Genomic DNA, 57,671 nt, shown 5'->3' on the forward strand with positions numbered 1-57,671 from the left:
ATTTATGTAGCTGACAGTTTCTAAACTGTCAGATGATTTAAGTAAAAACCACCATTGAAAACTATTTTTTTGTTTTTAGAGGTGGTTTTTTACTAAAAATGAAATTTTAGCAGTAAATTGATGTTTTCTAAAACTCCAAAACAGACTATGAAAAGAATTATTCAATTACTTGTTCGCTTTATTTTTTATAGAACTTATCGTAATATTGAAAAGACAATTACTTCAATGATTGATAATTCAGAAGGAATACTAGAAGATATTAAAGTAGATGAAACAGTAAAGTTTAAGAGAAAATGGGAATCACACCTTTTTAATATTTATGATAATCCACAAAAATGTCCTGTTTCTATAAAAGAAAAATTAGATAAATATACCTCTGGTCAGAATTGGGAATATGCTTGGGTAAAAGCTACCTTTGAACTGATTGGAGTGTCTCAAATAGAAAATCATGTTGATAAACTTAAAAGTATAATTGAGGAGTGTCATATCTGGTATTCTATAGAAGCAATGAAAGTATTAGTAAAGTATCCAGATTTTTTTGACGAGGTAGAGAATATTGAATTTATTGAAAAGGCTTTTGAAAAGAAAGGTAAGTTTGGTTCGTATGGACACATTTACATGAAATATCTTTCAGCTCTAAGAGATAAACCTCTAGTCATCTCATTACTTTCTAGATTAATTACTCGCAGTATAGTGAAAGATAATAACTGGGCTTATTTACGTAGTTTTTATCTTATCAAAGATTTGTATGAACAAAATAATCCATTAGTAAATAATTACTGTTATTATTTCCTTGATGTTGTTATTTCAGAAAAGCGAGTTAAGGAAGGGAAGTACTCTAAAAAGTTTGAATTTACAAAACCATTGAAAGCTCATTCTCTCAAAATGTATTTAGAAATAAAACCAAATGATGTTCTTGCTCTTGATATTTTAGAAAAATGGAAAGCAAGAGAAACAGATGAGAAAATTCTAGAAATTTTGAATTGATTTTTATTTGAACCTTTCCCACCAAAAAAACAGTTTCCTAACTACAATCATTTTCTATCAAAAAAAAATAAACTATCAATGAGTTGGAAAATTGTAGAACAAAAAATTGGAAAAGCAGGAAATCTCAAACAAAGACAAAAAAGACAGAGAGAATGGGATAAAAAATATGGTGATAATTGGCTGATAGGTTATGTAATTGATGGCGAGTTTGTTTCACAAGAAGATGCGCTAGAAAGTATTTATTATAAAAGCTACGAACAGCATTTTGAAAACAATCCTAATGATTTGGAGGAATTGATACAAACTGCCAAACTTTTAGAAAATCCACATGCAAAAGCTACTGGAGGAGTAGATTTACAAGTTCCTGCTATTATGAGTTATTTGAATAGAAATAATTTGGAGTTAAAAGGAAATGAAGTGGTAGATATTGGAACATTTGGAGAATCTTCTCACAAAATAAGTGTTCGTTTGAGTCCATTGACCATAAAAGTAGTTTTGAATCCTAAAATGACTTTAGAGAAATTTTGGCAAGACAAAAAATGCCTTGCCGTTTGGGAAGATGAAGAATAAGTATATTGGCTTTTCTAAATCATAAGACTTAAACGACAAATGATTTGCACAAGAAAAGCTCAAAGTTAATTTTTAAATTCTATTGAAATAAATACAAATTTATTCGAATCATTGTGTAAGGAAGTATTGTATTAAGTTTTGAAAAACTAAATATGCAGCTAAACTTTGCTAAGCAAAAAACAAATAACTAAGCAGAATAGCAGCAATTATTCCCACCCCATCGGCAATCAGACCACAACTAACAGCATATCTTGTATTTTTGATATTGACAGCACCAAAATAAACTGCCAAAACATAAAATGTAGTATCCGTTGAGCCTTGAAGTGTTGCAGCTACTTTTCCAACAAAAGAATCTACTCCGTAAGTAGTAAAAGCATCAATCATAAGTCCTCTTGCACCACTTCCACTAAGAGGCTTCATAATAGCAACAGGAAGAGCTTTTACAAATTGTGTATCAAAACCAAAAAGAGAAATAAACCAACTTACAGCAGAAATTAGCATGTCCATTGCACCCGAAGCACGAAAAACGCCAATAGCCACAAGCATAGCAACCAAATAAGGAATTACTTTTATGGCAATCGAAAAACCTTCTTTTGCGCCTTCAATAAAGGTTTCATAGACGTTTACTTTCTTAAAAGCAGCCCAAGCAATAAAACTGACCATTACACCAAATAAAATAAAATTACTTGCAACAGAAGAATACAGACTAATTTTTTCTTGTGGCAATGTGCTAAAAAACCAAGTGATGATTGAAATGAAAGCAGTAAGTCCTCCCAAATAAGCAATAACGACAGGGTGTAAGAGATTGAGTTTCTGTTTAATTCCGACAGCCAAAATACCAGCTAATGTAGCAAAAAAAGTGGCTATCAATATAGGAACAAATATTTCAGCAGGATTAACTGCACCTGCCTGCGCTCTATATACCATAACAGAAACAGGAATAATAGTCAGTCCAGAAGTATTCAACACCAAAAACATAATTTGTGCATTACTAGCTGTTTCAGGTTTTGGATTAAGGGATTGTAGTTCTTCCATTGCTTTTAATCCTAGAGGTGTAGCTGCATTATCCAAACCTAACATATTAGCTGAAAAATTCATTAACATTGCCCCCACAGCACCATGATTTTTGGGAACTTCTGGAAAAAGATGTCTAAAAAGTGGACTAACCAATTTTGCCAATACTTCAATTGCTCCAGCTTGCTCACCTATTTTCATAATTCCTAACCACAGAGCCATTGCCCCTGTCAGATAAAGAGAAATTTCAAAACCAGTTTTTGCACTTTCAAACGTGCTATTGGTAATCTTAGAGAAAACTTCTATATCTCCATTAAAAAGCTGAAAGATTGCAAAGATAAAAGCAATGAGAAAAAAACCTATCCAAATTCGATTAAGAGCCATCTGTGTTTTTTATGAGTTTTAAGAAAATAAAAAGTATAATGTAATAACTGAGTGATTTTTAATCGCCATACAACAAAAAAACAACGGTTTAAAGACGATAAATATAAAAATAAATTACAAATGTGTGTTTTATTGGTTAATCAGTATACTAAATTAATTTTTTTGGCGTACTTTTACTAGACAATTCATTTAAGTAGTGTTTTTAAATAAAAAGAAAGAATAAATGAGTTATGAGTTTAAAATATGAATAATTGTATATTAACGTTCAAAGATTTAACCCAAAAAACACACTATCTACAAGCAAAATCATTGAAAAATGGTTTTTAATATAGGATTTTTTAAATTAAAAATTAACTGTAAAATTAATTAAAAACATACTTACTTATAAAAATGTTAAATAGTGGCACAAAATTATTTAATCAGTTTACTAAACACTGCTACATAATTTGAAAATATTATTAAAACAAACTATTTCAATTACAACAATCTTCTATGGAGTCTTATTTTGAGTTTTTTTATTCTTCCCCCAATTTTGAAGAAATTGATGCCAAAAGCATTCGATATATTACTGACAAAATCATTCGCAAATCTGATGCTACCTTAGCTGTTATTTTGGGAGGCGATACTCAGACTTTCGAAATGAAAATGGAAAAATGGGATGAACTAACCCACAAATTAAGCAGTATTTCAGGAATTATTTTTCTTTTAGCACATACTTCTTCTGATGAAAAGGTATATAAACAAGCCAATCAGAGCGTACAAGTATTGCAAAGATACGGAAACAGTCTTTCCCTTAATGAAGAATTATATAAAGCTATCAAAAAATATAGTCAATCTGATGATGCTCGTTGGCTAAAAGGATATAAAAAGAAGTTTATAAAAGAAACCGTTGGAGAATTCGAACGCAATGGTTTTGCGCTTGTCCAACAAGATAGAGATATATTACGAACCATGAAAGACCAGTTATCTGACCTTTCTAATGAGTTTTCAAGAAATATTGCAGAGCATCAAGATCAGATTATTATTTCAGAAGATGATATAGAAGGACTTCCAGAAGACTACAAAAATCGTCATAGAATGGAAAATGGAATGTATAAAATTACATTAGATTCTCCTTCTTATCGTCCATTTATGCGCTATGCAAAAAATGAAAAATATCGTAAAGAACTATATATAAAATATCTGAATAGAGGAAATCCAAAAAATACAGGAGTTCTTATCAAAACAATAGCTCTACGCAAGCAAATGGCAAACCTATTGGGCTACAAAACCTATGCTCAATATGTCATTGAAGAAAGAATGGCAAAAACGCCTGATACTGTTTGGAGTTTTGAAGAAGAACTAACAAAAAAAGTAAAACCTAAAGCAGAAAAAGACTACAAGGAACTTCTAAGTATAGCAGAAGGAAAAGAAGAGTTACAAGGCTGGGAAACAGGTTATTATAACAATATTCTTTTGGAGAAAAACTACAATCTCAATTCAGAAGAAGTCAAACAATATTTTGAGTTAAACAATGTTTTTAAAGGAATTTTTAATATTTGTAAAAATCTTTTCGGAATTGATTTTATCAAAATGTATCATCATTCTGTTTGGCATGAGGATGTAATTGTATATGAAGTGCGAAAAAAGAATAAAGTTGTTGGAAAAATGTATTTGGATTTGTATCCAAGACCTAATAAATACAGTCATGCAGCTTGTTTTGGTTTGGTTTCAGGTAGAGAGACTGAGAGAGGATACCAAACTCCTCATACAGCATTAGTTTGTAATTTTCCTCCTTCTACGTCTGATTCTCCTTCGCTTCTTTCACACGACCAAGTAACAACTGTTTTTCATGAGTTTGGTCATGGTTTGCATCAGCTTCTTACACAATCTCCTTTAGCAGCATTTGCAGGAACAAATGTAGCGAGAGATTTTGTAGAAGTTCCTTCACAACTTTTCGAAAACTGGGCGTGGGATTATGACATTTTGAAAGAATTTGCACTTCATCACAAAACAGGAGAAGTGTTGCCAAAAGAACTCTTCGATAAGATGGTGGCTGCAAAAAATGTAGGTTCGGGTTTGTTTACTCTTCAACAAATTTTATATGGAACATTTGATCTTACTTTACACGATACGTATGATCCCCTTGTAGATGCATCTCCAAACGAATTATTCAATACACTTCAACGACAAATTACACTTACTCCACCAGTAGAAGAAACTGATTTTCCTTCAGGCTTTGGTCATTTAATGGGCTATGCAGCAGGATATTATGGCTATCTATGGGCAAAAGTATATGCTGAAGACATGTTTTCTGTATTTGAAAAGGCAGGATTATTAAATCCAAAAGTAGGTAAAATGTATGTAGATAAAGTCCTTTCTAAAGGTGGAAGTGAAGATGAAATGAGCCAAATTAAGAGTTTTCTAAAAAGAGAGCCAAAACAAGAAGCCTTTCTAAAATCACTCGGTTTATAGACAAATTAAAGGTTTCAAAACACTTATTTTGATTTTTTCAGGAAAAAACATAGCTTTGTGCAACCCTTTTATGATTCGTTGGGTCTTAATAGTGTAAGGCAAACTTGCCATTTCGTCGGAAATGTGAATGTAATTGTAGTTTTATCTTTTCAGTTTGTAATTTTTAATTATCTATTGACTTATCAATTTTTTGCGCCAACTACAGTTTTGTTTCATTTTCGCTTATCATAAATTAAAATACCATTTCTTGTTTGTATAAGAAATGGTTTTTTTATGGGCTTATCTTAACTGGCTCAAATACCAATAATTTAAACATAAAAAAACTACTTCAAAAATTGTAAAAATCTAAGAAGTAGTTAGTTATTTGATTCAATATGTAGAGGCAATACGCATAAAATTTGTTTCATAAATTGTATGGTAGTTTAGAAGGTTTAGAATCTATAAGGCTTTTTGTATTTTTATAAAAAAACCAAATGATTCGCTAAGTAATTATGGCTTTACCCAAGTTAAGATTGTGGTTGTCATGATAAGTAGAATTTAATAGTTGTATTTTTTAAGAATAAGTAAGTGAACTGTGTTATAGTCCTTATAATTAGAAGACTCAAAAAGTTATGTTTTGGTTGCATTTAGCATTTCCTTTATTTTTTTTGTCATCTATATATAAGACGCTAAAAACTCAAAAAATGCACATGAAAAACTCAAAATTTAACATTTTTTTTGATATTTTTCTTCATTTACTTTCAAGTGTTCTATAATTACACCAAAAACGGCTTTTTATTAGACTAAAAATTAAAAGTTTATTGTAATTTTTTAATACTAGAATTAATCTATTTTTAAAATTTCTGCTGTAATTATGCAATCTCAACCCTTTTAGCCTCTCTTAAAGTTCCCTTTTTGATTATAAATCATTGATTATTTATGACAAAAATGTAAGCATCTGACTTTTAAGAAGTTATTTATTTGTAATTGTGCCTATTCTCAATAATATTGGAAATTTCACTGTTCTGACTTCTTTACCTTTCCATGCATTTTCTAAATCTTGATAAATTATTTCTATGGCATCATTTTTTAAATTACTTGAATTTTGATTGTTATAATGTTTTACAGCCGACCATGTATTCAGATATCCTATCAAGTTTTCTAATGTCCATTCTAGCTCATTAAATAATTTCTTATTTTTTTTCTGCTCTACTTCTTTAAAAGGAAAAGGAATTGTTTGATAACTTTCATCAATGTATTTTCTTTCTTTATCCCAGTATTTACCCAAAATATCATAATACAATTTGTTAATGATGGCATCAATTTTTTCATTAACTTCTAACTTGCCATATCCTAAAACTACAAAAACTCCTTCTTTTTTGAGTGTTCTGCTTACTTCTTGATAAAATTTATTAAAATCAAACCAATGAATAGCCTGTGCTACAATAATTAAATCAAAAAAATCAGATTTAAAAGAAGAGTTTTCTGCCTGTTCGATGGAATAAACTATGTTTTCTTTTTGAACAGCATTTTTGATTTGATTCTGACTTATATCTGTAGCAAACACCTTTTCAAAATCTTGTGCCAACTTATCAGCTACCTGTCCATTTCCAGTCCCACAATCCCAAGCATTTTGTTTTTTATCCAAATAAGAATAGATAATTTCAAAAACTTCTTTTGGATAAGAAGGACGATAAATAGAGTAACTTTTAGAGTGCTGAGAAAAGTTATCTTTCATAGAATTATGATTTGATATAAAATTATAAATAACTCAAATTATGTACAAGAGAATTGCTCGTATTTAGAAAAGAGTTTTTTTACTTCCTAATTTTTCATTGCATCATAAATCACTTGTTGTATTCTCGTTCTAGTATTAAGGTTCATGAGCATTTTGCTTTCTCTTGTGGGATAAACTCTATTAGACAGAAAAACAAAAATCATTTCAGTTGCAGGATCAACCCACACCATTGTTCCTGTAAAACCAAAATGCCCATAACTCAGCGCAGAGGCATCTTTTGCTGTATTTCCATTCGGACTCCATTCTAAAAGTGGTTTATCAAAACCTAATCCTCTTCGGTTTCCATCCTCACAAAACTGACAACGTGTAAACTCTGCAATTGTAGTTGGCTTGAAAAAAGTAGTTTCTCCGTAACTTCCTCCATTCAAAAATAGCTGTAAAATTTTAGCTACATCATTGGCATTTCCAAAAAGTCCTGCATGACCTGAAACACCTCCACGCATAGCAGCAGCTTCGTCATGAACATTTCCCCAAACCAATGTATTTCTAAAAAGAGAATCTCTTTCTGTCGGAACAATTCGGCTTCTTGAGAATTTTTCTAGTGGATTGAAAGTAAGTGTAGGAGCAGATAAAGGTTTATAGAAATGTGTTTGAAGGAAATTACTAAACTCTTGTTGTACAAGTCTTTCTATAATTTCAGGAGCTAAAACAAAACCCAAATCGCTGTATTTATACTCTTTTGTAGGCAACAGCTTCGAATCTCCAATAATTTTGAGCATATTCTCTTTGTAATAATCTGTCTTTATAAAAAGATTATCTGATAATTGCGTTTCAAATCCTTTTTCTTTTTGAGTTCTAAAAATTTCTCTTGGATAAACTTTATGATTTCGTGTTTCTTTGTGTCCAAAATCAATGAAAGGTGTGAGTTGCGCTTGGTGTGTCAGAATATCTTTCAAAACTAGCGTATCTTTATTTGTTCCTTCAAAAAACGGCAAAAAATACGATAAAGTAGAATCTAAAGGCAAACGATTTTGATCATAAATAGCCATATAAGCAGCCGTTGAAGCCAAAATTTTGGTAACAGAAGCCAAATCATAAATATCACTTTTTTCGGCTTTTGTAACAGAATCGTAGGTATGAAAACCATAAGCTTTTTGATAAATAACATTTCCTTTTACAGCTACCAAAACTTGTGCGCTTGGCATTGCTTTAGCGTTCATTGCCTCCAAAACTAGCGTATCTATAAGCTGCAAATCCTGCGATTTTATTCCTACTTCTTCTGGAATTGTATATTTTAGTCTATTTTTTTTTGTGAATATTCCTGTTTCTTGTCTGAAACTAGGTAGAATTTCATTTTCCAAAATTCCGTGTGCAGCTACTCCACCACAAATAAGCTGAGCGGATAATTCTTCCGAAATTGAATTATAAACAGGGCAAAAAAGAAGTGCATTTGTAATTAAGAGTTCATTTTGATTTCTTTCTATAAAATTTCTATTCTCAAAAACAACCACAGAAACAGGTTTTGCAGAAGCTAAAACAGCAATTTGACGAGCTATAAAACTAGAGATAGAATCTTGTTTTTCATTTTTTCCTATCAAAAAAACAATTTCATTAAAATTATCCAAACTCTGAAAATCGGCAGCCAATTTTAAAGAATCCTCAGAAGGAGCAATATGAACAGTCGTAAAATCTGCATACAAATTTATGGTTGATTCAAAAACAGAAAATGATTTTTTTGCAATGCTTACAACTGCTTTTCTATCTTTAGAAAGATTTTGCAGAGGAATGTAATTATTTTTATTATGAAGCAAAACCAAACTAGATTCTATCAATTTTCGTTTTTGAAGCATTGTTTTGGGAGCATTCCAGTCTTGCCACCAGCTTACACAACCTGTAGTAAAAAAAGTAATAGACAGAATGACAATAATTGAAAAAGAGAATAGAAACGTTTTTTTTGTAGATTTTTTCATAAACAGTTTTATACAACCATCAACAAGGTTAAGACTGTTGTTGAGGATTTATTTTTATAATAAAGAGTAATTTAGTCAGAAAAAGCCATTTTGACAAAAGCAATCATCTATCTAAACCTTTTATTTTCTTCTTTTTCTATAAAAAAAATAGGTAATACAAAAAACACACAGAAGAGGGAGAAAATAAGTCCTCCAGTTGTTCCTGCTGCAAGAGAAAACCAAAATATTTCACTTTGTCCTTCCCATAAAAAAGGAGTTAGACCCAAAAAAGTAGAAATCACAGTCAATAAAATAGGAACTACTTTTTTGAAAGTCGCTTTATAAAATGCGTTTCGATTATTTTTCTGTTTTTTAAGGAAATTATAATCATTGATAATAAAAATAGACGCATTTACACAAAGCCCACCCACCAACACAAAAGAAGCATAACCACCTTGGTCAAAATAAATTTGAAACTCTCCGAAAGTGATGAATATTCCAATAAAAGAAAGAGGTACAACACATAAAATCAAAAATGCTTGACGAAGACTTTCAAATAAAATGCTACAAATGAAGAAAATCAAAAGCATCAAAATGCCTAAAAGTCCATACTGTTTTTGTGCTTTTTCAGAAGAATAAAAATTATTCTCAAGCTGTTTGAAACTGTAACCTAAGGGCAAAGTGGGTTTAAATTCTTCTAAGGTTTTTTCTAAATGAGTTTGTCCAAAATGCTCACTTCCAAAATAATCATAACCCACAATTCGTAAATACTGCCTGTTTTTTTTATAAATGGAATTAGCCGAAACTTGCGTTTTGAGAGTAGAAAAGGTAGAAAAAGGAATCTGTGTATTTTTTGAATCACTATTATTTTCTAAATTTCCATTTTTTAAGTCATACAATGAAAAATCATTTGCTTTATCATCTTCAATTTTGGTAGGAATCAGTCCATTTTGATAAAGCAAATACATTTCTGAATACGCAGAAGGAGTTTTTTGTTCTAAAAAACTAATCAGAGTAGAAATACTTTGATTTTGATAAGCTAGTTGATTGAGGCTAGGATTTAAGAAAATTACTTTATCTGTTTTTTCAAAGTAAGAGTGTCTCTCATTAATATTTACTTCTTGAATGCGTTTGTGAGTAAGTAATTTTTGCGCTAATTTGTCAGCTTCTTGTTCTAATTGCAGATAATTATAGCCTTTTAATTGTACTCTAAAAGAAGTCAGTTTTGTTTGGTCAGGAGTTGAAAAACCTTGATGTCCTACTCCATAAATATTCCATTTTACACCGTCCAAATCAATCGAACGAGCAATAAGTTTGTTTTTTAATTGAATGGGATAATTACTCTTTTCCTGTTTTTTAGAAAAAGAAATAATGAGTCGCCCCTGCCTTGTATAAACCTGCGTTACAAATTTTTCTACATTTTTATTTGCATTCTTTTCATATTTTAAAAAATCTTCTATTGTCTTTAATGCTTCATTCATTTGTAAAATAGTAGTTCCTTCTGGCATTTTGGCTTCGACATAAAGCTGGACTTGTTCGGCTTCTCTATATGAAAATTTCTCATACGCATAACGCACAAAAAGTCGTAACATTCCACCCAAATAAGCATCAGAATGAGGTCTAATTTCTTCTTGATAGAGTTTTGAACCAATGGTTTGGTTATACAAATTACCATAAAAAGTAATCTCATCTTGTTTCTCATCAATTTTTGGAGGAAGAAGAAAAATAGGAGTTCCAAAAAGAAGAATTAGAGCAAAAATAACGGTTTTTTTGAATCGTTGTAAAAATTCAATACTAAAAATGTAACCTTTAAAAAAGTAAAATGTAATTCGCTTTTTTGTGAAATTTCTTTTATTTTTATTAAAAGAAACAAGAGGAAAAGAATTTGATTTAAACAAAAGTAAATACAAAGAAGGCGTAAACCAAAGGGCAATAGGCAGAGAAACAAAAATCGTTAGAGCAACAATAGAAGCAAAATCTAACAGATTTTTTTGGTCTTCTTTGGGTAAGAAAAAAACAAGTAAAAGAGCTGAAATAGTAGTCAGAGAAGCTGCAAAGAGAGCTAAAAACAAATTATTTGTTTTAGAATTGGTTTGATTTTTAGAAGTATGATGCAATTCATTGAGCATCACAATAGCATTGTCCAAAATAAGTCCGAAAGAAATAGCAATTCCAGCCAGAGAATACAAATGAATATTTATCTTCAAAAAATAAGCAAATAAAGCAGTAATCAAAACATTGACAACCAAACTAGAAAGCAAAACAAACAAATACTTTATATTTCGCTCCAATAAAAGCACAAAAAAACAGAGTATTAAAACAGACAAAAAAGCTCGTTTGTAGGTCTTATCCAATTCTTTTTCTAAATATTCCGTTTCGTCATATTCTTTAAAAATTTGATATTCTTTTGGCAAATTTAGACTTTCTAATTTTGATTTTATTTCATTGACTACCTTTATTTTATTCGATTCCGAACGCACAAAAAACGAAAGTGTAATTGCATCTTGTCCATTAATTCTATAAAAAGAAGTTGGAATATCTTCTACAAAATCAAAAGTCGCAACATCAGCAAAACGAATAAGAGGTTTTTGAGATAAAATAAGATTATTTAAATAAGAAACAGAAAAAGAAGGTGGAACTTGTACCCAAAAATTAGTGAAATTGTTTGTAGAAGAATAAAAACCTAAATAACTAGTTTCTATAAGCGTTTGTAATTTTTGTTTTAATCTTTGTTCATTAAGATTATAGGTATTTAGTTTGTCTTGATTATATTTTATTTTCAAGATTTGATTGGAAGGTGTTTTTATTTCTACTTCTTCAATTTCTGAAATAGACGAAAAATAAGGCTTTATTGTGCTTTCCAGCTTGCTTTTGATTTCGAAAGCTGAAAAAGGAGCATTGATAGAATAAGTGAGAGAAGGGATTTTTTCTTGTTTGTTTTGTCCGTCCGAAACCTCAACTAAAGGATAAGAAAGCGAAGAAATAAGAGTTGGATAAACCTGCCGAATGAGCATCGAAACCTCAAATTTTTTGAGTTGTAAATCAGTTTCTTTATCAAATTTGAGCGTAATTTGTCCTTGATTGTAATTTGAAACTGAATTAATTTCTTTGAGATGGGTAATACTAGAAAGTGCATTTTCAAGCGGTGCAGTCGCTTGATTCTCAAGTATTTCTGGAGAAGCATTAGACAAAGAAAAACGAACTGTCAATGAATGGAGTTTGGGAGAAGGATTTAATTCTACTTTCAAAAAAGGAATAACAAAAATGCCTAAAAGTGCGAACACTAAAAAGCAAAGTACAATCCGAAATGGAGATAAAAAATTATTCATTTTTCATTTTAAACCTATAAGGTTTCGATTTAGTTTCGATACTTAGCAATTTCAAAATACGCCATTGGAATAAAAAAAAGTGCCGTAATTGTTCCAACTGAAAGACCTCCCACAACTACCCAAACTAATGGTTTTTGGAGGTCTGCACCTAATCCTTCTGAAAATAAAATAGGCAAAACTGCCAAAATAGTAGTAATTGAAGTCATTAAAATAGGCTTCAGACGCAATTTTCCTGCTTCATGAACAGCATCGTATAAAGACATTTCTTTTTTAAGTCTATTTATCGTATCAATTTTCAGAATTGCATCATTTACCATTATTCCCAACATCACAATAATTCCGATAGCAGCCATGGTATTAAGCGACGTTTGAGAAAAAATAAGTAACAAAAGTGAACCACTAATTCCCAAAGGAAGGGTAAGCAAGACTAATAAAGGCTGCCAAAATGATTCGAATTGAGCTACCAAAATAAAATACAAAAGTCCTATCGAAATACTCAAAATAAAGATAAATTGAATTAGACTTTCTTTATTACTAAAATATGTTCCTTTCCAGCTTGTTTGAAGGTTTGGAAAAGAAACCAGCATTTCATTTCTAATTTCTTGTTGCTTATTTTGTTTGTCGTTTAATGTTATATGTTCTATTTTTCCCCAAAAAATGCTTTGATAAATTCCTAATTCATCGGCTGTAAGAGTATTGTAAGAATTAGATTTTTTGAAATCAATGAACAAACGCAATGGGATTTGAGTATTATTTTGAAAAGAATTCAAACTACTATTTTGACTAAAATTTGATGCCATAGTATTTACCTTCAAACTACTTTCATTGATTATTTCTTCTACCGTTTTGTTTGTTTTTTTGAAACGAATAGGAATAATTTGTCCAAAAGAAACAAGGTCTGTAACTGCAAGTTCGCCTAGTTCGTATTTTAGTTTTTCTAAAATATCCTGTTGTGAAAATCCATACAAAGCTGCCTTTTCTGTATTTATTTCAAGTAAAACAAGGGTTTCTCTACTTGTTCCTTTTCCTTTTTGTGCTGTATTATTGGTTTCAAGATTTATTTGATTAAAAATTGAATCAAAAATAGCATATTCTAAAATTTGATTTTGTGTAGTAGTTCGTAATCGCAACTCTATACTTGGTTCTTCTGAAACAAAAAGTTGTGAAAACGCATCTGGAGCAGCCAGAAATTCAAAAGTTGTTGCTGGATAAGTTTTAGAAATCCATTTTGAAATTTGATTTTGAGAAATTTCTTTTTGCTTTTGACTTTCAAAGAATAAATATAAATTAGCTTGTATTTGTGTAGAATTATCGTTTTTAAGAAAATACTTTTTTTGCCCAATATCTGATTCTGAAAAGGTAATTTGATTTGAAAAATTTTCTAATAATTGTTTACAACGGATTTTATTTTCAGTTGCATCAATAGGTTCATTCCAATCTATCAAAAGTGAACAATCTGTTTTATTGATTTTCGGTGCACCTTCAATTTCTAATTGATAAAATAAAAAGATAGGCAAAATAATCAGAAAGACAGAAAAAGAGAGAAATAGTTGCTTGTTTTTTTCTAAAAATAGAAATGTTTTTTGATAGAATGAAAGTAAGAAATTATAAATTTTGGTTTCTTTATTTTTTTCAACCGTTAACGAGGCTAAAGCCGTCGTTGAGGTCTTCTCAAAATCCTCAACGACGGTTGGAAACCTCGTTGACGGTTCAATTTTACTTTTGTTTAGAATTAAATAAAAATGAGGAAGCATCAAAAAAGCTACAATCAAAGAAGTAAACAAAACTGCCCCTGCTGAAACGGCTTGGTCATAAAAAAGCGCACCTGAAAGACCATTCAAAAAAATCAAAGGAACAAAAACGGAGAGCGTAGTCAAAACAGAACTTACAAGAGGAGCAATCACTTCCTGAACTCCCAAAACAACAGCTTCTTTCATCTCAAAACCTCTGTTTCTAAACTGTTCAATATTTTCCAAAACAATAATACTATTATCGATAAGCATTCCCAAACCCAAAGCCATTCCACTAAGCGAAATTACATTTATCGAAACATCAAAAACATAAAACAAACCAAATCCATAAATAAGCGAAACAGGCAAACTCACGCCGATAATCAAAGGAACACGCCAGTTTCCCATAAAAATAAAAAGAACAAAAAAAACACAAATTCCACCAATGAATAAACTACCTTTCAAATTATCGATAGCTAGATTTAATAAAACTGTTTGATTTTGAGTAGTGATAAATTCTAATTCTGGAAAATTTTGTTTCAAATCTTCTAGTGTTTGGTCTATTTTGGGAGTGAGTTCTTGTATTTGTGCTTGAGATTGTTTGTGTAATGTTAGGACAAAAGCCTCTTTTTGATTGAATAAATGAAATCCTTGTGGCGTAGGTTCTTCTACTTCAATTTTGGCAACTTCTTTTAATAAAATAATTGTTCCTCTTGGCTGATTATTGATAGAAGAATAAAATGAATTAGTCTGATTGGAGAAATTAGAGGTTTGGTTTGAGTTTATATTCAATCGAATTGGCAAATTTTCAATATCGCTTTTATCTTCCAAAATAGTGGCTACTTTTACAAAATAACGATACTGTCCTTCTTTCACCGAAACAGAAGAAAGTGTTTGGTTTGCCGACTTGATACTCGTAATTAAATCAATTTCAGAAAGTCCTAAAGCGTGTAATTTTTTTAGATTAGGAGAAATACTAATTTGTTTTTCTTTGAGTCCATTTGCATCAACTAGCGAAATGCCTTCTATGGCTTCTAATTGTTTTTTGATTACTTTTTCTACTAATTCGGAAGTAGCTAATAAATTATTTTGATTTTCTTGGTTCTTGGGTACAACCTGCAAATGCAAAATAGGAATATCGGCAGTACTGATTTTTATAATCCTTGGGCGTGGCAATTCCTTTGGCAGCGAACCCAAAAGCCTATCTAATTTTTCATTGGCATCAATATAAGCGAGTGTCATATCTGTACCAAATTCAAAATACAAACGAACTTGACCTATTTGGCTTCTGGCTTCACTTTCTGTTCTTTTTAAGCCATTCAATGTAAGCATATTTTCCCGAACAGGACGCAAAATTGTTTGTTCGATTTCTTCGGGCGAATGTCCACGATAATCAAGTTGAATAATTAATTCGGGAACATCCAAACTAGGCAAAAGCGAAACTGGAAGATTCGAAAAACCAACTAAAGACAACACCAAAATACCCAACATAGCCATCAAGACACCTACAGGACGGCTAAATAAAAAATGTAAGAAAGGGTTTTGGTTTTTGTTCATGATTTTTAACTGTCAACGAGGCTAAAGCCGTCGTTGAGGATTCTAGTAAGACCTCAACGACGGTTAGAAACCTCGTTGACGGTTGATATTAATTCCACTTCTGCATCATGCGAAAGTTGAAGGTTATTAGAAATAATGATTTGTTGTCCTTCTTTCAATCCTTCCAAAATTTCGATTTGCTTTCCGTTTTCTTTTCCTGTCTTTACAAAATTCCAAAAAGCACGTCCATCTTTATAACTAAAAACAACCTCCTTTTCAGAACGTAAAACAATGGCTTCTTTCGGCACGACAAGTTTTTTCTGTTGTGGAATATGCAAAGCTACCGTTACATTCATATTAAGGAGTAGATTTTGAGAAACTTCTTTGGTAGAAGGCAATGCAAAACGAAGTTTGACTAATCCTTCATTTTCTACTTGTGGATTGATGTCTATTAAATAACTTTCATAACTGATAGAATTTGCACGCGAAGTAATAGGCGAAATAGTAGCTTTATTCGGTTTATTTTTAGTGTCTTTTTGTGCTGACAAAATCAAAACTTCACTTTCAGGTACAAAGGCTTCCACCTCCAAATTTCCAGAACTATACAAGACACAAATAGGCGAACTAGCCGAAATAAAAGTACCTTTACTTACAAAAAGATTAGCTACTTTTCCCGAAAAAGGAGCTTTTAAAAGAGAGTTTTCTAAGCTTTGTGTTGCTTCTGCTTCTTGTATTTCGGAAAGAGCAAGCCCACTACGAGTTCTTAATATTTGCTTTAATGTATCAGAAATAGAATTTTTATCTCCCCATTCTCCACCAAAATCAATAAATAATTTACGATATTCATCATTTTTAATGGCTTTTTCTTCTTTGGCTCGTCGCAATCTCAAAACAGCTTCTATGTTTTCTAGACTTGCTATGATTTGCCCTTGACGCACATAATCGCCATTTTGGATATACACTTTTTCTATTTTTCCATTTGCCAAAAAACCTATTTCTGCCTGCTGCTGAGCTACTACTTTTCCATTGGTATAGATAATATAATCTAAATTTTGCTTTTTTATTTTTTGAATCTCTACTTTAGTAGGTTTGATTTTATAGCTAGAATTTTTCTTTGTGCTGTTTTGTATGCCGTTTTCTAGATCTTTTTCTGAATCAGAAATAGCCTTAGAACTACAAGAAGCACAAATTAAAGATACTATAAACCAAATACTTACATATAAATTTTTTTTATTTATTAGAATAGTCCAATACATATAAAATTCTATTTTTGATAACTCTATGCGTTTTATTTAAAGTGTAAAGTTACCATTTTTAGCATAAAAAAAATAAATTTTATATAAAAAAAAAAGCTTTATTTTACTAAACCCTAAACAAAAGTTAAAATATATTAAATATATAACATGTATTGTATTTTACAAAAAAAAAAAAAATACCTTTGAACTGTCTTAAAAATAAGACAAAATTTATTTTTTTTATCATTTACCCTTTAAATTTTTAGGAATATGAAAAAGTTTTTGTTAGGTTTAACCTTAGTTTTTAGTATATCTGTTGGTGGTGTTTCAGTAGCACAAACAAAATTGGAAGTATACGATCCAGCAGATGATGGAGGAAATGCAAGTCCATGTGAAATGTGTATCAGTCAAGGTGGAGGATGTAGTGAAGTTGACGTAGATAGACTAGATTGTAGTGGGCCATATTATCAACATTTTTGTTGTAAAGGTGGTGGTAATTAATCTTATTAAGATTCTTATAATAAACATAAAATGCAAGCAACTTATTTTTGTTCTTGCATTTTATCTTCTTTATCATATTTCCATATATCAGAATGAAAAAGTGTAACTTTGTATTATTAGTTTTATTTATTTTTATCGTTTCATGCTCTCAAAATACAGAAAATTCTGTAAAGAGTAATGTATCAAAAGTCAATAACTTCGATGAAAAATCATTGGATGATATACTAACACTTCCGATAACTTTTTCAGACAAAGAATATACATTAGAAAAAGTAAAAGAGATTAACATTCCCATTGATTCAGTTAGTCAAAATTGGAGCAAGTATCCTGTTTATTATGATGCAGATACAACTCAGTATTATATACAAGGAAATGAAGCTATTCACTCCATTGATTTTTATGATTTAGATAGAAAAACTCTATACAAAAGAATAAAATTAGAAAAAACAGGTACAGAAGCAATACACTCTGTAACTAAGTTTTTTATCAAAAATATTGATTCTATTTATATTTTTGAGACAGGACATGGAAAAATCAACTTAGTAGATAATGAAGGTCACATATTAGCTCATTATTCTTTGCCACAAAAATATATGTTCAATGTATCTACCTCAATGACTTCCAATTTTTCTATATATGGAGATAAAGCATATTTTACATCTGATATGTTTTCAGGACTTCATATTTCAGAGGTAACAGAAAAGTTAATAAAGGGCAAAAAAATGGTTGCTGTATTTGACCTAAATACAGAACAACTTGACTTTACAGAACCACAAATCCCCATATATTTAGCTTCAGAAAAACTTCCTATTTCTCTTTTTGGTTGTAGTTCGCATTTCTCTAATGAAATATTTTTACAACAGACTAATTTTACTGGAATTATTTACCATAGCAAAAATAAGAAAGACTATCAACAAACTCTACTTCATAGGAAAGGATTTTTAAATGAAGAAGCAAAGAAATCAAGAAGAGGAGATAATGGAATTGTATATGATAACCATTTCTTGATTCTTGCTGATAAAAAAAGCAACCTATTCTACTCTGTGATTTTAGAAGGCATAGAAGAAAAAGATTTAGATGGCAAACCAAATAGCTATAATGACAGACCTATTACAATAGTCATAGCAGATGAAAACTTCCATCATGCAGGAGAAATAACACTTCCAAAAGATACGCATTTTAGAAATGTAATGGCAACTAGAGATGGTTTATTGGTTTCTAATGCCAATCCAAAGAACCCAAATAATGATGAGGGAGCTTTGTCTTTTACTTTGTATAAACCTAAAAAAATAAAGTAAAGATGAGTAAAGTAATCGTTTTGATATTTTTGGTTTTTGCTTTAGTAAGCTGTTCTAAAAATTATACAAAAGACAAAGAACTTTTAGATAGCTTTTCAAAAGAGTTTGTAGAGGGTAAGAACTATATTCTTATTATTCCAGTAGAAGGCTGCTCTGGTTGTCGGAATAAATCATTAAACTTTATGAAACGAAATATCGGACACAAAACAATTGGTTTTGTCCTGACAACCAAAAGAAGCATAAAGGATATTCGTTTGATGCTGATGAGCAAAGAAATAGACTTAGCAGATAAGAAATTTGAATCTCTGGTCTTAGATACAGAAAGTAAAGCCTATCAAACTGGAATAATGGATAAGTTTCCTGTTTTGTATCGATTAGAAAACAAAGAAATACAAGAAAAACATATTTTATCAGCTTCTTACGTAGATGAAAGTCTAAATGATTTAGGTTTGAGGTAAAAATAAAAAAAGCTATTTCTATCATTAAAATAGAAATAGCATTTTTATTTATTTTGAAATGGATTTGCTATTAGTCAGCAAGCGTTCCACCTTCTACTGTTGATGGATTGATTCCAACAAGTTCTAATTCAAAAACTAAAGTTTTTCCAGCCATTGGGTGATTTGCATCCAAAACAACACCTTCTTCATTTGCTTCAATAACTACAACAGGAATTTGCTCACCATTTTGTCCTTGAAGAGCAAGCTGATCACCTGCTTTTGGATTCATTTCTGGTGGCAATTTATCTTTAGGAAAAGAAACAATATTTTCTGGATTTGACTCTCCATACGCTTCAGTTGGTGCTAAAGTAATTGTTTTTGATTCGCTAAGTGTCATTCCTTCTACTGCAGCATCAAAACCTTTTATCATTTGTCCTGCTCCTACTTGAAATTCGATTGGCTCTTTTCTCTCTCTTGAAGAATCAAAAACATTTCCGTCTTCGAATTTACCTACATAATGTACCTGTACTAAATCGCCTTTTTTTGCGCTGTTTGACATGCTCTAAAATTAATTTGATTATAAAAAAAATAGCTTCTCTATTCTTGTAGGATAATTTTTTTAATAAATTATGCTCTAAAAAATAAAAAAGACTGTTTTGTAATTTTATGCAAGGTACGATTTTTTAATCTAAAAATAAATTTGCTGTTTAAAAAGCCTTCAATAATTGTATATTTTTGTATAAATTTGTCTTAAATCATTGAAAAGTATATGAAAAACTATTTTATCTATATCATTTCCTTTTGGTTATTTCTCTTGGTGGGAATAACTTTACTAGTTTCTTATAAATTTATAAGAAAAGATGAAGCTGCAACTTATTATGCTAACCAAAGGCAAATTTCAAAATCTTTTTTATTGACTGATTTTTGTTTTTCAACAGAATCACGTCACGTTCGTCATCTTTCTATGCCTGAATGGATTGCTCCTTTTCAAGATTTCCCTGCCTATCACGAACATTTTCCGTCTTCATCTTTTTTTAAGCCTCTAATTACTGAATAATTTTAAAATTTCTAACCTTTATAATATAATAAATGCTCTCTTATTCAGACTTCGAAAAAGTAGAAATGCGTATCGGAACAATTTTGGAAGCTAAAGTTTTCGAAAAAGCACGCAAACCAGCCTATCAATTACAAATTGATTTTGGAGATTTTGGAATCAAAAAATCAAGCGCACAAATCACAGAAAAATATCCAAATCCAGAAGTTTTGGTAGGAAAACAAATCATTGCAGTTACTAATTTCCCACCCAAACAAATAGCTAATTTTATGTCCGAATGTTTGGTTTTGGGAGTCATTGGAGATGAAAATGGTGTAACTCTTCTTACAACTGATAAACCTGTTGAGAATGGTCTTTTGATTAGTTAAATCAAGTTGTGTATAACAGACTTCCTAGTCTGTTGTGAAAGTAAAACAATTTTTAATTGACTAAAAAATCTTTTATTCAGACTAGGAAGTCTGAAATACTTATAATCTACAACTTGAGTTAGTTGAATAAAAAATTGTAAGGAAAAGATTTGCCTTTTCCTTACAAAAGGAATTAAAAAATTAAATTTCTGATTCAGAATTTGGAGAAAGGCGATTAAAAATAGTTTCTAAAGGCACGAGTTCGGTCAGCAAAAAACGAAATGTTCCAAAACTATCTAATAATTGATAACCATACGTGTATAAAAGCCATTGCCAATAAATCCCTAAACCATTCTGTTTTTTTCCACTTACTTCTGTTCCTCTATCGATAAAATCATTCATCAGTCCTTGCATGACAGGCGTAGATTTGGGAGCAACAGGCGAAAGTTGGCGATTTTTATAAAAAACAAATACATCTTTCAGTTTTGTCTCAATTTGTTTTTTATCTAATCCTTCAAAATTATTTTTGGGTACATCAATCAGATTTTTATAACTCTCAGCAATCGAAACGATATGACAAAAAGGATTTTGTAGCGCAAAACCACCAGCAGTAAGTGACCAATAGTACCACGCTTCAGGAAGGTTTTGAATTGCTTCTTCCATCTGTGGAAACTTTGTTATCAGACGTTTTTTCAAAACTTCAAATATACTTTCTTGGTTGTCTAAAAGCTGTTTTTCAAACTTAGCAACCGTTTGATTAATTTCTTTAATATGCTCTTTTCCAAGTGGATAACCAATAGCAAAACTTTTGAGCAAAAATGAAATATGTGTATTATAGACGTTACACAAATCAAAAATAGAAGAAGTATGATTCAATTGCTTAGATAGCGTGTGTGCAAATTTTTCTACTGCATCTTGATTAATTTTCCAATTACCTTCCTGATTTAGAGAAAGAAACATCCAGTTAGGTAATTGCAATTCTGTATTTAATTCTTCGCTTATTTGTTCTATAAAACTGCTTTCCTTTTTTGCTTCCTTTGGGTTTGGATTTCCAATTCTAACCACACCTATTTTTTCTTTATTGAGCTGCAAACCTGTTATTTTATAAAAATCTTGTAGCGTTTGCCAAGCTGTTTTTGCATCGTCTTCTGAATCACAAAAAATATACATATCATCCATATAACGATAGGTCGAAATTCCGTTTTGTGTCCATAATGCCTTATCTAAAAATAATAATAAAACATCTGCAAGTAAAGAAGAAAATAAATGAGAAAGAGAAATTCCTTGTTGAGTTGTATGAATTTGATTTTGATACAAATAAGGAACTTCAAAATACGACTTAAAAAAGGCTAACCATTTTTGATTAATGCCTAACTCTTCCAAAACAATCAGTAAAGTTTGATGAGGCAAAGTCAAGAAATAGTTTTTGAGGTCAGTTTGAATAACATAACTGGTTGCAGCTTGATTAAGCTGTTTTTGTCTAGTTTTCAAAACCTCTAATTGAGCATTTATTCCTTGAAGAAGTTTAAAATAAGTATCTTCATTGCTGATTACATTGATAATACTGCCATCATATCCACTATACGAATCTTCAAAAGTAACTTGAGAATAATTAATATAAGAAGGGAATTCTTTAAAAGTGATTTCATTTCTAAGCTGTTTTTGCCAATATTTAATGTGATTGTATTCTGCTTCTTTTCCCCAAAAATCTTTTTCCAATAAACTCTCTCTAAAAGCACGACCAAAACGCATTCCTATAATTTCTAAAAGCAAAGATTCTAACAAATCGGTATTCATATACGGTCGCCATTTGTGTTTTGTCCAAAGCACATTGAGTTCTACCCCCTTTTCTGTCCATTTCCAATTTTCAAAATTATTTAGCAAAACTGTAATTGTTCCTGCCAACTCATTTACTAAAGATTCTTTATTTACAATCGAAGAAATTTCTGCTTTGAGTTTTGTATGATGATAGGGATGCGCTTTCATGTGATGCAACATATAAGCAGTTTCTTCTTTGGTTACAGGTTGCAAAAGTTTTTCATCTACAAATTTTTGATTTTTTTCTTTGATTTTTTCCAAATCGTTACTATAAACAGTTATCCATTCTCTCAATTTAGTTTCATTTTCTGAACTAAAATCCGTTACTTTTTCATTAATTAATTCAATAAATTCTTTCTCAAAACCTTTTTTTTCTTGATTGACAGATTTTGTTGTATGCCAAGTATCTTCTAGTGCAAGCCCGAAAACCAAACCTGCTTCTAATCTTAATTTTCCTTGCTCAATTTCATTTCGAAGGCGATTTACCCAACTTTTCAAAAGAGAATCTGAAACTGTATTTGTTTCTAATTGAGATTGAAGAACACTCAAATTTTCTACGTCTGGATGAAGTTGTTTTTGAGCAAAGGTAATTTTACAAAGTCCATCATAAAGAAATTGAAATTTATCTTTTAATTCTGAACTTGTATCTACTTTTTCAATAATGGCATTGTATTGAATATGAAGTTGATGATACTGACGATTGAGTTCGTCCAGTTTTATGCGAGTTACTTGTTGGGAAGTGAGAGTTTGCATAGATAAAATTGGTTTAAAGTAGAATTGAAATAAATTAAAATCGGTAATTTTGATTACTTGATTAACCTATAACAAATGTAACTCAGCAGACCTCAACTGATGTGAGAGGCAATTTTTTATCTAAAAAAAGAAGCATAAAAGGGCAAAAATGACAGAATTTCAGAGTGATAAAAATACAAAAATAGAAAAACTGAAAACCGAAAAAATAGCAATTCTTTCAGTTTTGAAACCTGTCGATGATGTTCGTGCATATCAAAAAATAGCAAAATCAATTTCACATAATTCAGAAAATTCTAAAAAAACAACTCTAATAGGTTTTGAAGCTGCTAATGATTTTGACCAGAAAAACACTGATTCAAACATTAATTTTATAGAATTATTTACTTCTCAAAAAAATAAGAACCGTTTAGGACTTTGGCGTTTTTTTGCTGGCTTTAGAGTTTTTAATCAGCTTTTAAAACTCAAACCTAATACGATTATTGTTTGTGCAGTAGAACTTACACCTTTTACTTTGTTTTTCAAATTTTTATTTAATTCAAAATCAAGTAAGATAAAATTAGTTTATGATTTACAAGAAAATTATGTTTTTAATATTCTGTATCAAGACAATTACCCTCATTTTTTAAAAAAATCAATTGCTTTTTTGATTCGGAGTTTTGAGAAATTTTCGTCTTCTTTTGTTGATTTATATCTTTTGGCAGAACGCTGTTATTTAGAAGAAATATCTTTTTTGAGAAAGACAAATTATATTTTTTTGGAAAATAAATTTTTGAAAGAAAATTTGATTGATACTAATTTTATCAATTCTGATTATTTTAAAACAAAAGAAATTAAGTTTCTTATTTATGGCTCATTTTCAAAAACCTATGGAACTTTAGAAGGTATTTTATTTTTCAAAAAGCTAGAAAAAGAATTACAAAGACAAGGTTTTTCTGCCACTTTAATTTTGGCTGGCTATTGTTCGGATACCGATTATTCTAAAAAAATTATAGAAGCTATAGAAAATAAAAAATCTATTTTGTTGCTAAATAATTCTGTTTCAAAACCTATTTCTCACAAAATTCTATTAGAACACCTTCAACAAACCCATTTTGTAATTTTGCCTTACTCATTTAATAAAAGTACACAAAACTGCATTCCTACTAAATTTTATGAGTGTTTGGCTTATAAAAAACCAATGCTTATTTCTAAGAATCAAAAATGGGAAAACTTTATAAAGCCTTTAGAAGCTGGAATTTTTATTGATTTTGAAGATAATAAGTTAAAAATAGAAAATGAAATAAAAAATAGTATAGAGAAAATACTGTCGCAGTCATTTTACACAAAGTCTATTGATGAAGAAATATGGAAATTTGATCGGGAAATTTTGAGAAAAGTAATTTGATTTTTCTTACTCTATAAATTATAAAACAAAAAAAGCAACCCTATTTCTAAGGTTGCTTTTTTTTATATAAAACTCTATTTACCTAAAATTATTATTTTTCAATAACAATTTTACGAGTAATTATACCTTTTTCAGATTTGAATTGAAGTGTATAAAGAGCTGAAGCATATTTACTCAAATCTAATTGATATGAATTTGCTTCTAAAGGTAGAGCAATTGTTTCCAAAGTTCTTCCCAATTGGTCTGTCAAAATAAGAGTAACAACTTCTGTATTCTGTCCTAAATCAATTTGGAATATTCCACTTGAACTAGGGTTTGGATAAATACGTAGAGCTTTGATAAACTCTTCTTCTTCACCTGTAACCACCTCTGGAATATTGAAAGATGCAGTACGAGTCTGGAAAGTACAACCTGTTGAATATGTAACAAGAGCAGAATAAGTTCCACTTTCTGTTGGTGTAATTGTCTCACCACTCAAACTAGCACTTTCTTCTCCATTGAAGAACCAAACTACACTACTAATTTCAGTAGATTCGTCTGCTGGCTCTAAGAAAAGAGTAGTTTCTGTATTACGAAGATAAGTTGTGCTGATGTTTAAACGCTCAATGCTTACTGAGGCAGAAGAAGCACTTGTACAACCGTTTTGAGAAATAGTAACACTATATGATCCACTTGAACTAGCTGTAATAGAATTACCTACATTACTACGGAATACAACTCCATTTCTGCTCCAGTTGTAAGTAACACCACTAACTGAATCAGCTGTAAGAGTTACTTGTTCACCTAAACAGAATACAGAATCAGAAGCAGTAAATGATATAGGAGCTAAAGAAGTAACTTCAACTTCAATGCTATCACTAGCAGTACAACCATCTTCAGTAACTGTAAGTATATATTGTCCTGATTGAGAAACTGAAACTTCTCTTTCTGTGCCAACAACTACATTATCAAGAGTCCAAGAATAAGCAACATTAGCAGATTCAGTTGCTCTAAGCGTTCCATTATCACAGAAACGAGCTAAAGTACCATTAGTAATTTCAGCAATAGGAGCATAATTAAGAATAACACGACTTCTACTTGAAGTAGTTGTACACGTTTCTCTCATAATACGTACTTGGTAACTTCCACTACCAGTAACTGTATAAGAACTTGAATTACTATCAGTAAGTTCAACTCCATTCTTTAGCCATACATAAGTTGCTCCTGCTACTTCATTAGCAGTCAAGGTAGCACTTGCACCACAACTACGAACAGAAGTACCTTCTGAAATAGTTGCTTCAAATGGTGTATTTACTACAACATCTACTTGGGTACGAGTCTGACTTTCTTTTCCATAAACACCAATCATACTAATATAATAAGTTGTGTTTTCAGAAATAGTAAGCGTTGAATAGTTGTTATTATCAGTCTGATCAACTGCTGTTCCACCTGTTTCTGTTGTATAAACATTAAATATTGCTCCACTTCCACTAAGAACAACACCTGCTGAACCTGTTCCACAACTTGGTGTGGTAGAAACAACAGTAGGAGCATTAGGAAAAGTAGCATCATTTGTTTGAGCTGCTCGTGAAGAACGAACAGAACCATTGAGAGCAAACAATCTATAAGCGTGATAGGTATCTGCTTCTAAACCTGTATGTTCGTAGCTATCAGTAGCACCTGAATTAATAGTAGCAAGAAGTGTGTTTCCTTCATAAAGAAGATAACCTGTTGCACCACCAACAGCAGTCCAACTCAAATCAATTTGTGAAGTAGAAACTCCAGTAGCTACAAAACGAGTAGGAACACCTACAGTTACAGGTGGCGAACCTCCTCCTGGAGTAATTCCACAAGCAGCAGGAGCTGTGATTAAACCTGTTGCAGTAAAAGTACAACCAGCAGAGAAAGATGCTGTTACATCTAGTGCATTTCCATCAGCAACTAAGTTCGTAAGAGTTACTGTTTGTGGACTAGCAGTTGCTGTAAATGTTCGTCCATTTACTACTAGATTTCCTGCTGGATTAGAGTAAGTAACTGTAACAGTAGCAGAATATCTATCATTAAAACAAGCACTCTGACCTACATAGCTAATAGCTGTAATACTACATGGAAGTGGATTACCAATAGCTAAACCACCTGAAGCATTTCCATTACCAAAACCATTATTAATAGTTGCACTAACAGCATGTTCAGTAGTCAAATAAGAAGATGTTGTGATATTATGCTCTGTATTTGTTGCACCATTTGCTGTTGGTGTAGCAGGAGTAATATTACTAATAGCCCCTCCAGTACGTTGCATTTTTGCATCAGTTGTCCAAGAACGTCCTGTTGCAGTTTCCCAACCTGTTTTTTCAGCATCTGTGTAATAAAGAGTAACATCTATATTTTCAGTAGAAGAGTTTGTAGGTGTAATCAATAAAGACTTCTCAGTAAGTCCATTTGCATCTCCTAATGTATTGTAAGTTGCTTGTCCTGTTCCTGCTCTATCAATGGCAACTGTAGTACAACCATAATCATGAGTTGTGTTATTTTCTAGTTTAGCCATTACTTTATCATTAGAGCTAATAACATAAACAGTACTATTTGGTCCTAAATAAACCTGTTTAGAAGTAACCGTATTTTCTACATCATATTCTAATAAACGCTGTCCTGTCAATACAATATTATCCACAGTGAAAGGAGGATTATTACCAACTGAATTATCATTATCCCATCTCCAAACTAAATACAGAGTAGCTTGGTTTTGACAAGCAGCAGGAAGAGTAACATTATAAGCAGTTAAAGCTGGCTTTCCGAAGAAAGGAACAGCATTAGTAAGATTTCCAGTTCCTACGCCATCAGCAGGTCCTGTAATATTTGTATATGGACCAGTTGGAGAAGTAGAGTACATAAGACGACCATAATCCCAAACACTTGTTGTACCACTTTCTCCATTTGACTTATAGTCAAAATTAAGTTGAAGATTTGTAGCTCCTACTGTATTTATAGCTGGAGAAACCAAACGAGTTCTTGAAGTACTAGTATTTGTATATGCCAAAGGACGACTTGTAGTATTATTAGTGATATAAGCACTATTATTTCCAGTCATTCCTCCATTTTCGCCAAATACCCACACATTTGAACCTGCTGTGGCATTTGTTACTGTCCATCCACCTGAAACAGCTCCAACAGTTTGTGCTTCAAAATCTTCTGTAAAGATAGTTTGAGTTACATTTTGTGTAACATCGTCATTATCATTTACATTTAATGTATGAATAGTATTTGTTCCTAAGATAGCATCTGTACCTACTACTGATAAGGTCAGTTGTAAAGTTTCTGCTACTTCAAGCGCATTATCATTAAATACTCTTACGACTACATTTTGTGCTGTTGTTGCTCCAGAAGCGAAAGTAAGCGTTGGAGTTTGAAGTATATAATCTTGTGTGGCTGTCATTGTTCCACCTGTTATAGCTACATTTACTGTAACTGCAGAAGGAGGAGCAAGCGTGATATTAACAGGAATATTTAAATCTTCATACCCTCTACAATCAACTGTACCAGTAGTAGAATTTTCTGTAATGGTAGTTGCAGTGGTTGCAAACTGAATTTCAGGACGAGCATCATAGATTCTCACATTATCTATCCAAAGGTTATTTCCATTTGCATTGGTAGTAACAAATCTTATTTTGATACTTTGTCCTAGATAAGCATTTAAAGAAGCAGCCTCTCTACGCCATTGGTTTGCTGCAGTTGGAATAAAAGCAGCTGTTGTTGTTCCAGTCACGGTTGCAAGAGCAGCTCCTGTTTTGCTATAAATAGCTGTTGGTTGCCAAGTTGCTCCACAATCTGTTGATACTTCTATACGTAAGCTTTCATCTCTAGTTCCACTAGTATTTCTTCTACGATACGCTAAATCAAATTCTATTCCTGCACTTGCTAGACCTGCGCCTGTTAAGTCAATAGAAGGAGAAATCAAAATATCTTCTTGTCCAGACCCCGTATAGGTATGATGTCTTACCAAACCTGCTTTAGTACGAGCACCATTCGAACCTACCAAAGTAGGAGAAGCATCAGTTACCCATAAATTACAATCATTTCCAGGATTTTGGCGTTCCCAAGAAGTTGGAGGAAACGATGCTCCTTCAAAATCAGCTACAATAGGCAATGTTCCATTTCCTAATGTAAAAGTAGAGTTTGATAAATCTGAATCTGTGAAAGGATCTACAAGACCATTTGGAAGAATAGAACGAGCTTCAAAAGTATGATTTCCTAAAGCAACACCTGTGATGTTATTTAAAACAAGATCTACAGTACCATTTGTAGCTACATTTAGTCCTGTAAAGGCTTGACTTGTAAAAGCTGCTCCATCAATACGATACTCAATAGTTACACTTGTTAGTGGATTAGTACCATAGTTTTTCACACGAATAGAGGGAGTAACTGTAGAGCTACAAGCATCTCCCATAGGTTTTAAAACTGCTAATACACCAGCATCATCTGTGTTAGGTGGAATAGCTGCCACTGAATTAATAAGTGAGAAACGAGAAGTTTCTAAGATAGTACGCATACGAATTTTTTGATCATTTGTAAAGATATTCATACAAGCATCATCAGAATAATCCATATAGTTTTCTACCATATCACGTCTATCTACTGGAGTGTCTGTACAAGAATTTGCTGTAGTAGCACATCCAAAGTTAGAGCCACTAGCAGTAGGTGTATCAGCACAAAAATCATCTACTCCACAGCCACCATCTCCCCAGATATGACGAAGACCTAACCAGTGTCCAATCTCGTGTGTAGCTGTTCTACCTAAGTTGTAAGGTGCACCTGAACTAGGCACAGTTTGTCCACCTACTGCGCTGCTAGTCTGAACAACTCCATCAGTAACTGTACTAACAGGATTACAATCCATTCCACTCAAAGTAGTTTGTGGGAATTGTGCATATCCTAAAACGCCACCACTAAGAGGCGCACACCAAAAACTCATATATACACTTCCATCATATCCTTGTGTTGTTGTAGTATAAGGTTTAATGTTTGCATCTACATAAGTAGTAGAATAAGGAGGAGCTGTAAACCCTGCAACATTTCTATCAATACGATTGACTCCTATCTCAGCACCAAAACCTGTTCCATCTGGTTTACGTTGTGCTAAACGGAATTCAATTTGTGTATCAGCCCCAACAGGATCTGTATTAAATCCATTTGTACCTGCACGACGACGAAAGTCATCATTAAGTGTTTCAATTTGAGATTGAATGAGAGCATAAGAAATATTATCCCCTGTACCAACAGGTTCTCCATTATGAATTACGTGAACAACAATAGGAATAATATAAACTCCATTTACAATATGCTGATTTGCTCCACCTTCTTTTTTCTCTTTAATGATTGGAGCTAACATATTCTCCATATCTTCTAGCGTTCCTAATTCGGGGTTATTGGCTCTTAGAATTGCATCTTGCTCCATAGTAGCACAACGAATGACTCCGTTCTGTTGAGCAAAAGAATTACTCATAGCAAAGAATGTAAGCCAAATTACTCCTAATATAGGTAGTAGTAATTTCTTCATAAACTTATTTTGATTAATTAAATTAATTGAATTGAGAATTAAAATTTAGAAGTTTGTCAGTATGATTAACTAAATTAATCACATATCTAAACTTCATTAACAAAAATATAATAAATTTTGGCTTATTCATAATATTATTTTTAGAATGTTCGGTAAAATTCAAATTTCACCCTACTTTTTTAATTATTTTAAACAAAAAAGCAAATCCTCAGTAAGAATTTGCTTTTTTGTTTTTACAGAAAAATAGTATTATTTAATAATTACTCAAAAATTTCTATAATTGGGTTTCCGATACAACCACTTGGTTGTTGAAGATGTAGTAAAGATGCTAATGTGGCTGCAATATCTGTAATTTCTACTCTACGGTGAGTATTTCCTTTACTAATGTTTTTACCAAAAAATAAGAGTGGAACTTGTGTATCATATGTATAAGGGGTTCCATGTGCAGTACCTCCTTTTTTATAATAAGAATCCATATAACCTGATTGAAAAAGAAAAGCTACATCAGGTGAAAGTTTAGGATTAAATCCATTTTGAACGAGCTGCATAAATCCAGTTCTCTGAATTTGTTTACTTAGTTCAGTTGATGTTATGGCTTGGCTAATTCCTTTTTGAGTAAGTAAAAAATCTCTTGTTTTTTGTTGTATCTCTTCTAAAGAAATCTTTTTTTGAATAATTAATTCTCTATTTAAAAACACATCTTGATCGCTTAGATAGGTTACAAACTCACCTTTTCCATAATTTTCTTCTAAAAAAGTGTTTAATTCTACTTTCATAGAATCCCATTCAAAATAATCAGCATCAAATTGTAAATCGTGTAAATGAGAAGGTGTTGGTGCGCCTGCATGGTCTGCTGTCAAGAAAAGCGTATATTCTCCCTCCCCTATAGTGGTATCTAAAAACTCAAAAAAAGCAGCTAGTTCTCTATCTAATCTTAAATAAGTATCCTGAACTTCTACTGAATAAATTCCGTAACGATGTCCCACATAATCTGTAGCTGAAAAACTAAGTGTCAAGAAATCAGTAATCTTATCTTTTCCTAGTTCCTCTTTCAAAATAGCCTCTTGTGCAAAATCCTTTAAAAAACTATTTGCAAGTGCAGTATAAGGAAACTGTCTATATTTTTTTGCTCCATCATATTTATCTATAAAATAAGGAAAAGTAGCTTTTTTATCTTTTGTAGGCATTGCTTCGTAGTTATTCTCATCTGGAAGACTAGCTGTATAAGATGCTAAAGGTAAAAGTAATTCCCAACCTTTTTTTATATACGTATCAGGTAGCTTTTTATCATTAAAATCATTTACCCACTCAGGAAGTTTATCAAAATAATAAGTGCTACTAATCATTTTTCCTGAGCTTGCATCATGCCAATATGCTCCATTTGGAATATGTCCTGCTGGTAAGATTGCACTTCTATCTTTAATAGAAATACCAATTACTTTAGCTTTTTGGTTTGTTGCTAAACGAAGTTCATCCGTAATTGTACTTGTTTTGAGATTACGAGGCGACATTTTTCCATTTTTATCTTCTGGATTTCCTGTTCCAAGCCCTTGTACATTCTTGTCTTCTGTACAATAAAAAATTCTGTTTTCAGCTCTACTATACCAATTATTATTTATTATTCCGTGATTGGTTGGAGTAGTTCCTGTAAAAATAGAAGCATGCCCTGGGGCTGTATTGGTAGGTGTATAATTATAGTGTGTATTTTCACACGAAAATCCATCATTCAGAAGTCTTTTGAAACCATTTTCAGAATATTGATTATAAAATCGATATAAATAATCATAACGCATTTGGTCTACCACAATTCCGATAACAAGTTTGGGACGTGAATCTATTGGATGTTGGTTACTATTAGTATCTGTTTTAGGCTGTGTTTGGGTTTCTGTCTGACTAAATACATTGTTTGTAAATGTCACGACTGTAAAGATACAACAGATTATTGCTGTTGTTTTTTTTATAAAACTCATGGTGCTGGTTGAAATAAATTGAGGGAAATTTTTCAATGCGTATTGAAAAATAAATAATTAAATGCAAAATTGCTCAAAAGTAATTATAAAGACAAAACAAAAACGAGAGTTTCACACATTAGTAAAACTAATTATGTTATATTCCCTAATATTGCAGGAATAAATTTATAAATTAAAATTCTTCTTTAATAGAATATATAATTTTTAAGTAATTTTGTTCTTATTCTATTTATTACAGATTTTATGGTCTGTATAAATTACAATAACTATCAAAAAAATGTCATCTAAAATTAAAAACATCTTATTTCTAGCTTTATTCTTAGCTAGTTGTAGTAACTCAAATAATACACAGAGTACTGAAAAACAAGATTCACAAACAGTTGAAAATCAAACTAAGGAAGAAGAAACTGTTTCTAGTAAAACAGACTGTTTTAGAAAGGAAACTCTCTTTGCTGATGGTTCGGGAATGAAAGATATAGAAGAATTAAATCTAACCATAGAAAACCAAAAAGTAACAGGTATTTACAACTGGTTGCCTGCTGAAAAAGACCAACGAAAGGGAACTTTTGAAGGAACACTAGAAGAAAATACAATACAGGCAACCTATACGTTTATGCAAGAAGGAAAAACAGAAACTACTTCTATAACTCTTGTTTTAGAAGACAATAAAGTGACAATTAGTAGCTCAGATGAATCGCTAGGAATAAACACCACACTTGAAAAAGTAGAGTGTCAAAATTAATCTTTTAATCAAGTTTAGTAATAGCAAAATACTTAAAAGACAAAAGATTGCTTTTAGTATATTTGTAAAAAATATCCTTTTTATAGAATAGCAAAAAAATACATCTATGAGTAAAAATTCATCTCCAAGTTCGAATACAGGTTTTTCTCTCAAGTTACAACTACTTGCACTTTTAGCTGTCGTGTTATTGTTGGGTATTTTTTTTGCAATTCCTTCTCAAAGTTCTTCCTCTGATAAATCTATCATTAATGAGACAAAATATGCTTTAGAAGATACAACAGGAATTACAAAACTTGTTTTGGGAGAACAAATACTTACTCAAAGTACAGCCAATTCAAGCCAATGGCTAATGAATAATGACTTTGTTGTTGATGAAGAAATGATAGCTTCTCTTTGGGCAATTATGCAACGCATTGAAGTCAAAAAACCTGTTTCAGAAAGTATAAAAGATGATGTTATTAATAGCTTTCTTTTGAATGGAATTAATGTAGAAGTTTTTAAGGGTGAAAATCAAATCCGAAATTATAAAGTTTGTACTCACGAAGGCGAAACGTATGCTATGTTAGCAGAATCAACTTCTCCTTATTCGATTTATATACCTGGATATTATTTACAGATTAGAGATATTTTCGATATTCGTCCTTATGAATGGCAAGACCGAACACTTTTGGCTACTACACCAAATACATTTCGTTCGCTTTCCGTTTCTTATCCACAAAATCAAGAAGAGAGTTTTACAGTAGATTTTACAGGAAAAACATTTAAAATAAGAGAACTAGCAGAAGCAGACACCAATAGAATTTACGAATATCTGCCTTATTTTAGTCAAGTTATGGGCGAACAGTATGTCAAAAATGATAATCTTCAAGATTCTTTAAAAAATATTTCGCCAATCGCTATTTTTTCATTGAATGATATTAGAAGCGAAGAACCTCAAAAATTAGAAATCTATACAGCTAGAGGAAAATATTTTGTTTTGTTTAAGAATCAATTATTACTTTTTTCTCCTCAACTGGCTGATATTATCTTAAAAACAAAATCTGATTTTAGTAAATCAGAATAGATTTTAATGCTATTTTACAGAAATAAAAAACAAATCTTTCCTACTAAAACTCAAATCACAACCTAAATGATGATAAGATTATACTTATCACTGTTTAGGTTTATTTTTTTATGAAAAATTTATACTTTTTTTCAAATCTTCCGTTACTTATAAAATAATATGTTTGTACAATGTTATTCTTACTATCACTAACTACTCCAACTACATCTACTTATGAAACCTAAGCCCCAAAGTAAACCTTCTTTAAAGAATCAAAATTATTTTTATCTTGTTTTTTCTGTTCTACTTTTAGTCAGTTTTTCTAGCTGTCAGACACAGCAAAACGAAAAGTCAAACGAGGATTCTTCTGAAACAGCAAACACACTTCGCCCAAATTTAGATAATGAAGATGAGCGAACAGCATTACTAGAAAATGATGCTTTAAATTCTTCAACTAATTTTGCTCAAAATAAAAATAAGGATGAGAGTAAAAGAACGTTTTCAGATGATGAATTAGATTCTTTTTCTTCTGCTGATTCGGCTACCTTTTTTAGTCGTTTTGCTCCCAAAACTCAAACTTTCAAAATCATTAATAATGGAGAGCAAGATATTTTTTGTGATTTAGGAACTTATATTCATATTGATTCTGGTTCTTTTCATTTTAAAGATGGTTCACCTATTACAGAGCCTATTATTTTTGAGGTAAAAGAATTTTATGACAAATCAACAGTTTTGCTTTCTGGACTTACCACCAATACAAAAGGTGGTTTTTTGGAAAGTGGTGGAATGCTTCACTTAAAGTCTACTTCTGATGGAAAAGAAGTTCATTTAAAAAATAAGATTGATATAGAAATGCCTAGCATTAATACTCAAAAAAGAAATAAAAATGGAATGAGTGTTTATTTGACTTCTTCCACTAACGCTACTGCAAACTCTGTTTCAAATCCTCCCTCTGAATGGTCTGATACAAAAGAAAAAATTAAATTACAACGCATTCCTAGAAAAAGAGATTTTTATAAAACTGTTTTTCTTTTTAACAAAGAACTTCCTGATTACGAACTAAGTGGTGTAAAGGATTGTGAATGTGGAGATGTACAGATAGTTTCTGAAACGGTAGAAGCCCTTTCTGAAAATTTGGATGTAACAACGAGTAAAGAACATGAAAGTAGCTTTAGAAAAGTAAATCACAGAAAAGTAACAACTAAAAATAAAGTCCTAAAAAACAGTTACTACTACAATAAAAAACAATTTTTGAGCAAAGATACGAGCTTCCTAGAATTGTATTCAAAAGTTTCAAGAGAAATTTATCCAAATAATGAAGGTGAAGAAAGGTATGTTTATGATACTATTCAATTAGCTGTTGAACTTGGAAAAAAAGGAACAGCATTGATTGTAGATGAGTTGTATCAAACAAACCATTCTCTTTCTCAAACTTCTTTTATTCGCACTGTAAACTCAGGTTCAGGACTTCGTTTTACTACACAATTATCTTCAATAAGAAGTTGTAGCCAAGATAAAAGAAATTTCTATGTTCAGTCTTTGGATATTTGGAAAGAGATATTAGAACAAGGAGAAAACGAATTTAGAAACTGGAAAAAAACACAACGAGATAGCGAAGAAAATTATACTATTTCCTACAAAAAACGCAAAAATCCTATTTTGGTTTGGACAGCCATCGTAAAAACGACAGCAAAACCATTTAAGGAGGATGTTCAAGTTGTCAGAAGAAGAGAGTTTTTTTACAAAAAAGCATTAGAAGAAAAGCAAGCAAGATATAATGAATTTAGACAATCCATCATAGACAGTTATAACGCAATAGCTGCAAAAAATGTAAATAATGTATCAACAGCTACACTTGAAACATACATTATGCGTGTCAGTGATATGGGTTGGATAAACTGTGATAGATTTTATAGTGTTCCTGATGATGAAAAAGTTGATTTACTTGTCAATTCATCTAGTCCTGTTAGAATTATATTCAATAACATTAATTCAGTCATGAAAGGAGATAATAGAGAAGGAAAAAACATCTTTGCATCTATTCCCAAAGATGAATCTATTACTGTTTTCGGTATTCGTAAAAAAGAGGATAAACTGTTTATGGCTCTCAAAAACACAAAAGTTTCTACTGACCCAATAGACTTAGAATATAAAGAAGTTACTTTTGAAGAAATGCAAAAAGCTCTTACTTATTTGAATTAATATAGCTTTTTATAAAAAAATCATTTATTTCTATTCTTAAAAAGCCAATAACTTATAAAAGTTGTTGGCTTTTTTCTAATTTACAAAATCAAAATCCATTTTGTTCTGCCTGCTTCTTTTAAATTATGTCCAAAAAAGTAATTTCTACATATTGGTTTTTTATTTATTATACACTTTCTGCCTTAGCTGTCGTACATATTGGTAATGATAATACTTTTTCTGAATTATTAAATAATCCTAGTTATTATACAGACCTCATATTTTCACTTGTATTAAGTTATTTATGTGGATTTTATTTATACTTATTTTATAAAAGATTAGATGCCACTCATTTTTATAAATACGAATTTTCTACTAGAATAAAAAAGCAATTTTTGATGGGAATATTTCTCCCTCTGATTTTGATTATTAGTATAGAAATTTTGTATTTAATTTATTTATTAGAAATTCCACTTCATACAAGTTCTGTATTTTATCTTGAATTACCTTTAGTTTTTATGTTCTTATTATTGGCTAATACAGCTTATTTTATCAATTTTGAATTAAAGAATAGAAGTGAAGTGTTGACCAAAAATTTAGAGAAAAAACTAGAAAAAGAATTGGAAAACAATCTTAAAATAAAGGTAGAGCAAGAAACCAAAAAACTTACAGAAGAATTAACAGCCAAAGTAGAAACAGACTTAAAGACAAAATTAGAAGAACAAAAAAATAAACTTACTGCCTATTTTGTAGTCAATCGTGGACACGAGTTTATTAAAATTCCTGTTGAAGAAATTGCTTTTTTTGAGCTTTCAGAAAAAAATATGTATCTGACTACGTTTGAAAGCAAACGCTTTCATCAAAAAGAAAAGTTACAACATTTTTCTTCGCTTCTTTCTCCTCAAAATTTCTATCAGCTCAATCGTCAAATTATTGCAAACCGAAAAAGTATTATTGGCTACGAAACTACTACTACTCGCAAACTCAAAATTAATCTTTCTCCAAAAAGTTTGGAAGAGCAGTTTGTAGCCAAAGCAAATGTTTCTAAGTTTTTGGAATGGTATCAAGTTTAGTTAGAAATTGTCAGGAGAACACTGACGAGAGCAAAGGTATTAAGATTAAAAACATGTCCGTTTCAGTTTCAAAAATGCCCTTTTGAGTATTTTAAAATGGTTTTTTAGGTTAAATAATTATTTTTTATCTTTTTGCTTAGTTAGTTTTGCTTAATCAAATTTTCAAAAATTACTTTTAAGCAATTCTAAAAATTCAATGAAAGCAAACAAATTCCAATCTATTTTCAGCAAACAAAATCGTATTTTTCAGTTTTTGACTTTTCAGTTTTTGATTTTACTTAGTTGTCTTTTTTATTTTAGTCTTTCTTCTGCAAATGCACAAAAAATTCCTGTACAGATTTCGATTTTTAATCAATCAACAGCTATTCCTTTTACTCGTTTTTTTACTACACCTGTTCATTTGGGTCTACAAGTTGGAACAGAATTCAATTACTCAAAAGAGTATTATTCCAACTTTCCTCAAAAATCTCATCACTGGTTTCAGACAGTTAATGCTTCCTATTTTTATCACAAAGATTTAGCTCAAGGAATTGCTGTTTTTAGTGAGCTAGGTTATGAAAAACGTTTCAAATTTGGTTTAGCCCTTCAAGCTCTATTAGGAGTTGGCTATTTACATACATTTTCTACACAAGACGAATTTGCACTTGTAGATGGAGTTTATAAAAAGAAAAAAGATAGAGGAAATGGACGTTTGTACCCTACTTTTTCACTTGGTGCTGGCTATTATCTCAAACCATCAGAAAAATACAGTACCAAATTATTTGTTCGCTATCAATCTTGGGCAGAATATCCTTATTCGCCAGGTTTTATTCCTATTATGACTCATATTAATTTCCATGTAGGTTACAAATTTTTTGTTTCGAAATAAAAGAACTTATAAGTCGCTCATGTACGAACAACAGCAAAATTAATTTTCATCATTAAACCTGTAATTAAGTCATAATACATGAAATGTTCATTTCATAATTCATAATTTTTAATTCGTAATTCGTAATTATTTCTCCTATGTTCAATCAAAAAATCAATTTAGTATTTCCTCTTCTCTTTTTCATTGTTATTTTTTCTTCTTGTAAAAAAAGCGAAGAATTAAGTGAAAATTTTTATACCTGTTCGCCCATCTCAAATGATAGCAGCCAACAAAACCAAAATCATCAAAAATATGAAGAATTTATGCAGCAGTTAGTCTCCAAAGGAATTCCTAGCGTTTCGATGACAATTTATAAAGAAACAGACGGACTTTGGAGTGGTGCAAATGGAAAGGCAGATATTTTTAATGACATCAATTTACAATCTTGCCACCAAACTAGAGTAGGTTCGACTGTAAAAATGTTTACTGCCGTTACGGTTTTGAAACTTGTAGAAGAAGGAAAACTAAATTTAGATGATAAAATTGCTGATTATGTTTCGGAAAGTGTTATTTCTAAATTAGAAAACGCTGATAAGGCAACCATTAGACAACTTCGGAATCATTCAAGTGGAATTTATAATTATATTCAAAGTCTAAAATTTCAAACGGCTTCTCTAAATGATTTTGAAAAAACGTGGCAGCCTGAAGAATTGCTAGATTATGCGTATGGTCAAAGTGCCTATTTCGAAGTAGGGGAAGATGTGTATTATTCCAATACAAATTATATTTTGCTAGGAATGCTAATTACAGAAATTGAAAACAAGCCATTCTATGAAGTCTTTGAAGAAAAGATTTTTATCCCTTTAAACTTAAAATATACAGCGTTTGCTGCTAAAAACCCTGTTCCTAAAGGATTGGTAAGAGGTTATATAGATATGTATTCAAACTTTAATCTGACAGAAAGCACTTATAAAAGTGGTTGGGATTATTTTACTGCTGATGGTGGTCTATTATCCAACTCTCACGATTTAGTTATTTTTTTTAAGGCTTTAATGAATGAGGAAATTATCAATCAAAATAGTCTAGCTGAAATGCTGACTGTATTTGAACCCAAAGAAAGAGATGAAAACTTTTTTCCTATTTCTTATGGTTTAGGAATTTTTAAAGTCGAAACGCACAAGGGAACGGCTTATTTGCATAGTGGAGATGCCGTTGGATATTATGCTAATATGATTTATTTTCCAAAAGATAAAACGATTATTAGCTATGCTGTCAATGGAAATTATGGAAGTTTAGACCAATATATTTCTACAAAAGAAGCAATGACTACCTTTATTGATTTAGTAAAATAACGTGAACTCGGAATTGTACTTACTGATTATCAATTAGTTAATCTACTCTTTTTAATCTTCGGTGCTGCCCTTTTGGTCTGACCTTAATTAAAAGTAGGTCAGTCTAGTTAGAGCAGACCGAAAGTAAATCTGTTTTTTTGATTTGGTGGAAAGTTATTAGATTTGTGCTGTATATTTGTTGTTGGTCATTGTAACGGCAGGCTGAAACTAAAGACCTACAACGACGTGAAGAAGTCTTTAATTCCACATTTTTATTTAAATTATTACATACAAATACATAAAATCAGAGTATATTTGGATTCTAAACAAAAAAATACCTACTGATTTTGCAAGTCTAAGACTTGCTCAAATGATAAATCGTAGTCATAGACAACGCTTAACGACTATTTTTCAGAAGACTATGACGAACGGAGGGTAGAGTATCTAGTTTTTATTAACTTTAGTATTTTAATAAAATTACTGACTTACCAATTAGATTATGTACACTACTATAAAATATTTTATCCTTACATTCTTGTCATATGTGATTTCTAACTTTGCTTTTTCTCAAGCAGGAGTTTACAAAACTCATGAAGATTACTTGAATAACAATTTAACAGACTATGGAATCTATTCAAGTGTTTATCATATTTTAGGACATTTTACTGTTACATTTGAAGATGAAAATGGAAAGAAGACAGAAATAAAAATAAGAAAAGGAAATATTTGGGGATACATAAATAATGATGGAGATGTATATAGAGTAAATGATAAAGATGACCCTTGTAAAATTATAACTATTGGAAAAATAGTTGTTTATGGTAATTATACAAAAGCAGGTTATACCACAACCACAGTAACAGATTCTAGAACAGGATTTCCTTCTACTCGTACATCTGCTAGTTTTTATTCTTTCGGTACAAATGAAGAAATGAAATTTTTATCTAAAAAAACTCTCAAAAAAGAATTGAAAAAAAATAAAGATAAAGAGAGTTTGAATATGTTGAAAAAAGTTGGAGTTTTTAAAGGTTATTCATTAATGGAGTTTATAAATGATTATAATAGAAAGTTTGGACAAGAAGACCCTAATAAATTCAAGATATTTTTGTTTGACGATTTTATAAATAGATAGATCAGAATTGATATAAGAAAATATTTAATCCCCAGCCGTAGCGGTAAACTGCTGTCGCTTGGCTTTGCCGAGTGACTACTATGTATTCGGCATTCTGCCGTGTATTTGTATTTCTAAACTAGTACAAATCTAAGAGGCTGTTTGATTTAGTAGTTTAAGGTAAAAATGAAGGAAACTCGTTTTAGTCAAGGCATTTTTGAAGAGAATAGCAGGACTATTTGATGAAAAACAACTAGAGAGAGTAGAGTAGAATAGACTAGACTAGAATTTGACCATTTTTAAACAGAAATAATTAACTCAAACAGCTTCTAAGATTTTAAAGGAACACATTAAAAGTTAAAATCAAAAAACTGTATAACTAAAATACAAAAAAACCGACACTTCGAAAAGTGTCGGTTAAGTTATATAAAATTAATCCACCAATAATTTAGTAACGGCTGCTGTATTCATTGCCCATTCTTTGGAATAAATTTCATCAGCAGGGTTTTCAGTGTCATTAGTTTCTACGATTTCTAAGTTTTGTGCTTCGGCTTTCAACAGTAATAGATTTCCGATGCTTAGTTTTGCGTTTAGCTTTTCTAAAAGAGCTTCTACACCTTTTGTATTAAGCTGTCCCACAACTTGTCCTTGAAATGAAAGTTCTAACCAAACGATTTCATTTGCATCAATATCCAAAATTCCGAAAACTAAACCTTTTGTCAATGTTTTTTGAATTCTGACTTGATGCTGAACACACGAAGGGTCATAAGCAACACCTGTTTTTTCAGAAATTTTCATTGGAAATTTACTGTTCATCCAACCCACAACCAAATTTGGTGTAATTGCTCCATTTGAGTACGCATTACAAGTAAATGTAACGTATTTCGCACCTCTTTTTCGTAAAGTTGCTACATTGATATCGATATATTCTGCCGTTCCAACTTTCTCTGGAATAGAACGAATATCGCCACTATGCTTACAACCATCAATAACCAAATTGCTATACGAACAGATTTCATAGAAACCTCCGTATTGATTATAGTCTTTTTGTGAATTGTTAACATTAGGTTTGTAAGCTACATGACAGCTCAAGTCCATATCCAAATGTTGAGCTTTCAAGCCTTCACCCCATTGCATAAACAAACGCACAGTATCTCCTTCAATATCAAAACGAGTTCCCATAAGCGCAGAAGGCATATCTTGAACAGTTTCGCTTCTATCTCCAATTGAAACTGGAATTTTGAAAAGCATTGGGTCAATAAAAATCGTTTTATTTTTGTTTGTTTGACCAGCAAAACGTTTTTTCATTGCCAAAATACACATTTCTTCAATTCCTTTTTTCATCGATTTCAATCCTTCTTCATCATACAAAGAAAGTAATTGATTTTTAGGAATATTTTTGTTTGTTCCACCTAAAGGCTTAACGGCACGAGTTCCACCTTTTGTGAAATACGTTTCTGCATACGTATTGAGCGTAAAGACAAGACGAGCAGGAACTTTATCAATTACTTCTGAAAAAGCCTCCAAAACATCATCTTTACCAAACCAAAGCATATTTGCAAACAAAGACCTAGCAAAAAGCCCAGGGCGTTGCTTCAAAAGTTGCATTGTTTTTTCTACATCAGTTCTCAATCTGTAAGCATCTACTTTTGATTGCCACACTTGATAATCTTCGTTATAGAATTTATCCAAAACAGTCTTTAATTTCTCAAAACCTGCTTTTCTGCTGTATTCTGCTAGACGCAAAGCACGAATAAAACGAACCCACATTTCACGTTTTGGGTGCATGGCTTCACACATCGTATCAACATTCATTTCTAAATTATTGAGCCAAGAAGCCACCATAAAACATTCTTTTCTTGAATATTTTAGTTTTAATTCAGTTTTTGCTGTTAGTTTTGCAACTGCGCTTTTATCTAAATTTGGCACAATAACACTTCCAATATGTTTGTTATTCTTTGCTTTTCTCTCTACAATTACTTTTGGCTTTACAATTTGTAAAAAACCAGTGTGTTTGTACCACAAATAACGCATCACATCGACAGGTGATTTGAAATAAACTTGAGCTTTCTGAGCTTTACCAAGTTCTACTAAATGAGAAATAACTACCATTAAAGTTTCCTTCATTTTAATTTCAGACTTTGGCAATTCTTCGTCTTTGTATGCCTCAATCATTTTTTGTAAGCTATCGACTTGTGTCGCATCAAGAGCCGTTTGAGAAGTCAATAAATCCTCAAAATAGGCTTTTGCTTCCTTATCTGCCCACAAAGAAAGAATTTTAAGCTTACTTCCTTGTCCAAAATTAGCATCTTCTAGCTCTCCAAATTTAAAAGGAGTTCCACAGAAAGGACAACCATTGTAACGCTCTAAAGGAAATGTATTGGCAGGAATTGTATGTCCACAGGCTAAAGTAGTTCCTCTGTTTTTACCATTCTTATCTGCAAATAAATTCACAAACCAAGTAATCAAATGGTCAGTAATATCTTCACCTGTTGGCGTATCCCAACCTTTGACTAAAGGAGTCCAATTTTTGTTTACACCCATTATTGTTTTAAACTTATCAGCAATCATAAGCTGATAATTGGTTGGCAAATTATTGAGAGCCGTCAAAAGTTTTTCATCTACTCCATAACCTAATTTAGCCAAATTAGCTATCAAAACAGACGTAGTTTGTCTTAGTTTTTTGTCTTCTGCATTACTGATTTTATCACCTAATTTATCATTAATCTTATCATTGATTTGGGCAAAATCAGTCATTACATAAATTGCTTCGTTACGAACAGCAACAGAAGAAATATGTGAGAATTTTGTAGTTGTTGGAAGTGTTGTTTCCATAAGTTGTAATTATTTAAAATTTAAAAATAGGTAATTCTAGAACTGGTAATCATTAAAGGTGATTTGCCTTTTGGGCAAAAGAAGTAAGTCCTAGTTGACCTGAAATTTATTTCTGAAAGACAGATAAAAATCAAAAAGTTAATCTCAAAACTGTGAATTGCCTCTGCAATTCGACTTTTAAGCGAAAAGAAGTAAGTTTTGATTGAACTATTTTTTCTTCGATTTTATTGTATCTATTTTTCTTGCCAAGTGGGTAGGATTGATAGCCTACTCAAAAAACAACACAAAAACTATTTTTATAGTTCAGAAATGGGATATTTGAGTTAATTCTCAAATAAGACGTTACTAGATTTGTAACCATTTTTTTTGACAGCTACAAACCCATGTTCTAATAACGTCTTATCCTTTCCCAAACTGTTACTTAAACTCTGTAATTCATCTTGTTTGAATTTATGAGCATGAAGCATTACAAAACCTTGAAATGCCATAAACTTATCTTTTAGGTCATATAGCTCTTGACGAAGACTTTTATTTTCTTTCTTGAGTTCTTTATTTTCCTCTCTTAATTCTAAAATGATAAATTCTTTATCATTTTTTGTAAAATCATTATTTAAGGTTTTTTTGACATCTGATTCTCCTAATAACCATTCTTTTGAATAACCTTTTTTCTCCAAATGATTGAGGTATTGATGACTTAAATTCTTTCCTCTTTCTGTATTACCAATGGTAACTCTACTTATTCCAATCTCTTCAGCCATTTCTTCTTGACTTAGATTTAATTCTTTTCGAGCTACCGAAAAGTTAAAGTATTGATTCATAGTTAGTTATAATTAAATGAAAAAATATTTACGAAAATATGATAAAATGTTTTGCATTTAAGAAAACTATTTATCATCTTTGTCGTATAGATACTAACAAGTTACACAAAATTACGAACAAAATCGTATAAAAGTTTTATTCCCTATGAAAAAAAACGAACCAACAACTCAACCAACTGAAAAAAAGCTATCTAGTATTGGAGTTAGAAAAGTACCGATGAAGTTAAAAGATGCTTTTGTACAAGCATTGATTGATGAAAAAGTAGGGCAACAATCATTGTTTTTGATATGGATTGTAAAATTAGTTGTTGCTCGTCCTAAAAAATTTATACAAATGTGTAGAGATTTAGAAAAGGAAATTGAAGCTGAACTAACCACCAAATAACTATCTATAATGGCAAGAAAACAACCTAATTTAACACAAGAGCAAAAAGCAGAAATGTTTGATTTGCAACAAAAATGGCAATCCTTAACAGATGCCATGAAAGTGTTAATTAAAGACAGCAAACCGTACAAAACTTTGAAAAAAGAACGTACTCAAGTAACAAACAAAATGAAAGAGATTAGAGAATCATCAAAATAAATTTTCCTTTTTCTATTCAATCAAAAAAAACTTTACTCATTCCAAAACCCAACTAAACTCAAAAGATGGTATTCCTTGTTAAAAGTATTCTTTTTGTTTTAACCTTTTTTGCTACTGTATTGGCACTTTCTATAAATTTTATACTTAGAAAAATTCAAGAGTGGTGGGAACGCTACTTTTAACTCAAATTACCAACTAAATACTCAAAAAATGAAAACTCAATCAAAAACTCAAAGTATCGATTTAGGAGCTACAATAAGAATAAACACTACTCAAGGTGTAGCTACTGCAAAAGTAGTAGCTAAATGTCCATTGGATAGGGTGCAAATTTTAGAATGTTCTCTCCCTCAATTTAACAGTATGATTGTAGATAGTGAGGATATTATAGAGGTTTTTCCAGCAGAAGAAGTAAAAGTTGAAGCGAAAGAAAATTTTAATCCTCATGGCGTATCTTCTTTCAAAGAAGTATATAACGAGCTTGTTTTGGAAAATCAAAATTTGGTAAAACAAAACAAGAAACTAAAATACCACGCAGAATTAAAAGATTATGCAATGGGAAGAGCCGAATTATGGAGCAAAGAGCTTAGGGAAGCGTCAAATCAAAAGAACGTTTACCGTGATAAAGTATATGATTTAGAAAGTAAACTATCTGCAATGCAGATAGAATTAGACTTTTTGAAAGAACGTTTCAAAAATGAAGAGGAATAAAATTAGTGTTGTAAATGTACAAATAGAAGGTGAAAATATTGTTTTTACCTTCTTTTAAGAAATAAAGAAACCGACCAAAAATAATACAAGGACGTTCTTTGTCCTCATAAAAAAGAAGGTATTATTTAGGTCGTAGCTAGGTTAGTATAGTGGTTAGTACGCTGGTGTCAGTCTTCAATAGTAGGAATTAAGCGAAAAAAAAGCATTCCTAGAAGCAGCCTAAAGCAAGGGTTCGAATCCCTTACCTAGTTCAAAAAAAACAATTTTTCATTCATTACCCAACTAAATTACTCAAATATGAATCACGAACAAGAATTAGAAAATCATGCAGTTAAAATTAAAAACATGATTAATGATTATGCACAACAAAATGATATAAATGTTCTTGTTTTTGGTGCTGTGGCTAACGAAAATAGCATTGATAAAAAAACTGGAAAAATCTGTTCGTTAGGGTTCAATCACTTTGTAGGCAAAAATAAGTTTGCTAATGTCCTACTCCAAGGTGTGATAGGACTGATGGAATTAGCCATGAAAAAACTAAAATTTTCTTCTCCCAACTTTCTCAACTAAAACGATGCTATTATTTGTCAAAATTGTCATCTGTATTTTAGCTTTTTTAGCTAGTCTGTTTCTTATAGCTCTTTTCATAGATGCCGTTGTCATAGACTTTATGCCTAGAAAAATTCAAGAGTGGTGGGAACGCTACTTTTAACTCAAATCAATTTCAAAACCCAACTAAATTACTCAAAAATTATGCTTTACATAAACAATGATAAACCCAAAAATCCGAAAGGTAAAGTTACTTTTTATACTCGTCTGATTAGAGAAATGAAAATTTGTAAGTTCGACACTTTGAGAATGCACGGCTATACAATTACTACCATTATTGACGACTTCTTAGAACGAAGAGATGGTAAGAAAGTAAGTAAAATTTTACTAAAAGAATCTTTTGAGGTCATACATGAGCATCAAGTACAAGAGAAAATCCATGATGCGATTCAAAAAATTTTACTAGAAGCATTTGAACAAAAAAAGGATTATGCACAAAGACAACTAGATTTAATTAAAAGTGCTAATTCTATTCTCTACCGTATAAATAATTACACTCATGAAAAGAAAAATGCCCTTTGAAATGCACACACAAGAAAAAAAAGCTAAGATTGAGCAAATAAACCGTGTTAGAAATAAATTACAAGAGTATTCAAAAGAGTACACAAAAAATAAAAAAGCACTTAAAAAACCTCCTAAACTAGAAATAAGTATTGATGACCAACTTCTTTTACAAGAGATAATAGTCTTAGCAAAAGATAGTATTAGAGGAATACAAACAGCCTTATTTCCAGACGAAAATTTAGCAAAAACGAATGACTAACTTTCTTATAAACTTCTCTCTTTTCTTAGCTACTTTTTTCTCTTTTTATAAGTCCAAAAAGCACAAAAAAGAAGCTAAGGAACTAAAAGAAGAACTAGAAAAAGAAACTAGAAAAAAGGACTATTTGCAGCAGCAAAATGACAACTATGTTCGCAGACTTTACCCAAATAAAACTCCAGTAAAAATTGATTGTATTGTTTGTGAAAGTCCATTTGAAACGATTGATGTAAAAGTTTGTGAAAGTTGTAGAACTAAAATACAGTATTCACAGCATTCTGAACCTACTAAAAATTAGAATTTATGACTTACTTACTTATTTTTTTACTTATCGTTTGTCTATTTTATTTACTTAAAAAGCAACTAAGAATAAAAAAACTAAAGCGTATCATCTTGCAACACGAATTAAGGAAAGAACGATTTGATGCCTTAATGGATAAGATGTTCATAGATGGTAATTTAGATACACAAATAGATGTTTTAGAACACAGACTTCAAACTATACAAGACTATGAAACCAACAGACAAAATACTCCAAGCGTTCGGTAATCTAGGAAGGAAGCCAAGTGAAAGTCATAGTGGCGACCCATTCGAACAGGCTCTAAATGAAACTAAAGCAAAAGGTTATTATGAACAAGCTGCCCAAAAGCTCACACCAACTACACAAGCACAAAAACGTCGTGGTTCGTTCAAAATAATAAAGTCTTTAAAAAGTTTCTATCACATTGTTTCTTTCCTTTTAGGATTGATAACAGCCTATTTGGTAGGAAAAACCTTTGCACCAAACTTTGACAGTATAGAAATGATAGCAATGGCTATCATCATAGGATTGTTTGCAGTAGGAATATTTTATGCCCTTGAAAAAATGAAAGCCGAATCTGCTCAATCTATTGCTCAATCAAAAGCAATAGGCGATGGAGCTAGTGCAATGTCTTGGATTGGTTTATTAACTTGTACACTTGCCAGTATCGTAATTTCGGCAACAGGTGGAGCTTATATTTCGGCAACTCTCCAAGATAAAAGTACAGAAATTACAGCTTCAGCAAATCACGAAGCTGATAGTATAAAAGCAAGTTTTGCCGAGCAAATAAGTAGTTATGATTTGCTTATTAGTAGTTCAAATGAAATACTCAAAAAAAGCAATAATAAATGGTTAAAACTAGATGCTGGTAAGAGTTTGAAGGAGGTACAGGAGCAGAAAAACAAGCTCTTAGAAATGCAAACAGCAGCACTAGCAGAAATTAAATCAGATAAAAAAGCATCTTTATCAGTAAATGACCAAGACGGAACACAAAACGCACTGATAGCAGGAATCATAGTTTTAGTGTTAGAAATACTTTGTATTTATGGCTACTTCTATGAATATTCATATTATCGTTTTGCGCTTGATGAAGGTGTTTCGTTTAATATTATTCCACCAATGAATGTCTATCATACTACGCAATATCAGCAGCCAACTTTAGGAAGTTTTCAAGCACAAAATAGAAGCAATCCGATTGGATTTAATCAAAATTCAAACCCAAATAATCCTCAAGCAAGTAGTCAAAATCACACTTGTAGAAACTGCAATATTAGCTTGGATAATAAGCGTTCGGATGCGCTTTTTTGTTCTGACACTTGTCGTAACACTTATCATCGGAAAGGAGCAGGAACAAGAGGACAAGTTTACCGATAGATAAAAAAAAATTTATAAAAAAAAGTGCAACGGATAATTGCAACGGATAAAAACGGATAATAACGACTGAAACGGATAGAACGGCACTTTTGCAACGGATAAAAACGGATAAAATTATCCGTTGCACAAACGTTCTGAAAACGTTGCATACTATTTCTAATCAAAAACCAACTAAAATTCAAAAAATCATGGATACTCAAACTCAAACTTCAAACCCAACTACCACCACTCAATCTACTCCAGATGTAAGTGTTCCAGTAGAAAAATTTGCAACCACTCTTACCGAATTATGGCTATCTGCAACAGGTAAAAAGAATTATGTTCGCACCATAGTCCGAAACGAAAAAGAGGAAATCATAGAAGATTTTAAAGCAAATTTACCTAAAACAATAGCTAGAAAATTCTTAGACCAACCAGCCTTCGCTAGTTTGGACACCAGTATCAAAAGTGGTTATACAGTTGTTCGTATGCCCTAAATTTCTTAGAAAAATGCAATTATGTTTTGCAATCTTTATTCTCAAAAATCCCTATTCTTTTGGGATAGGGTTTTTTCTCTCTAAAACTTAATAAAAAGTATGAAAAACTATTATTTTGACAAAGATTTTACTTTTTACTGTATAGATAAAACAGAAAAAGGGTATAAAGTTGTAGAAGTCTGCATAGCAGAACCACAATATATACATACAGGTAATTATAATTCTGACATCTCAAAAGACAATGATTTTGAAGTGATAGATGAAGGAAAATTTTTATCTGCACATGGTCAAGCTGAGCAACAAATAAGAAAATGTTTTTTACCTCACTAAATTATGAGTATAGAAACTAAACTAAAGAAAATACTAGCTCCTGTTCTACAAGAACTGATAGAGCTACACGAACTAGATGCAGAAACAGAGCAGTACAACAAAGACAGAGGATATAAAAGGAATATCAATGTTTTTGTAAATGAAGAGGGACAAATAGGATTTATGTATTGCTCTATGGATAATCCTCCTTATGCCTTCATAGCAGAAGTGAGTATAAAGAAGTTGAAGCAAAATATTAAGATTATCAACCAAAAAAAGGAAGCAGAAAATGAGTGAAAAACCACCTACTTTTGAACAACTCAAAGAAATATCTAATAACAACGTTGTGTCAGATGTTTTGCGTCAAGTATATAATTTTATTAAGGAAGTTGGAAACATAAAGAATGTTTCAGATATAGGAATTACGGTTACTTACAAAGGAATTCCTATTTACCAACAAGAAAGTAAAAACGGTTTGACTGTATGTAAGAAAACTAGAGTTTGGCAATCTAAACAAGATACAAAATGAATAATCTTTTTATTGAAATAGTATATGAAACTTTAGAAAAACAACCTTTAAAATTTAAAGATTTGAAAGTTGTAACAAACTATTCTAGGGAAGAAACAACCAGTTACATTATTAGTGCTTCTCTTTTTAGAGAAGACCATAACGTTTGGATTCCAGTAAATTCTGACCCACAAAAAAGCCATTCAGACGTATACGAAGATTTTTTTAGAGAAGTGAAATGGTGGTCTTGTATTGAGATGATTATCCCCAAAACGATAAATATTCATCTCTTAGACGATTCAGAAAAAAGCAATCAAATAATAATTAATAAACTTGAATCAAAAAATGACATCAATACTTAAATTTTCAGAACAATTAGCAAAAATCAAATCATTCTCTTTAGAAACAGAAGAGGATTCTTCTAGCGAAGTAAAAAGACTTTTTTATACAAAAGAAGGCTTAAAAGGGACTTTAGAAATAGACTTTAGAGAGGAAATACCTCTAATTCCCTATCTAGTTGATAAGCTGATAGGGAAAGTCCCAGAAACAAAAAACACCAAAAGACCTATAAATTCAAAGAAAAATTCAAAGAAAAATTCCCAACTAAATACTCAAAAAAATGAATCAGACCCAACCAGTAATCAATAAACCCACACCTATTGGTTACGAAAAAATGCACCGTAGTCTGCTAAATAAGCTAGATGATTACAACGAAGGCAAAGAAGTAGGAGAATCAATAAATAGCAATGAACAGGCTACCTTATTATTCATCTATGATACTTTTGTCAGACTACGAAAAGACAAAAGTCCAGATACTAAAATAATCACATGGACAAACGGCAAAAAGTACGCTGTATTGGTTACAAACAATCAATCAATAGCTACCCAGCGTGGAACAAAATCCGAAAAAACAATACGCAATCATATCAAAAAATTGTGTAAAGCTGGCTTTATGTTCAAGCCAAAAAAAGAGCAAGATGTTTACCGTAAATGGTTCAATTTCTCTATCTTCTTAGACATCGAACATCTAAAAACCTATGAGGGAATAACTATTGTAGAAGCGACTACAAAGATAATCCCACAAGCACAAAAATTCCACACACTTCTGAAAGATATTATGAGTATTGAAGGAGTTTCACAGGAGCATAAAGAGCTACTAAAAAAGTTCTCTTTTGAATCCTACCTACACGCTACAAATAGACTTACTATTAAGTGTCCAAAAGATGCCTTTGAAGGCATCAGAAACAGTCCAGTTTGCACTATCTATAATCGTTTACTTAGTTCTTATTTTGGCGAAAGAGTGTCCGTACAACACGTTTTTTAAGCCTTAAAACAGAAGTCTTGTTTTTCTAAAATTTTTTAAAAGTTGCCAAAAAGCAACCCTATAAAGAACACCCTAAAAAAAGCATCAAAAATGAATAATACGGAAAAAAATACCACTATTATAGTGTTTCTATGTAATATTTCTCTGTATATAGAAATTACATATAAATACATGTAAAGTCGGTAAATTTTTCCGAATTGTTCAGATGGTATCAAACACAAAGAAAAAATACACTATGAAACCAAAAATCTGTATAAAGAAATTACGAAGAAAGAGTTTTCCCCTCTGGCTAATGGGGGGAACGAAGAAAAACAAAGAAAGAAAAAAGCCAAAATAAGATAGAGAAAAAAAGTGCTGCGCTTTGGAATGCAGAGGAAAAAATAACCGATGTATTCCGAAAAATTAGACAAAAAAAAATCTTACTGACGTATCAGCAAGATTGTCCCAACTAAATTGCAAAATAAATTACAAAATTAGCCTTGAGTTGAGGTTGCTCTCCAGCAGAGCCTCAATACAAATATACAACAAAAAGTATGAATACACAACAAAAATCTCGCATTCCAAATAATAAATTACGAGTTCCTTGTCGCTTTAAATTGAAATTATATTTCAATGAGCAGGAACAAGATAGTGAAGGAGGATTTGTCGATAAAAACCGTTCCTTGTATGCTCAATTCTATGACCATATTCCAGAGAAAGTAATAGGATATTTTAAGTCCCTTGTAGAAGATATGATTAACAACCCTATCAAGTTTCAAGTCAAATATAAAACTACTCTTAAAACGGCTATAATCATTGATAGGATAGAAAATAAAGTGATTTGGAAACATACAGTTCCAAAATCAAATCCTACTCATTTTCCACAAGTGAGTGAAACAAGTGAAGCCTATGAAGAAACAAAAGAAGAATTTGCTTCAGAACAAGAAATTAGAATAGCTCTTGATGCAGTAGAAGAATGTTATATCGCAAATGGTATGGAAATCACAGATACCGAATATGAAAAAATCAAAACAGAGTTCGAACGATGTAATTCTGAATTTCTTGAAAGTATGCTCAAATTTCGTCTTAAAATGATTCATCATATTTCAAAACAATAAAATCATGACAGGAACAGAATCAAAAGAAATACGAGAATACTACGGATTCTCTTTAGAAGAGTTAGCAGCCATTTTAGGGTATTCCCAAAAACAAGACATTCATAGAGTTGAGTGTATGGAAACTGTACCTAATCGGTACAAAGCTGCGATACAGTTATTAGTTCAGAAGTGTAATGCAATCAATTCTTTCATTCAGTTTTATGTTTCTACCAAAGAAATAAGCAATAAAGATTATCAACTATTCTATCATAAAGGTAGAGTAGTCAAAATTACTATCAAACGAGAATTAGTAAAAGACTTATCTATTTTACTCCGTCCGTTTCCATTTAAGGAATTTGTATTTGACAAACTTACAGGTTTTTCCTGTATTGAGTTTGAGTACGAAACTAAAAAATAATTATCAAAACGTACTCTAAAAGAATACTTGTACTCTTTTAGAGTACGAAAATTAAAAATATTATGAAATATATATCTTTTGTAAAGTTACTGTTTTGCAATATAGCAGCATCTATATTTACTTATTTATCCTTTGTATTTGTTCTTTTAGAGGTTGATTTTCGTCTTTGGGAAATAGGACAAAGGGGAGGTTTTATTATCGTACTTATCGCATCAATGATATTTTTAACAGGAGTATATTTTGTAGAAAAAATCACTAGCTAATGATTATTATAAAAATAAGAAACATAAGAGATAAAGAGCTTGACTATTTCACAACAGAGATAAGAAAAAACATATCCTATTTTGATAGGATAGAAATTCAACCTCGTTTTGCATCTTCTATGAATGTACAGATTAACATTAGTCAAGATATTACTTTTTCGCAGTTGTATGACCTAATAGAGAAAACTTCTATCATAATAAATAGGATTCCATTTCCGATAATGGAAGTAGAAAATGAGGATTTTTTACCATTAATCATTAAATCAAAAATACGTAAATATAAAACCGATTTTTAACTTCTTCAGAACAATAGAATCCACTGAAAAAAGCCTTCAAAACTGTAAATTTGAAGGCTTTTTTAGTTTTATATCTGTTTTTTATCTATTTGAATTGTAATTAGTGTGTGTTTTGTCTGTGGTTTATCTTTTTTTATCTGTATTTATCTATTTCTGTCTGTGTTTTATCTGTACTTTATCTATTTTTATCTGTATTTTGTCTGTACTTTATCTAGTAAGTATAGTAAATCAGTATAGCACTTTTTTGAGTTATGAGTATTAATTTATTCTATCAACTAATAAAAAATGAATCTAATGTTAAAAAAATAGCATTAATGTAATTTTTTATTGCTTTAGTAAATGATTAATTCTATTTTTACAGAAAAATACAACTTTTACGTTCCTTAATACCATTGAAAAATGAGCTTAATAGCCAAAATGTATATAGAAGACAAGGAAATCAATATCCTTGACTTCAAATTCCGTTTTCACAGAGCTGTTGATGAACACGGCAAACCCATGGGAAAACCTAATGGAACTGTTTTTGAAATTATCTTCGAAACTACTTCAGACCAAAGTTTTATGCAATGGTCAATTGCTACGGATATGACAAAACATGTCAAAATTGTAGTTTCTCCTGTTACAGCAGCAAGTAAAAGTAGAATCATAGAACTCTATGATGTACATTGTGTCCATTTCAAAAATAACTTCAATGCTCAAAACGGAGAACCAATGACAACACTTATTCATCTCACTCCTGCGATTATGATAGATGATGGATATAAAGTCTTAGACCATTATTGGAAGAAAACCGATTTGAGTGCAAATGCTCCTATTACTGTTTTAAATAATGATGATGAGGAAGGGAAAGTAATAGATTATTATTTGGTTGGCTCAGAGGGAACACGTATTGAAGATATAGGTGAAGAAAAAGAGATTTATCTTGTCTTAGAAACAGAAGGAATGACTGGAAAGAAAATAACAATTAATCTTTCTAGTAAATCACACGATTTTGAATATCAAGGAAAACGTTTGGAAAACGATATTCTAAGAGACTATCAAATTCAGGGAGAACAAGACAAAATCAAACTTAAAGTTCGTCCATCTAACCAATAACACACAACTAACTAAAAAAAATATGGAAAATGACAAAAGAGAAAACATTTTTACCCTTCGTATTCCTGAGATTGGATACGAAGGGAGCGTATCTGTAAAAGTTAGAAAAAGGAAATGTCGTATTGGCTTTGATGTCGATAAAACTGATTATAAAAATGGCATTTTTGGCTTTTGTGAATATAGCAATTCACTTAAAAACAACCTCAAAGATAAAAACAAAGCTTCTGCTTTACAGGCAGAGTTTCCTCCTGAAAATTTAGAGATAGAAGGAAAACCTTATTATGCTTCATGGATAAGTATGCGAAAAGGTGACAAAATTACCCTAGAATTAGATTGGGAGAGAAAATTATTTAAAAATTTTAATTCTCATTTAGAGGATTATACTACTATTGCCTTTGATACCCATCCTGATTTTACTTTTTCAGTAACTGACCTTAGAGACCCAAACAAGAAAAATAAAGGGATAGAAGAAATCGAAATTACCTGCAATGCCACAAATGAAACCCCTACTCGCTTAGAGATAAAAACTAATAATACTAATGTAGTAGGTGTATTGAATGTATTTCACCCTGCTCCAAAAAAAGCCAAAGTGAGATGGTTTGTAGTAGAGAATAATGGTGGGAGTAAAGATAATGATGAAACTAGAATTACTGGACAAAAAAAACTCAATATCAATTTAACTTATTTAAAAGACATTTTCAAAAAAGCATTTAATCCTGCTTTGATAGATATTGATTTTGTAAATCCTAGTCCGATTATTTTGGATATTACAACCCTTCCTGCTGCGTTAGAGCAGAAAATTCAGGCTAAAATTACAGCTGATAACAAAACTCAAAAAGAATTAGAAACCGAAATTAAAAAGTTTCAAAAAGAAAATACTAATGACTTAAATGAAAAAATGCAAAAGTTAATAAAAGAGAGAGATAAATATAAGGAAACTGATAAACAATATGCTTTAATAGAAAAAAAAGTGGGAGAAATTAATGATAAAATACATAATCTTCTAAAAGATCCTGTTTATAAATCAAATTTTGATAAATTTGCAACTATAAAGAATAGTTCTACTATTCAAAATAAAGTCTTAGAGATGGCAAAAAACAAGAAAAATATATTTGTTACTAATACAACAGATCAAATAGAAAGGAGTAATGACCGTACTGCCTTTATGAAACTTCTAAAAGAACTATATACCATTCAACATAACGCAGCAATAGAAGAAGATACAGTTTATTTGTTTCTTACTTATCTACAATGTAAGGGAGATACTACTGAGGAAGGCGATGAGCGAGTGAATGGTACTACTAATAAGGAAGAGAAAAGCTGTCTTATATTTACAAAGAATAAGGATGCAGATGACCACTTCGATATTGATATCCCACATGAGGTAATGCATGCTTTAGGATTAGAACATACCTTTGATAAGGAGTCTCAACACGTTTTCAGTATGGGAGGTACAGATAACTATATGGATTATAAAAACACAGCAAAACATACTTTTGTATGGCAATGGCAACTTCTTCATGAGAGTGCTTTAACAAATTAAATATTAAAAAATGAAAAAAGTTATTTATTATTTTCTTTTATTCCTAGTCATAAGTTCGTGTACTTCTCACAAATCGTATCAAAAGAATGATATGATTTGTGAGGTAGGCATGCAATTTAAAGAATATGAGAAAATGTTTGATAAAAAATTAAATCCTAAAAGAGGGGAATGGCAAGAAGTAGATAGTGGTTCTTTTTCTATAAGCTATGCTATACTGCTTAATCCTGTTAGAAGTATACTATCAGTGACAAAAGTATATAAAAGCAACCCAACCATTCATCAAGAGATGCAGTATGATACTCTAAGACGTATAAAGTCTGTTTGTTATACTTATGATAATGTCTATCTTGGCAATACTTATTTTTTTGATACCTTAGGTAATATTACAAAAACTATAGACGAACGTCAGGCAGATAAGTATCCTATTTGCTTTAGAGAAGCTTTAGAGATTGTCAAAAGAAAAATACCTAACCATTATAGTATTAGTGGATTGGATAGGGATAGCACTATTGTAGATGAAAAGAAAGTATATTACTGGGAAGTCAATACAAAAACTCCTAGAAAGCCTTATAATGCAGTAGTATATCGTTTGAGTGGCAAAACAGGGCGTGTGATAAAGAAGTACAAAACGGTCTCTGTGCGTGACTAATCTCAAATTAAAGAATAGAGACAATTAATTTATTTTTTTCTCTTGTTATTTCTTCCTGTATTTCCTACAAATCATATCAAAAAAACAAAAATCCTTCAAAACTAAAATTTTGAAGGATTTTTTTGTATTCTATTTTTTGTTTATTTTAATTGCAACTAATCCGTATCTTATCAAAAAAAACTATGAAACATCTACTCATTTTAATCTTAGCCTTTTCAACGGCTGTTTTATCCTACTTATTGATAGAAGAAAAAAACAATAACTCCCTAGTCATAGAAGTCGCTAGAGAACCCATTAAATCACATCAAATAGATTATTTCTTAAAACACGATGATATAGAAGGTTCTGTTCTATTTATCAATGGTGGTTACTATGATGTAATAGATGATGGTCTTACCCTAGAAAATCCTCCTACTGGAGTTTATGAATTAGGAACTATTGAAGATTATCTTCCTAGAACTAAAATCTTAGAAATCAGAAAGGAGGATAAAGTAAAAAGGATTAATTTTGATAACACTTATTAATTTATTAACAAAAATTAAGGCATTAGTCAAAATTATTACTTTTTAAGTGATTGATAATCAGTAGTGTACGAAATAAATTGTTTTTTTTATGAAAAATTTGTCATTTTTTGGTATTTTTTGACATTAAGTAGTGGACACAAGTATATAAATAATGTTGTTCGTTATAGTATTTGTTTTATCACTTGATGTAGAAAATAAATGACAGCAGAACAAGAACTTAAAAAAGATACAAAACAACTTAAAGAATTTATTAGCCAAGTAGATAACTCAGGTATTGCAGCTTGGAATGCAGGAGATTTGTTGAAAATAGTAAAAGATAAAAAAGGCTACGTTAGCCAGTTTAGTACGTTTAATAACTACACTAGAACAGAAGTAGGTATAAGTCCTCAAACAGCTAATAACTATATTACGATAAGAGAAAGTTTCACAATAGAAGAGATTGGAGAACTAATGTTGATAACCCATTTAAGAGTTATTGCAGAAATACAGAACGACAAAACACGAAAACTGGTGCTTGAATGCTTTAGAGAGAAAGATGAACAATATCAAAAACAAAAGAAGAGAGGACAAACAAAGGGTAATGATGATGTTTCTCAAAAGGATATATACAAACCGACATTAGCTGATGTTATAGGGGTTGTAACAATAGTAGCAGCGCATGGAACGGAGCTATCAAAGGAAGAAATAGAAGAAGTGATATCCATTAATATTGAGAAAAGTAAAGAACAATCACGACAAAGTAAGAGAGCTAAAAGGCAAGCAAAAGGAACAAATGAAAAAGATTTTTTTGGTAATCCACTTAAAGCAAAATTTTTTAAACAGATTAGCGATTTGTTTGGGTACGAGCCAATTGATGAGATGGGTTTAGTAGCATT

General features: G+C 31.0%; 51 protein-coding genes and 1 tRNA gene (1 of these 52 only partly in view). 40 read left to right on the forward strand and 12 right to left on the reverse strand.

Annotated elements, in window-relative coordinates:
• The first annotated feature begins 147 nt into the window (after positions 1 to 147).
• Together V9L04_RS01240 and V9L04_RS01245 are read left to right on the forward strand one after the other, a co-directional pair.
• Positions 148 to 987: a hypothetical protein gene (locus V9L04_RS01240; RefSeq protein WP_338792241.1), complete on the forward strand. Its 840-nt coding sequence runs from the start codon at positions 148 to 150 to the stop codon at positions 985 to 987.
• Positions 988 to 1,065: 78 nt separating this feature from the next.
• On the forward strand, positions 1,066 to 1,557 hold the full coding sequence (locus V9L04_RS01245) for a hypothetical protein (protein WP_338792242.1): 492 nt from the start codon (positions 1,066 to 1,068) through the stop codon (positions 1,555 to 1,557).
• A 168-nt stretch (positions 1,558 to 1,725) separates the two neighbouring features.
• On the opposite strand, the gene V9L04_RS01250 is transcribed toward V9L04_RS01245, so the two are convergent.
• Positions 1,726 to 2,955 carry a nucleoside recognition domain-containing protein gene (locus tag V9L04_RS01250; protein WP_338792243.1) on the reverse strand — a complete coding sequence of 410 codons (1,230 nt, stop codon included), beginning with the start codon at positions 2,953 to 2,955 and terminating at the stop codon, positions 1,726 to 1,728.
• Positions 2,956 to 3,447: 492 nt separating this feature from the next.
• Here V9L04_RS01250 and V9L04_RS01255 point away from each other — a divergent pair, with 492 nt between their 5' ends.
• Positions 3,448 to 5,409, forward strand: a complete 1,962-nt coding sequence (locus V9L04_RS01255; RefSeq protein WP_338792244.1) for a M3 family metallopeptidase — start codon at positions 3,448 to 3,450, stop codon at positions 5,407 to 5,409.
• A 952-nt stretch (positions 5,410 to 6,361) separates the two neighbouring features.
• Here the strand turns inward: V9L04_RS01255 and V9L04_RS01260 are convergent.
• The 5 genes from V9L04_RS01260 to V9L04_RS01280 form a co-directional block, all read right to left on the reverse strand.
• Complete coding sequence (locus V9L04_RS01260) at positions 6,362 to 7,126, reverse strand: class I SAM-dependent methyltransferase (RefSeq protein ID WP_338792246.1); 765 nt, start codon at positions 7,124 to 7,126, stop codon at positions 6,362 to 6,364.
• Between the two features lie 86 nt (positions 7,127 to 7,212).
• Positions 7,213 to 9,096 carry a serine hydrolase gene (locus V9L04_RS01265; RefSeq protein WP_338792247.1) on the reverse strand — a complete coding sequence of 628 codons (1,884 nt, stop codon included), beginning with the start codon at positions 9,094 to 9,096 and terminating at the stop codon, positions 7,213 to 7,215.
• Positions 9,097 to 9,203: 107 nt separating this feature from the next.
• Positions 9,204 to 12,404, reverse strand: coding sequence for an efflux RND transporter permease subunit (locus V9L04_RS01270; protein WP_338792248.1), 3,201 nt, complete (start codon positions 12,402 to 12,404; stop codon positions 9,204 to 9,206).
• A gap of 29 nt (positions 12,405 to 12,433) precedes the next feature.
• On the reverse strand, positions 12,434 to 15,691 hold the full coding sequence (locus V9L04_RS01275) for an efflux RND transporter permease subunit (protein WP_338792249.1): 3,258 nt from the start codon (positions 15,689 to 15,691) through the stop codon (positions 12,434 to 12,436).
• Positions 15,692 to 15,744: 53 nt separating this feature from the next.
• Positions 15,745 to 16,926: an efflux RND transporter periplasmic adaptor subunit gene (locus V9L04_RS01280; protein WP_338792250.1), complete on the reverse strand. Its 1,182-nt coding sequence runs from the start codon at positions 16,924 to 16,926 to the stop codon at positions 15,745 to 15,747.
• A 261-nt stretch (positions 16,927 to 17,187) separates the two neighbouring features.
• Between V9L04_RS01280 and V9L04_RS01285 the strand changes: the two genes are divergently transcribed.
• From V9L04_RS01285 to V9L04_RS01295, 3 genes are all read left to right on the forward strand, one after another.
• Positions 17,188 to 17,406 (forward strand): hypothetical protein, encoded by a 219-nt coding sequence (locus V9L04_RS01285; RefSeq protein WP_338792251.1) that lies wholly within the window; start codon positions 17,188 to 17,190, stop codon positions 17,404 to 17,406.
• A gap of 92 nt (positions 17,407 to 17,498) precedes the next feature.
• Positions 17,499 to 18,704: a DUF4221 family protein gene (locus V9L04_RS01290; protein WP_338792252.1), complete on the forward strand. Its 1,206-nt coding sequence runs from the start codon at positions 17,499 to 17,501 to the stop codon at positions 18,702 to 18,704.
• A 2-nt stretch (positions 18,705 to 18,706) separates the two neighbouring features.
• Positions 18,707 to 19,162 (forward strand): hypothetical protein, encoded by a 456-nt coding sequence (locus V9L04_RS01295; RefSeq protein WP_338792253.1) that lies wholly within the window; start codon positions 18,707 to 18,709, stop codon positions 19,160 to 19,162.
• 70 nt (positions 19,163 to 19,232) lie between these two features.
• On the opposite strand, the gene V9L04_RS01300 is transcribed toward V9L04_RS01295, so the two are convergent.
• Positions 19,233 to 19,700 (reverse strand): peptidylprolyl isomerase, encoded by a 468-nt coding sequence (locus tag V9L04_RS01300; protein ID WP_338792254.1) that lies wholly within the window; start codon positions 19,698 to 19,700, stop codon positions 19,233 to 19,235.
• A 210-nt stretch (positions 19,701 to 19,910) separates the two neighbouring features.
• Here V9L04_RS01300 and V9L04_RS01305 point away from each other — a divergent pair, with 210 nt between their 5' ends.
• Both V9L04_RS01305 and V9L04_RS01310 read left to right on the forward strand, forming a co-directional pair.
• A complete protein-coding gene (locus tag V9L04_RS01305; RefSeq protein ID WP_338792255.1) occupies positions 19,911 to 20,198 on the forward strand; it encodes a hypothetical protein in 288 nt (95 codons plus the stop codon).
• A 32-nt stretch (positions 20,199 to 20,230) separates the two neighbouring features.
• Positions 20,231 to 20,563, forward strand: a complete 333-nt coding sequence (locus tag V9L04_RS01310; RefSeq protein ID WP_338792256.1) for a tRNA-binding protein — start codon at positions 20,231 to 20,233, stop codon at positions 20,561 to 20,563.
• A gap of 180 nt (positions 20,564 to 20,743) precedes the next feature.
• Here the strand turns inward: V9L04_RS01310 and V9L04_RS01315 are convergent, their stop codons facing one another.
• Entirely contained in the window at positions 20,744 to 23,113 is a 2,370-nt protein-coding gene (locus tag V9L04_RS01315) for a reverse transcriptase domain-containing protein (protein ID WP_338792257.1), read from the reverse strand.
• Positions 23,114 to 23,261: 148 nt separating this feature from the next.
• Between V9L04_RS01315 and V9L04_RS01320 the strand changes: the two genes are divergently transcribed.
• Positions 23,262 to 24,497, forward strand: a complete 1,236-nt coding sequence (locus V9L04_RS01320) for a hypothetical protein (RefSeq protein WP_338792258.1) — start codon at positions 23,262 to 23,264, stop codon at positions 24,495 to 24,497.
• Between the two features lie 91 nt (positions 24,498 to 24,588).
• Here the strand turns inward: V9L04_RS01320 and V9L04_RS01325 are convergent, their stop codons facing one another.
• Positions 24,589 to 30,030: a choice-of-anchor J domain-containing protein gene (locus tag V9L04_RS01325; protein WP_338792259.1), complete on the reverse strand. Its 5,442-nt coding sequence runs from the start codon at positions 30,028 to 30,030 to the stop codon at positions 24,589 to 24,591.
• Between the two features lie 260 nt (positions 30,031 to 30,290).
• Positions 30,291 to 32,000 carry an alkaline phosphatase PafA gene (pafA, locus tag V9L04_RS01330; protein ID WP_338792260.1) on the reverse strand — a complete coding sequence of 570 codons (1,710 nt, stop codon included), beginning with the start codon at positions 31,998 to 32,000 and terminating at the stop codon, positions 30,291 to 30,293.
• Positions 32,001 to 32,277: 277 nt separating this feature from the next.
• Here pafA and V9L04_RS01335 point away from each other — a divergent pair, with 277 nt between their 5' ends.
• The 7 genes from V9L04_RS01335 to V9L04_RS01365 all read left to right on the forward strand — a co-directional run bounded on the left by V9L04_RS01335 (position 32,278) and on the right by V9L04_RS01365 (position 40,348).
• Positions 32,278 to 32,742 (forward strand): hypothetical protein, encoded by a 465-nt coding sequence (locus V9L04_RS01335; protein WP_338792261.1) that lies wholly within the window; start codon positions 32,278 to 32,280, stop codon positions 32,740 to 32,742.
• Between the two features lie 106 nt (positions 32,743 to 32,848).
• A complete protein-coding gene (locus V9L04_RS01340) occupies positions 32,849 to 33,805 on the forward strand; it encodes a hypothetical protein (protein ID WP_338792263.1) in 957 nt (318 codons plus the stop codon).
• Between the two features lie 213 nt (positions 33,806 to 34,018).
• Positions 34,019 to 35,986, forward strand: coding sequence for a hypothetical protein (locus V9L04_RS01345; RefSeq protein WP_338792264.1), 1,968 nt, complete (start codon positions 34,019 to 34,021; stop codon positions 35,984 to 35,986).
• 125 nt (positions 35,987 to 36,111) lie between these two features.
• Positions 36,112 to 37,038, forward strand: a complete 927-nt coding sequence (locus V9L04_RS01350; RefSeq protein ID WP_338792265.1) for a LytTR family DNA-binding domain-containing protein — start codon at positions 36,112 to 36,114, stop codon at positions 37,036 to 37,038.
• A 196-nt stretch (positions 37,039 to 37,234) separates the two neighbouring features.
• A complete protein-coding gene (locus tag V9L04_RS01355; RefSeq protein WP_338792266.1) occupies positions 37,235 to 37,906 on the forward strand; it encodes a hypothetical protein in 672 nt (223 codons plus the stop codon).
• Positions 37,907 to 38,043: 137 nt separating this feature from the next.
• The gene (locus V9L04_RS01360) at positions 38,044 to 39,237 is read left to right on the forward strand and encodes a serine hydrolase domain-containing protein (protein ID WP_338792267.1); all 1,194 of its coding nucleotides are present in this window, start codon (positions 38,044 to 38,046) and stop codon (positions 39,235 to 39,237) included.
• 478 nt (positions 39,238 to 39,715) lie between these two features.
• Positions 39,716 to 40,348, forward strand: a complete 633-nt coding sequence (locus tag V9L04_RS01365) for a hypothetical protein (RefSeq protein ID WP_338792268.1) — start codon at positions 39,716 to 39,718, stop codon at positions 40,346 to 40,348.
• A 411-nt stretch (positions 40,349 to 40,759) separates the two neighbouring features.
• Here V9L04_RS01365 and V9L04_RS01370 read toward each other — a convergent pair whose 3' ends face one another.
• Together V9L04_RS01370 and V9L04_RS01375 are read right to left on the reverse strand one after the other, a co-directional pair.
• Positions 40,760 to 43,162, reverse strand: coding sequence for a hypothetical protein (locus tag V9L04_RS01370; RefSeq protein WP_338792269.1), 2,403 nt, complete (start codon positions 43,160 to 43,162; stop codon positions 40,760 to 40,762).
• A gap of 323 nt (positions 43,163 to 43,485) precedes the next feature.
• The gene (locus V9L04_RS01375; RefSeq protein ID WP_338792270.1) at positions 43,486 to 43,980 is read right to left on the reverse strand and encodes a helix-turn-helix transcriptional regulator; all 495 of its coding nucleotides are present in this window, start codon (positions 43,978 to 43,980) and stop codon (positions 43,486 to 43,488) included.
• Positions 43,981 to 44,125: 145 nt separating this feature from the next.
• On the opposite strand from V9L04_RS01375, the gene V9L04_RS01380 reads away from it, so the two are divergent.
• The 24 genes from V9L04_RS01380 to V9L04_RS01495 form a co-directional block, all read left to right on the forward strand.
• Positions 44,126 to 44,365 carry a hypothetical protein gene (locus V9L04_RS01380; RefSeq protein ID WP_338792271.1) on the forward strand — a complete coding sequence of 80 codons (240 nt, stop codon included), beginning with the start codon at positions 44,126 to 44,128 and terminating at the stop codon, positions 44,363 to 44,365.
• A gap of 9 nt (positions 44,366 to 44,374) precedes the next feature.
• Positions 44,375 to 44,563: a hypothetical protein gene (locus V9L04_RS01385; RefSeq protein WP_338792272.1), complete on the forward strand. Its 189-nt coding sequence runs from the start codon at positions 44,375 to 44,377 to the stop codon at positions 44,561 to 44,563.
• Positions 44,564 to 44,773: 210 nt separating this feature from the next.
• Complete coding sequence (locus tag V9L04_RS01390) at positions 44,774 to 45,271, forward strand: hypothetical protein (RefSeq protein WP_338792273.1); 498 nt, start codon at positions 44,774 to 44,776, stop codon at positions 45,269 to 45,271.
• A 135-nt stretch (positions 45,272 to 45,406) separates the two neighbouring features.
• Positions 45,407 to 45,522 (forward strand) — tRNA-OTHER (locus V9L04_RS01395).
• A gap of 46 nt (positions 45,523 to 45,568) precedes the next feature.
• On the forward strand, positions 45,569 to 45,841 hold the full coding sequence (locus V9L04_RS01400) for a hypothetical protein (RefSeq protein ID WP_338792274.1): 273 nt from the start codon (positions 45,569 to 45,571) through the stop codon (positions 45,839 to 45,841).
• A 183-nt stretch (positions 45,842 to 46,024) separates the two neighbouring features.
• Positions 46,025 to 46,402: a hypothetical protein gene (locus V9L04_RS01405; protein ID WP_338792275.1), complete on the forward strand. Its 378-nt coding sequence runs from the start codon at positions 46,025 to 46,027 to the stop codon at positions 46,400 to 46,402.
• Position 46,403: 1 nt separating this feature from the next.
• A complete protein-coding gene (locus V9L04_RS01410; protein WP_338792276.1) occupies positions 46,404 to 46,643 on the forward strand; it encodes a hypothetical protein in 240 nt (79 codons plus the stop codon).
• Positions 46,636 to 46,938, forward strand: coding sequence for a hypothetical protein (locus tag V9L04_RS01415; RefSeq protein WP_338792277.1), 303 nt, complete (start codon positions 46,636 to 46,638; stop codon positions 46,936 to 46,938). Before V9L04_RS01410 ends, V9L04_RS01415 begins: the two co-directional genes overlap by 8 nt.
• Before the next feature lie 5 nt (positions 46,939 to 46,943).
• Positions 46,944 to 47,189 (forward strand): hypothetical protein, encoded by a 246-nt coding sequence (locus tag V9L04_RS01420; protein ID WP_338792278.1) that lies wholly within the window; start codon positions 46,944 to 46,946, stop codon positions 47,187 to 47,189.
• Positions 47,152 to 48,315, forward strand: a complete 1,164-nt coding sequence (locus V9L04_RS01425; protein ID WP_338792279.1) for a hypothetical protein — start codon at positions 47,152 to 47,154, stop codon at positions 48,313 to 48,315. Before V9L04_RS01420 ends, V9L04_RS01425 begins: the two co-directional genes overlap by 38 nt.
• Before the next feature lie 188 nt (positions 48,316 to 48,503).
• On the forward strand, positions 48,504 to 48,791 hold the full coding sequence (locus V9L04_RS01430; protein ID WP_338792280.1) for a hypothetical protein: 288 nt from the start codon (positions 48,504 to 48,506) through the stop codon (positions 48,789 to 48,791).
• 99 nt (positions 48,792 to 48,890) lie between these two features.
• Complete coding sequence (locus V9L04_RS01435) at positions 48,891 to 49,121, forward strand: hypothetical protein (protein WP_338792281.1); 231 nt, start codon at positions 48,891 to 48,893, stop codon at positions 49,119 to 49,121.
• Positions 49,122 to 49,124: 3 nt separating this feature from the next.
• Complete coding sequence (locus V9L04_RS01440) at positions 49,125 to 49,397, forward strand: hypothetical protein (RefSeq protein ID WP_338792282.1); 273 nt, start codon at positions 49,125 to 49,127, stop codon at positions 49,395 to 49,397.
• The gene (locus V9L04_RS01445) at positions 49,390 to 49,629 is read left to right on the forward strand and encodes a hypothetical protein (RefSeq protein WP_338792283.1); all 240 of its coding nucleotides are present in this window, start codon (positions 49,390 to 49,392) and stop codon (positions 49,627 to 49,629) included. Before V9L04_RS01440 ends, V9L04_RS01445 begins: the two co-directional genes overlap by 8 nt.
• Positions 49,626 to 49,970 carry a hypothetical protein gene (locus V9L04_RS01450; protein WP_338792284.1) on the forward strand — a complete coding sequence of 115 codons (345 nt, stop codon included), beginning with the start codon at positions 49,626 to 49,628 and terminating at the stop codon, positions 49,968 to 49,970. Before V9L04_RS01445 ends, V9L04_RS01450 begins: the two co-directional genes overlap by 4 nt.
• Positions 49,954 to 50,256 (forward strand): hypothetical protein, encoded by a 303-nt coding sequence (locus V9L04_RS01455; protein ID WP_338792285.1) that lies wholly within the window; start codon positions 49,954 to 49,956, stop codon positions 50,254 to 50,256. Before V9L04_RS01450 ends, V9L04_RS01455 begins: the two co-directional genes overlap by 17 nt.
• Entirely contained in the window at positions 50,228 to 50,932 is a 705-nt protein-coding gene (locus V9L04_RS01460) for a hypothetical protein (protein ID WP_338792286.1), read from the forward strand. The genes V9L04_RS01455 and V9L04_RS01460 overlap by 29 nt, the downstream gene beginning before the upstream one ends.
• A 533-nt stretch (positions 50,933 to 51,465) precedes the next feature.
• Positions 51,466 to 52,029 (forward strand): hypothetical protein, encoded by a 564-nt coding sequence (locus V9L04_RS01465; RefSeq protein ID WP_338792287.1) that lies wholly within the window; start codon positions 51,466 to 51,468, stop codon positions 52,027 to 52,029.
• A gap of 4 nt (positions 52,030 to 52,033) precedes the next feature.
• On the forward strand, positions 52,034 to 52,426 hold the full coding sequence (locus tag V9L04_RS01470; protein WP_338792288.1) for a hypothetical protein: 393 nt from the start codon (positions 52,034 to 52,036) through the stop codon (positions 52,424 to 52,426).
• Positions 52,427 to 53,384: 958 nt separating this feature from the next.
• On the forward strand, positions 53,385 to 54,080 hold the full coding sequence (tssD, locus tag V9L04_RS01475; protein WP_338792289.1) for a type VI secretion system tube protein TssD: 696 nt from the start codon (positions 53,385 to 53,387) through the stop codon (positions 54,078 to 54,080).
• A 22-nt stretch (positions 54,081 to 54,102) separates the two neighbouring features.
• A complete protein-coding gene (locus tag V9L04_RS01480) occupies positions 54,103 to 55,623 on the forward strand; it encodes a hypothetical protein (RefSeq protein WP_338792290.1) in 1,521 nt (506 codons plus the stop codon).
• Positions 55,624 to 55,633: 10 nt separating this feature from the next.
• Positions 55,634 to 56,272 carry a hypothetical protein gene (locus V9L04_RS01485; protein ID WP_338792291.1) on the forward strand — a complete coding sequence of 213 codons (639 nt, stop codon included), beginning with the start codon at positions 55,634 to 55,636 and terminating at the stop codon, positions 56,270 to 56,272.
• 182 nt (positions 56,273 to 56,454) lie between these two features.
• Complete coding sequence (locus V9L04_RS01490) at positions 56,455 to 56,796, forward strand: hypothetical protein (RefSeq protein ID WP_338792292.1); 342 nt, start codon at positions 56,455 to 56,457, stop codon at positions 56,794 to 56,796.
• 198 nt (positions 56,797 to 56,994) lie between these two features.
• On the forward strand, positions 56,995 to 57,671 hold the 5' portion of the coding sequence (locus V9L04_RS01495; RefSeq protein WP_338792293.1) for a hypothetical protein. The gene runs 367 nt beyond the window's last position; 677 of the gene's 1,044 nt are visible here — the first part of the coding sequence; its start codon is at positions 56,995 to 56,997; its stop codon lies beyond the right edge, outside the window.

This window comes from Bernardetia sp. MNP-M8, assembly GCF_037126285.1.
In the GTDB taxonomy this organism is placed as follows: domain Bacteria; phylum Bacteroidota; class Bacteroidia; order Cytophagales; family Bernardetiaceae; genus Bernardetia.

Coding starts and splice junctions, on each gene's coding strand:
- V9L04_RS01240 (WP_338792241.1), top strand. CDS start 148: ATGAAAAGAATTATTCAATTACTTGTTCGCTTTATTTTTTATAGAACT.
- V9L04_RS01245 (WP_338792242.1), top strand. CDS start 1,066: ATGAGTTGGAAAATTGTAGAACAAAAAATTGGAAAAGCAGGAAATCTC.
- V9L04_RS01250 (WP_338792243.1), bottom strand. CDS start 2,955: ATGGCTCTTAATCGAATTTGGATAGGTTTTTTTCTCATTGCTTTTATC.
- V9L04_RS01255 (WP_338792244.1), top strand. CDS start 3,448: ATGGAGTCTTATTTTGAGTTTTTTTATTCTTCCCCCAATTTTGAAGAA.
- V9L04_RS01260 (WP_338792246.1), bottom strand. CDS start 7,126: ATGAAAGATAACTTTTCTCAGCACTCTAAAAGTTACTCTATTTATCGT.
- V9L04_RS01265 (WP_338792247.1), bottom strand. CDS start 9,096: ATGAAAAAATCTACAAAAAAAACGTTTCTATTCTCTTTTTCAATTATT.
- V9L04_RS01270 (WP_338792248.1), bottom strand. CDS start 12,404: ATGAATAATTTTTTATCTCCATTTCGGATTGTACTTTGCTTTTTAGTG.
- V9L04_RS01275 (WP_338792249.1), bottom strand. CDS start 15,691: ATGAACAAAAACCAAAACCCTTTCTTACATTTTTTATTTAGCCGTCCT.
- V9L04_RS01280 (WP_338792250.1), bottom strand. CDS start 16,926: ATGTATTGGACTATTCTAATAAATAAAAAAAATTTATATGTAAGTATT.
- V9L04_RS01290 (WP_338792252.1), top strand. CDS start 17,499: ATGAAAAAGTGTAACTTTGTATTATTAGTTTTATTTATTTTTATCGTT.
- V9L04_RS01295 (WP_338792253.1), top strand. CDS start 18,707: ATGAGTAAAGTAATCGTTTTGATATTTTTGGTTTTTGCTTTAGTAAGC.
- V9L04_RS01300 (WP_338792254.1), bottom strand. CDS start 19,700: ATGTCAAACAGCGCAAAAAAAGGCGATTTAGTACAGGTACATTATGTA.
- V9L04_RS01305 (WP_338792255.1), top strand. CDS start 19,911: ATGAAAAACTATTTTATCTATATCATTTCCTTTTGGTTATTTCTCTTG.
- V9L04_RS01310 (WP_338792256.1), top strand. CDS start 20,231: ATGCTCTCTTATTCAGACTTCGAAAAAGTAGAAATGCGTATCGGAACA.
- V9L04_RS01315 (WP_338792257.1), bottom strand. CDS start 23,113: ATGCAAACTCTCACTTCCCAACAAGTAACTCGCATAAAACTGGACGAA.
- V9L04_RS01320 (WP_338792258.1), top strand. CDS start 23,262: ATGACAGAATTTCAGAGTGATAAAAATACAAAAATAGAAAAACTGAAA.
- V9L04_RS01325 (WP_338792259.1), bottom strand. CDS start 30,030: ATGAAGAAATTACTACTACCTATATTAGGAGTAATTTGGCTTACATTC.
- pafA (WP_338792260.1), bottom strand. CDS start 32,000: ATGAGTTTTATAAAAAAAACAACAGCAATAATCTGTTGTATCTTTACA.
- V9L04_RS01335 (WP_338792261.1), top strand. CDS start 32,278: ATGTCATCTAAAATTAAAAACATCTTATTTCTAGCTTTATTCTTAGCT.
- V9L04_RS01340 (WP_338792263.1), top strand. CDS start 32,849: ATGAGTAAAAATTCATCTCCAAGTTCGAATACAGGTTTTTCTCTCAAG.
- V9L04_RS01345 (WP_338792264.1), top strand. CDS start 34,019: ATGAAACCTAAGCCCCAAAGTAAACCTTCTTTAAAGAATCAAAATTAT.
- V9L04_RS01350 (WP_338792265.1), top strand. CDS start 36,112: ATGTCCAAAAAAGTAATTTCTACATATTGGTTTTTTATTTATTATACA.
- V9L04_RS01355 (WP_338792266.1), top strand. CDS start 37,235: ATGAAAGCAAACAAATTCCAATCTATTTTCAGCAAACAAAATCGTATT.
- V9L04_RS01360 (WP_338792267.1), top strand. CDS start 38,044: ATGTTCAATCAAAAAATCAATTTAGTATTTCCTCTTCTCTTTTTCATT.
- V9L04_RS01365 (WP_338792268.1), top strand. CDS start 39,716: ATGTACACTACTATAAAATATTTTATCCTTACATTCTTGTCATATGTG.
- V9L04_RS01370 (WP_338792269.1), bottom strand. CDS start 43,162: ATGGAAACAACACTTCCAACAACTACAAAATTCTCACATATTTCTTCT.
- V9L04_RS01375 (WP_338792270.1), bottom strand. CDS start 43,980: ATGAATCAATACTTTAACTTTTCGGTAGCTCGAAAAGAATTAAATCTA.
- V9L04_RS01380 (WP_338792271.1), top strand. CDS start 44,126: ATGAAAAAAAACGAACCAACAACTCAACCAACTGAAAAAAAGCTATCT.
- V9L04_RS01385 (WP_338792272.1), top strand. CDS start 44,375: ATGGCAAGAAAACAACCTAATTTAACACAAGAGCAAAAAGCAGAAATG.
- V9L04_RS01390 (WP_338792273.1), top strand. CDS start 44,774: ATGAAAACTCAATCAAAAACTCAAAGTATCGATTTAGGAGCTACAATA.
- V9L04_RS01400 (WP_338792274.1), top strand. CDS start 45,569: ATGAATCACGAACAAGAATTAGAAAATCATGCAGTTAAAATTAAAAAC.
- V9L04_RS01405 (WP_338792275.1), top strand. CDS start 46,025: ATGCTTTACATAAACAATGATAAACCCAAAAATCCGAAAGGTAAAGTT.
- V9L04_RS01410 (WP_338792276.1), top strand. CDS start 46,404: ATGCACACACAAGAAAAAAAAGCTAAGATTGAGCAAATAAACCGTGTT.
- V9L04_RS01415 (WP_338792277.1), top strand. CDS start 46,636: ATGACTAACTTTCTTATAAACTTCTCTCTTTTCTTAGCTACTTTTTTC.
- V9L04_RS01420 (WP_338792278.1), top strand. CDS start 46,944: ATGACTTACTTACTTATTTTTTTACTTATCGTTTGTCTATTTTATTTA.
- V9L04_RS01425 (WP_338792279.1), top strand. CDS start 47,152: ATGAAACCAACAGACAAAATACTCCAAGCGTTCGGTAATCTAGGAAGG.
- V9L04_RS01430 (WP_338792280.1), top strand. CDS start 48,504: ATGGATACTCAAACTCAAACTTCAAACCCAACTACCACCACTCAATCT.
- V9L04_RS01435 (WP_338792281.1), top strand. CDS start 48,891: ATGAAAAACTATTATTTTGACAAAGATTTTACTTTTTACTGTATAGAT.
- V9L04_RS01440 (WP_338792282.1), top strand. CDS start 49,125: ATGAGTATAGAAACTAAACTAAAGAAAATACTAGCTCCTGTTCTACAA.
- V9L04_RS01445 (WP_338792283.1), top strand. CDS start 49,390: ATGAGTGAAAAACCACCTACTTTTGAACAACTCAAAGAAATATCTAAT.
- V9L04_RS01450 (WP_338792284.1), top strand. CDS start 49,626: ATGAATAATCTTTTTATTGAAATAGTATATGAAACTTTAGAAAAACAA.
- V9L04_RS01455 (WP_338792285.1), top strand. CDS start 49,954: ATGACATCAATACTTAAATTTTCAGAACAATTAGCAAAAATCAAATCA.
- V9L04_RS01460 (WP_338792286.1), top strand. CDS start 50,228: ATGAATCAGACCCAACCAGTAATCAATAAACCCACACCTATTGGTTAC.
- V9L04_RS01465 (WP_338792287.1), top strand. CDS start 51,466: ATGAATACACAACAAAAATCTCGCATTCCAAATAATAAATTACGAGTT.
- V9L04_RS01470 (WP_338792288.1), top strand. CDS start 52,034: ATGACAGGAACAGAATCAAAAGAAATACGAGAATACTACGGATTCTCT.
- tssD (WP_338792289.1), top strand. CDS start 53,385: ATGAGCTTAATAGCCAAAATGTATATAGAAGACAAGGAAATCAATATC.
- V9L04_RS01480 (WP_338792290.1), top strand. CDS start 54,103: ATGGAAAATGACAAAAGAGAAAACATTTTTACCCTTCGTATTCCTGAG.
- V9L04_RS01485 (WP_338792291.1), top strand. CDS start 55,634: ATGAAAAAAGTTATTTATTATTTTCTTTTATTCCTAGTCATAAGTTCG.
- V9L04_RS01490 (WP_338792292.1), top strand. CDS start 56,455: ATGAAACATCTACTCATTTTAATCTTAGCCTTTTCAACGGCTGTTTTA.